This is a genomic window from Virgisporangium aurantiacum, assembly GCF_016863635.1.
GTDB classification, from domain to species: Bacteria; Actinomycetota; Actinomycetes; order Mycobacteriales; family Micromonosporaceae; genus Virgisporangium; species Virgisporangium aurantiacum.
The window spans coordinates 57133-114803 of record NZ_BOPG01000050.1; the positions used below are offsets into that span (position 1 = coordinate 57133).

Genomic DNA, 57671 nt, shown 5'->3' on the forward strand with positions numbered 1-57671 from the left:
CGTGGCGGGCGGGTGCACACCCACCTGCCGGCGCCCGAGGTGGCCGCGATCGCGGCGCTGGCCCGCGCCACCGGCGTGACGCCCTACCACGTCCACCTGGCGGCGCTGGGCGCGCTGCTCGGTGCCCGCGGCGGCCGGGACGATCTGCTGATCGGGTCGCCGGTCGCCGGCCGGCCGAGCACCGGGCTCGACGGGGTGATCGGGTTCTTCGTCGCCACCGTTCCGGTGCGGGTGCGGTTGGCCGGTCACCCGTCCTTCGACTCGTTGCTGCGCACGACGGCCGCCGAGGCGCTGGACGCGTTCGAGCACCAGTACGTGCCGTTCGAGCACCTCGTCAACGGCCTGGTCGCGGGCCCCGGGTCCGGGCCGCCGCTGGTTCAGGTGGTGCTCGCGTACCAGGGGCCGGTGCGTCCGCGCGCGGCGCTGGCCGGCCTCGTCGCCGAACCGGTGCCGGTCGACAACGGCACCGCGAAGTTCGACCTGGTCGTCGAGGTCGACGAGCTGGCCGACGGCGGCGCGCGCCTCACCGCCGAGTACGACGGCGACCTGTTCGACCCGTCGACGGTCGAGGACCTGTTGGCCGACCTGCGCGCGGTGCTGCGGGCGGCGTGCGCCGATCCCTCGGGTCCCGTCGGGTCACGACCGCGACCCGCGCCGACGACGTTGACCGACGTGTTCGCCCGCTCGGTCGCCGACCATCCACAGCGGACGGCCGTGACCGGGCCGGACGGCTCGCTCACGTACGCCGAACTGGCCCGGGCCGCGGACCGGATCGCGGCCACCGTGCGCGCCCGCGGTGCCGGGCGGGGGTCGATCGTCGGCGTGTGCGCCGAGCGGACCTGCGCCGCGGTCGCCGCCGTGCTCGGCGTGCTCCGCGCGGGGGCGGCGTACCTGCCGCTCGACCCGACGCATCCGCCGGCCCGGCACCGGTTCCTCGTCGACGACGTGGGGTGCGGGTTGGTGGTGGGCAACGAGCGGTTCCGCGGCCGGTTCGGCGCCGCGCTGCTGGCGCTGGAGTCCATTGTGGACTCCGGTGCGCCGCCGGCAGCCGACGTGCGACCCGGCGACGTCGCGTACATCATCCACACGTCCGGGTCGACGGGCGCGCCGAAAGGTGTGGCGGTCACGCACGCGAACGTGGCGCGCCTGCTCGCCGTCACCGCGCCGGAGTTCGGGTTCGGGCCCGACGACGTGTGGTCCTGGTTCCACTCGCTCGCGTTCGACTTCTCCGTCTGGGAGCTCTGGGGCGCGCTCGCGCACGGCGGCCGGATCGTCGTCGTCCCGTACCCGACGAGCCGCGACCCCGAGGCGTTCCTGCGGCTGGTGCGGGACGAGGGCGTCACCGTGCTGAACCAGACGCCGTCGGCCTTCCGCCAGTTCGCCCGCGCGGCCGAGGCAGCCGGTTTCCCGCCGACCGCGCTGCGGCACGTGGTGTTCGGCGGCGAGGCGCTCGACCCGGCCGGCCTGGCGCCGTGGTTCGCGGGATACGGCGACCGCACGCCCGAACTGGTGAACATGTACGGAATCACCGAGACCACCGTCCACGTGACGCTGCACCGGTTGACGGCGGACGCGGTCCGCGACCGCACCGACGGGAGCGTGATCGGTCGGCCGCTCGCCGACCTGCGCGTCGACGTGCTCGACGCCGACGGGCGTCCGGTGCCGCCCGGCACGGTGGGCGAACTGTACGTGGCCGGCGCCGGCGTGGCGCTCGGCTACGTCGGCCGGCCGGGACTGACCGCGGGGCGGTTCCTGCCCGACCCCGACGGGCCACCCGGCACCCGCCGGTACCGCACCGGCGACCTCGGCCTGCGCCGTCCGGACGGGGTGCTGGAACACCACGGCCGCGCCGACGACCAGGTGCAGGTGCGCGGCTTCCGGATCGAGCTGGGCGAGGTGGAGCACGCGCTGCTCGCCTGGGACGGTGTGCGCGAGGCCGCGGCGACGGTCCGGGAGGACACGCCGGGCGAGCCGCGCCTGATCGGTTACGTGGTGCGGGCCGGCGGTGCCGCCGACGACCTGCGCGCGGTGCTGGCGGAGCGGTTGCCCGCGCACCTGGTGCCGGCCCGGATCGTGACGCTCGACGCGCTCCCGTTGACCGGCAACGGAAAGCTGGACCGGTCCGCGCTGCCCGCACCGGACCCGCTTCCGGCCGCGGCTCCGCTTCCTGCCGGGCACCTGCTTCCTGCGGCCCCGCTTTCTGTCGCCGACCCGGGGCCGTTGGCGCGCATCGTCGCCGAGGTGCTGGGCGTGGGACCGGTCGGGCCCGGAGACGACTTCTTCGCGCTCGGCGGCGACTCGATGCAGGCGATCCGGGTGGTGGCGGCCGCCCGGGCCGCCGGACTGGCGATCTCGGTGGCCGACGTCTTCGAGCACCCACGGCTGGCCGACCTGGCGTCCACTGTGGACGAAGCGGCGCCGGAACCGGCGGCCGAGGAGCCGGCGAGCGATCTGCCGGACGGCGTCGAGGCGGCGTACCCGATGACCGCGATGCAGCTCGGCATCGTCTACGAGTCGGTGTTCGGCGCCGATCCGACGCTGTACCACGACCTGGTGACGGCGCGGGTGAGGGGCCGCTGGGACGCCGACGCCATGCGCGGCGCGCTCGACACGGTCACCGCCCGCCACGACGTCCTGCGCACCTCGTTCGACCTGGCGGCCGTGCCGGAGCCGCGGCAACTCGTGCACACGGCGGCCCGCGTGCCGCTCACCGAGTCCGACGCGACGGTCGACGACCCCGGGGTCGCCGTCCGCGACTGGTGGGCGGGGGAGTGGCCGCGTCCACCGGACCGGGAGCGGCCGCCGCTGGCACGCTGCCACGTGCTGCACCATCGCGACGGCACGCACGAGGTCGCCGTCGCCGCGCACCACGTCATCCTCGACGGGTGGAGCTTCTCGGTGCTGATGACCGAACTGCTCACCGCCTACGATCGCGAACTGGGCGGGGTCGGCGCCCTGGCACCGGTGCCGGCCACCCGGTTCCGCGACTTCGTCGCGGCGGAGCGGCGGGCGGTCGCGTCGGCGGAGTCCCGGGCCTACTGGAAGGCGGTGACCGGGCAGACGTCCGCTCCGGCCCTACCCGCGCCGACGGGTGCGACGGTGTCCACTGTGGACCCCGACGTCGAGCTGACCCTCCCCGACGCGCTCGTCCGCGACGTCTGGGCGGTGGCGCGGGCGCTGGGCGTCCCGGTGAAGACGGTGTACCTGGCCGCGCACCTCGCCGCGCTCGCCGACGTCACCGCCGATCCGACACCGGTGACCGGCGTGGTGACCAGCGGCCGGCCGGAACGCGACGGGGCCGACCGGGTGCTCGGGCTGTTCCTCAACGTCCTGCCGGTGCGGGCCGACCTCACCGGCGCGTGGACCTGGCCGGCCCTGCTGCGGGAGGTCTTCGAGGCCGAGCGCTCGTTGCAGCCGCACCGCCGGTTCCCGCTCGCGGAGATCACGAAGGACCTCGGCCGGACCCCGTTCACGACGATGTTCAACTTCACCGACTTCACCGCCCACCGGCCGCGGCTGACCGAACTGACGATCGTCGACGGGTGGAGCTGCGACCGGACGGAGACCCCGCTGTCGGTCGAGGCCAACGGCGGCGGGCGGGTCCTGGCCGTGCGGCGCATGCCGGGTCTGGTGCGCGACGACGTGCCGCCGGCCGTGGCGCGGGTGATGGTCGGCTTCCTGCAGGAGCTGACCCGATGACCGGGAGCGTGTTCAGCCGGCTGCGGCGGTCCGCCGAACGGCACGCCGACCTGCCGGCGCTCGAGGTCGACGGTCGCGTCTGGACGTACGGCGGGCTGTTCGCGCTCGCCGACCGGTTGGCCGCCGCCGTGTCGGCCGCCGCGCCGGGTTGCCGTCGCGTCGGACTGCTGACGAACCGCGGGCTGGCCGGCTACGTCGGGTACCTGGCGGCGCTGCGGTGCGGCGCCGCGGCCGTCCCGTTGAGCCCGGCCGCACCGGCGGCGCGCAACCGGTGGATCTGCGCCTCGGCCGCGGTCGAGGTCGTCGTCGCCGACGGGAGCGGGGACCTCGACGCCGTCCTGGCCGGCACCGGCACGCCGCGCCTCGTGCTGAGCGGCGACTGGCCGGACCGGCTGCCGGCGGGCCGGATCACCGCCGTCCGCGCCACCGGCGACGACCTCGCGTACCTGATGTCGACGTCGGGCAGCACGGGCACGCCGAAGTGCGTGCCGGTGCGGCACCGGCACGTGCTGCCGTTCCTCGACTTCGCGCTGCGGCAGCGGCCGGTCGGTCCGGGCGACCGGTTCGCGCAGAACTTCGAGTTGACGTTCGACCTGTGCTCCTACAACCTTTTCGTGGCCTGGACCGCCGGCGCCACGGTCGTGTCGACGACGACGCGCGACGTGCTGTCGCCGGCCGCGTTCGTCACCGCGCACCGGATCACGCACTGGTACTCGGTGCCGTCGGTGGTGTCGCTCGCCGACCGGCTCGACGCGGTGCCGGCCGGATCGATGCCGTCGCTGCGGTACAGCCTGTTCTGCGGCGAGCCGCTGACCGTCGACCAGGCCCGTACGTGGGCCGCCGCCGCGCCGGCGAGCGAGCTGTGGAACATCTACGGCCCCACCGAGCTCGTCATGACCTGCGCCGAGTACCGGCTGCCGCGGGACACCGGGCGGTGGCCCGCCACCACGAACGGAACCGTCCCGATCGGCGCCGTCTACCCGCATCTCGACGGCGTGCTGCTCGCGGCGGACGGTGCGGTGTCCACAGTGGAGGGTTCGGCGGACGGCGAGCTCTGCGTCCGCGGGCCGCAGCGCTTCGACGGGTACCTCGACCCGTCCGCCGACGCCGGCCGGTTCGTCGAGGTGCGCGACGGGCGCGCCGTCGACGTCACCGGCCCGGTCCGGCGCGAGCACTGGTACCGCACCGGCGACGTGGTGCGGGTCGAGCCGTCCGGGTACCTCGTGCACCACGGCCGGGTCGACCACCAGGTGAAGATCCGCGGCCACCGGGTGGAACTGGCCGAGATCGAGGCGGTGCTGCGCACCCACCCGGCGGTACGGGAGTCGGTCGTGCTCGCGGTGCCGGCCGTCGACGGCGACGTCGACCTGCACGCGTGGTTCGCCGGGCCGGACGCCGACCCGCACGGCCTGGCCGACACCGTCGCCGCACACCTGCCCGACCACATGCGCCCGCACGCCTACCACCACCGGGATCCGTTGCCCCGCAACGCAAACGGCAAGGTCGACCGGGCGCTCCTACTGACCGAGGCGACGGGGGGAGTCCACAATGGATGACGATGTGACCGCGGCGGTCCGCGCCGTGTGGCGCGACGTGCTCGGCACCGCCGACGTGCCGATGGACACGCCGTTCTTCGAGGCCGGCGGCGACTCGCGGCGGCTCGTCGTGCTGTACGAGCGGCTGAAGGCGGCCACCGGCGCGTCGTTCCCGGCCGCCGCGCTGTTCGAGCACAGCACGGTGCGCGCGCAGGCGGAGCTGCTGTCGGGCATCCCGGCTCCGGCCGGCCCGGCGCCGGGCGGGCCCGCCGCCGCGCCGGACCGCGGGGCACTGCTGGCCCGTCGCGCCGAGGCGTCGGGACAGCCGTGAGCGCCGGCACCGACATCGCGATCACCGGCGCGGCGGGCCGGTTCCCGGACGCGCCGGGCGTCGCCGACCTGTGGGCCAACGTCGCCGCCGGCGTCGTCTCGACGCGCCGGATCCCGGACGAGGACCTGCGCGCCGCCGGTGTGCCGGTCGACCAGATCGGCGCGCCGGGGTACGTGCGCGTGGCCGGCATCCTCGACGCGGTCGGCGACTTCGCGGCCGAGTTCTTCGGCTACGCCGCCGCCGAGGCCGACCTGATCGACCCGCAGCAGCGGCTGTTCCTCGAAGCGTGCTGGGAGGCGCTGGAGGCGTCCGGGCACGTGCCGCCGCCGGCCGGGCTGAACGCGGCCGTGTTCGCGGCGGCGAGCTTCTCGACGTACACGGCGGCGCTGCACCTGAGCCGGCGCAACGGCGGCGGCGCGCTCCTCGACGACATGACGCTGCGCCTCGGCGGGCACACCGACTACCTCGCGTCGCGGGTGGCGTACAAGCTGGGCCTGCGCGGGCCGTCGGTGACGGTGCAGACGGCCTGCTCGTCGTCGTTGACCGCCGTGCACCTGGCCGTGCTGTCGTTGCTGGCCGGCGAGTGCGACCACGCGCTGGCCGGCGGCGCCGGATTCGACGTGCCGTTCACCGGGTACCGGCACGAGCCCGGCGGGATCCTGTCCGAGGACGGGCTCTGCCGCTCGTTCGACGCGCGGTCGACCGGTTCGGCGGTCGGGTCCGGCGTCGGCGTCGTCGTGCTGCGCCGGCTCTCCGACGCGCTCGCCGACGGGGACCCGATCCTCGCGGTGATCCGGGGGAGCGCGGTCGGCAACGACGGCGCCGCGCGTCCCGGCTTCACCGCGCCGAGCCCCGCCGGTCCGGCGCGGGTGGTCGCCGACGCGTTGGCGGTGGCCGGGGTCGGCGGTGACGACCTGCGCTACGTGGAGGCGCACGGGTCCGGTACGCCGCTCGGCGACCACGTCGAACTCGTCGGGCTCACCCAGGCGCTGCGGCGCTCCACCGACCGGCGCGGCTTCTGCGGGCTGGGCTCGGTGAAGACGAACATCGGGCACGCCGACGCGGCCGCCGGTATCGCCGGCCTGATCAGCGCGATCCGGGTGGTGCGGACCGGCGCGCCGCCGCCGCACCCGCTGTTCGGGCACGCCCGCGACCACGGCATCCTCGCCGACAGCCCGTTCGTGGTGCCGGCCGACGCGGCGACCGGCGACGGGCGGCACGTGCTCGTCAACTCGATGGGTCTCGGCGGCACCAACGCCGCGGTCGTGCTGGGTCCGCCGCCGGAGCCGACCCGGCCGGCGGCGCCGGAGCGGCCGGTGGTGCGGCTGGTGCTGTCGGCCCGCACCCGCCGCGAGCTCGACGCGGCCAGCGCCCGCCTGGCCGACGCGCTTCCCGACCATCCCCTGGCGGACGTCGCGCACACGCTGCGGATCGGCCGGCGGCACTTCGCCGAGCGGCGGGTGGTGACCGCGTCCACTGTGGACGAGGCGGTCGCCGCGCTGCGGCTGCCCCGGCCGCCGGCGGCGCGGACGGCGCGGGCCGGCGAACGGCGGCTGCTGGTGGTGGCCGATCCGCTCCCCGACGACCTGCGGCACCGGATCGGGGCGGCGGTGGACGGCCCGGTCGAGGTCGTCGCCACCGGGCCCGATCCGGTGCCGGGCGACCGGTTCGTGCTGTCCATCGTGGACGGTCGGGCGGGTTTCCCGGACCAGGCGCCGGTGCGGCCGGGACGGGTCGCCGACCGGCACCCGCTGCCGCCCGACCCGGATCCGGACGCCCTCGACGCGGCGCTGACCGCCGCGTGGCTGGCCGGCGTGCCGGTGCGATGGGCGGCGCTCGACGGCGGCGCGGGCCGCCGCCGGACCCTGCCGACGTACCCGTTCACCCGGCGCCACTACTGGGCGCTCGACCCGGTGTCCACTGCGGACACGGGGGCCGCGCCGACGGCCGCCGACGGCCCGCTGGAGGAGGAGATCGCCGGCGTCTGGCGGGACCTGTTCGGCGTCGCGACCGTCGGGCCCGACGACGAGTTCGGTGCGCTCGGTGGCACGTCACTGCTCGCCGTGCGGATGGCGCTGGACGTGCAGCGGCGCACCGGCGTCCTGGTGAACGTGCACCGGGCCGGCGGCGGGCGGGCCACCGTACGCCGCGTCGCCGAGGTGGTGCGGTCCGTCGGCGGCGCCGACCCCGATGCCGACCTGGACGCCGACCTGGACCTCCCGCTCGGTCCGGTCGCGCCGCCCGCCGACCCGGTTCCGGACGACGTGCTGCTGACCGGCGCCACCGGCTTCCTCGGCGCGTTCCTGCTGCGCGACCTGCTCACCGTCCACACCGGACGGATCCACTGCCTGGTCCGCGCCGCGGACCCCGACGCCGCGCGAAACCGGCTGCGGGCGGCCGCCCGGGCCTACCTGCTCCCGGAGCCGGATCCCGAGCGGGTGGTCGCGGTCCCGGGCTCGCTGGCGGACCTCGGGTCGATGGATGTTCCCGTCGGGCACGTCGTGCACGCCGCCGCGCGGGTCGCGTTCACCGAGCCCTACCGGGTGCTGCGCGACGACGTGACGGCCACCGCCGCGCTGCTGCGGTGGATGCGGGCGACCGGCGTGCCGGACCTCAGCTACGTGTCGAGCATCGCGGCGATCGGACCTGCCGTCGGCACCACCGGCACCCTGCGGGAACTGCCCGACCAGCCGCTCGACCCGGCCGAGGGCGGTTACGGCGCCGCGAAGTGGGTGATCGAGCACCTGCTGCGGCGCGCGGGTGCCGACGGCATGCGGGTCCGGGTGTTCCGGCCCGGGCTGGTCCTCGGCGACCGCACCACCGGCGCCTGCAACCCGCGCGACCTCGTCTGGCGGATCCTGGCCGGCGGCGTCGCGGTCGGCGCGCGTCCCCTCGACGACCGCGCGGTGGCGTCGGCCCCGGTCGACGTCGTGTCGGCCGCGATCGCCCACCTGGGCCGCGAACCCGGCTCGGTGGGCCGGGTCTACCACCTCGTCGACGAGCGGTTGGCCACCCCGACGGCGTTGTTCGACCGGCTCGCCGGTGCCGGCGTCGGGACCAGGCCCCTGCCGCTGCCCGAGTGGCAGCGGCTCGTCGCCGACCGGGCACTGTCCACACAGGACGACACGCTGGCCGGCGTCGCCCTGTACGAGCTGGACCGCCGGCAGTACGACGCGGTCGACAGCGCCAACTGGCGGGAGTGGCTCGCCGCCACCGGCCGTTCCGCACACGTCGACGGCGCGGCGCTGCGGCGCAGCCTCGCCTACCTCGCGACGCGACCCGGCTACCGGTTCCTGGAGGGGTTATGAACTTGGGTCTTGCGGTGCTCGGCGGCGGCACGATGGGGATCGGGCTGGCCGCGCTGGCGACCGGTTCGGGTCTCCCCGTCCTGCTGGTGGAGACCGACGACAGTCGCCGCGACGCCGCCGCGGCCGCGGTGCGGGCACAGGTGCGCACGGCCCGGATGCTCGGCGCGCTGCCCCGTGACGGCACCACCGGCGTGCTCACCGTCGCCGCCGATCCGGCCGGGGTCGCCGCGGCGGCGGCCGTGGTGGAGTCCGTCACCGAGAACCCGGCGCTCAAGGCCGACCTGCTGGCCACCGTCTCGGCGCTCGTCGCGCCCGACACGCTGATCACGACGAACACGTCGGCGATCCCGGTCGGCGAACTCGCCGCCGCCGTCAGGCAACCGGCATGGCTCGTCGGTACGCACTTCATGAACCCGCCGTACCTCATCCGGGGCGTGGAGGTCGTGCGCGGGCCGGACACCGGCGACGCGGCGATGGCCGCGGTGGTGGACCTGCTCGCCGCGCTCGGTCGCGAGCCGGTGGTGGTCGGCGACGGTCCCGGTTTCGTCTCCAACCGCATCCTCATGCGGATGATCAACGACGCGGCCCGCCTCACCGAGGAGGGCCGGGCGACCCCGGAGGCCGTCGACGCGGTGTTCACCGGGTGCCTCGGCCACCGCATGGGTCCGCTCGCCACCGCCGACCTCATCGGGCTCGACAACGTGGTCGACACGCTCCACGTCCTCCTGGAGCGGACCCGGGACGAGGCGTACCGGCCCTGCGCGACGCTGACCGGCGCGGTCGCCGCGGGCCGGCTCGGCCGCAAGACCGGACACGGCATCCACGACTACGGAGGGACCACGCCATGACGTCCGATGTGGACACTGTCAGTTCGGAGCTGCTCGACTTCCTGCGCGCCCGCACGAAGCGACCGTTCACCGAGACCGACGACCTGTTCGCGGCCGGCGGCCTCACGTCGCTGTTCGCGATGGAACTGGTGACGTTCGTGGAGCAGCGCTTCGGCGTCGTCGTCGACGGCCCGGACCTGACCCTCGACAACTTCCGCACGGTGCGCGCGATGACCGACCTCGTGCACCGGTTGCGGGGTGCGCCGTGAGCGTCCGGGCCGCGGTGGACCGACTGCTGAAGGAACCGGCCGACGCCTGGGACGCCGCCGGCCGGATACCGGTCGACGTGCTGCGCGACCTCGGCCGGGCCGGCGTCCTGTGCGCCCAGGTGCCGGCCGAACACGGCGGCCCGGGTCTGTCCAGTGTGGACAACGGCGACCTCACCGCGGCCGTCGGCGTCCACTGTGGATCGGTGCGCAGCGTGATGACCGCGCAGGGCATGGCCGCCTGGACCGTCGCCCGGCACACCGACGAGCGGACGCGCGCCGCGGTGCTGCCGCGGCTCGTCGACGGCACGCTCGTCGGGGTCGGGTTCAGCGAGCCCGCCGCGGGCAGCGACCTGTCGACGATCGCCACCACCGTGCGGCGCGACGGCGACGAGATCGTGGTCGACGGCGGCAAGGTGTGGGTGACCGGCGCGCTGTACGCCGATCTGTTGCTGGTGTTCGGAACCGACGGTCCGCGGGGGGCTGCCGTTCTCGTGCCCACCTCGGCCGCCGGCGTCACCGTGACGGCGGCTCCGCCGCCGCTGGGCTGCCGGGCCGCCGGCCACGCGCACGTCACGTTCGACGCCGTGCGGGTGCCCGCCGACCTCCTCGTCGCCGGCGCCGCGCCGCTGGCCTGGCTGGTGACCTCCGCGCTCACCTACGGGCGGCTGTCGGTGGCCTGGGGCTGCGTCGGCATCCTGCGCGCCTGCCGCGAGGCGGCCGTGCGGCACGCCCGCGACCGCGAGCAGTTCGGCCGCCCGATCGCCGGGCATCAGTTGGTGGCCCGGCACCTGGCGAACCTGTGGACCGGCGAGCAGACCGCGCTGCGTGCCTGCGAGCACGCCAGCCGCGGGTGGGACGACGGGTCGACCGGCGTGTTCGCCGACGCCGTGCTGGCCAAGTACGTGGCCGCGGACGCGGCCGCCCGGGGTGCCGCGGCGGCGGTGCAGGTGCTCGCGTCGGCCGGTGTCCCGGACACGACGGTGGTGGCCCGCGCGTACCGCGACGCCAAACTGATGGAGATCATCGAGGGGAGCACGGAGATCTGCCAGACCATGCTCGCCGAGCACGCCCTGGCGGTGACGGAATGAGCATCGGGCTCGGGTCCGTCCACTGTGTACTGCCGGAGCGGCGGGTCGCCGTCGCCGAGCTGTCCGACCTGTCCACTCTGGACAGTGAGGCGGCCGACTTCGCGCGCGGCTGCGGCATCGACACCGTCACCGTGTTCGACCACGGGAGCACGACCGACCTCGCCGCGCGGGCCTGCCGCGAGCTGCTCGCGAAGGAGCCCGCCGAACCCGACGTGCTGCTGCTGGTCGGCGCCCGCGCGCCCGACGTCCTGCTCGGCTCCGACGCCGGCCGGGTGCAGCACGAGGGCGGGGTCCGGGCCGGGCTCACGTTCACCGTCGACGGCCTCGGCTGCGCCGGGTCCAGCGTCGGGTGGGGGCTGGCGCGCGACCTCCTCGTCGCCGACCCGGGCCGCAACACCGTGCTGCTGGCCCACGCGAGCCGGCCGATCGCCGTCGATCGGGTGCGCTTCCCGGTGACCGTCATCGGCGACGGCGCGTTCGCGATGACGCTCGTCCGCGACGGCCGCCCGGTGCTGCGGGCGCACCGCGCCGAGACCGACGGCCGGTTCCACGACCTGTTCACCGTGGACTACCGCGAGACGCCCTGGTACGAGTGGCGCGAGGAGTGCGCGTCACCCGACCGGTACCGGTTCGAACTCGCGCTGCACAGCCGCCAACGCCTGCGGCGCCTCGTCGACGGCGTGCTGGCCGACGCCGGCGCCACGGCGGCCGACGTGCGGGCGACCGCCATGCAGAACGTCACCGCCGCGGCGTTCGAGTTCTACGAGACGCTGCTGGGCCTGCCGATCCACCCGGTGTGCAAGCGGAACCTGGCCACCTGCGGCCACCTCGGCGCGATGGACGTCGTCCTCAACCTCGACGGCATCCTCGCCGACGGCGCGCTCGCACCGGGCGACCTCGTGCTCGTCATCAACAACAGCCCGGTCGCGGCGTGGACGGCGACCCTGTGGGAGGTGTGATGGACAAGCTCGTCAAGTGCCTCGTCTGGGACCTCGACAACACGCTGTGGCGCGGCACGCTGCTGGAGGGCGACGACGTGCGGCTCGCGCCGGGCGTCGTCGCGACGCTCAGAGCGCTGGATGAGCGGGGGATCCTGCACTCGGTCGTCAGCCGCAACGACCACGACGCCGCCTGGAACACGCTGGAGGCGCTGGGCGTCGCCGACTACTTCCTCCGTCCGCGCATCGGCTGGGGCCGCAAGCCCGACGCGCTCCGTGAGGTCGCCGAGGGGTTGAACTTCGCGCTCGACACCGTCGCGTTCGTCGACGACCAGCCGACCGAACTCGCCGAGATGGCGTTCCGGCACCCGGCGGTCCGCTGCTACCCGGCCGACGCGGTGCCGACCCTGCCGGCGCTGCCGGAGTTCAGCCCGCCCGTGGTGACCGTCGACGCCCGCAACCGCCGCCACATGTACCGGGCCGGCGCGGTCCGCGAGGCGAGCCGCGCCGCCTACGAGGGGCCGGCCGACGACTTCCTCCGCACCCTCGATCTGCGCCTCACGATCCGCCCGGCCACAGCCCCCGACCTCGACCGGCTCGCCGAACTGACCGAGCGCACCAGCCAGATGAACGCCACCGGTGTCCACTATGGACCCGACGAACTCCGGGCCCGGCTCGCCGATCCGGGCCGGTCGGTGCTCGTCGCGACGCTCGACGACCGGTTCGGCCCGCACGGCGCGATCGGCGTGGTGCTGCTGGAGCACCATCCGGCCTGCTGGCACCTGCGCCTGCTCGCCACGTCGTGCCGGGTGGTGTCGTTCGGCACCGGAACGGTGCTGCTGCGGTGGATCCTCAACGCGGCCGCCGACGCGGGCGTGCACGTGGTCGCGGACTTCCGCGCCACCGGCCGCAACCGCATCATGGAGGTCGCGTACCGGTTCGCGGGCTTCACCGACAGCGCCTGCGGTTGCCTCGAGGGGGAACCCGCCGACGGCATCACCCGGCTGCACCTGGAACCGGCGCCGCAGCCGCTACCCGACACCACCCATGTCGACGGCGACCTCGGCGACCGGCCCTGTTGACCACGGAGATGTCAGCGACGACGCCGGGTTGCTCGCGGGGTGCCGCGATGACGACCGACGCCGCCGTCGCCTACGCGCAGTCCCGGGACGACAGCTGATGTCACAGCCGCGACGGTCACGTCGTGAGTAGTGGCATGGAACAGGTGAGTACGGCGGACGAGTTCGAGCGGCACCGGTCCTACCTGACCGGGGTGGCGTACCGGATGCTCGGCACCGTCGCCGATGCCGAGGACGCGGTGCAGGAGACCTACCTGCGGTTCGCGCGGGCGAACGTCGACACGCGGCGGGACGCGCGCGGATGGTTGACCACCACCGTCGCCCGGATCTGTCTCGACGAGCTGGGTTCGGCACGGGCCCGGCGCGAGCGCTACGTGGGCCCGTGGTTGCCCGAGCCGGTGGTGGGGACCGACCTGGGGCCGGAGGACCGGGTGACCCTGGACGAGTCGGTCAGCATGGCCATGCTCGTTCTCCTCGAGTCGTTGAGCCCCGCGGAGCGCACCGCCTTCGTGCTCCGCGAGGTGCTCGGGCTGCCGTACGGCGAGGTGTCGGCGATCGTCGGCCGCACGGAAGCGGCGTGCCGGCAGCTCGTCGCGCGGGCCCGGGCACACGTCCGCGAGCGCGCCCCGCGCTTCAGCCCCGACCACGCCCAGCACGCCGGCGCCGTCGACGCGTTCCTCGCCGCGTGCTCGCACGGAGACGTGGCGGAACTGGTGCGGGTGCTCGACCCCGAGGTCGTCCTGCGCTCCGACGGCGGCGGACGGGTCGCCGGGGTGGCCCGCCGCCCGGTCGTCGGCGCGCGGAACGTCGCGCGGCTCCTGCTCGCCCTCGCGGGCCGGCACGACGGAACCATGCGCCGCCGGCCGGTGAACGGCGCCGCCGGCCTGGTGTTCGAGTCGGCCGGCACGATCGTGGGCGTCATGGGCTTCGCCGTCGCGGGCGACCGGGTCACCGAGATCGACTTCGTGGTCAACCCCGACAAGCTGGGCCGGGTGAGCGACCGGTGACGGCCTACACGCGCGCGGGCACCGGCGCGCCGCTGGTGCTGCTGCACGGCATCGGCGGCGACCGCCATGCCTGGGACCCGGTGATCGGGCCGCTCGCCGAGCGGTTCGACGTCATCGCGGTCGACCTGCCGGGCCACGGGGAGTCCGATCCGCTGCCCGCGCATGTCGAGCCGTCGCCGGAAGCCCTGGCGTCGGCGGTGGCGGGCCTGCTCGACGACCTGAACGTCACCACCCCGCACCTCGCCGGCAACTCGCTCGGCGGCTGGGTCGCGCTCGAACTCGCCGCGATCCGGCCGGTCGCGTCGCTGGCCCTGCTGTCACCCGCCGGGCTGTGGCGCGGACGGACACCGGTGTTCAACCGGGTGAGCCTGCGGACCATCCGGACGCTCGCCCGGTACGGCCGGCGCCCGTTGTGCCGGCTCGTGCGGTACCCGCCGGCCCGGCGGCTCGTCTTCGCGCAGACCCACGGCCGACCGGCCCGCTTCACCGCGGACTACGCGCGTCGGGCCGTGCTGGCGATGGGCACCTGCCCGGCCTTCGACGCCACCATGGCGGCGACCGTGCCGCGCCGCTACGTGGCCGGTCCCGCGATCGACGCGCCGGTGACGGTCGCCTTCGGCACCCGCGACCGCGTCCTGCTGCGACGCCGGTCCCGCCACGTCGACCAGCTGCCACCGGGTACGCGGGTCGAGACACTCCGCGGCTGCGGCCACGTCCCGATGGGCGACGATCCCCCGGCCGTCGCGACGTTCATCGTCAGGGCCGCGGAGCGCGCGGGCAGAAGTCGGGCGCGGTAAGCCGCTCGCTCTGGTAGGACAGTCGGGTGGCGATTTCCCCGAGCACCCGCGTACTGCTCACCGACCTCGACCCGCTGCCGCCCGGCGAGCGGTTCGGCGCGGCGATCCGGCACGGCCGCTCGCTGTCGGCGGCCGACCGCGACCGGCTGCTGGCCGACCTCGCCGGCCACGACACCTACACCCGCGAGCTGGCGGCGGCGGTCGCCGCGGGCACCGGTGCCGGCGACCACCTCGCCGCCGCGCTCGTCGACCCGAACCCGCGGGTGCGGGCGTGGGCGCTGCGGGCGGCGATCGCCGGGCCGGCCGCGGTCGCGCCGGAAACGCTGGCGGCGGCGGTCGACGACGGGCCGCTCGACCTGCGTCTCGGCCTCTACCGGGGGCTGCGCCGCCGGCCCGGCGCGGCCGACGAGCTGATCGGTCGGGTCAAAGAGCGTTGGGGGGACGGCGAAGCAGCGCGCCTGCTGCCGGCGTGCTCGGCCGGCACGGTCGGTGCGCTGCTGCCGGAGCTGGCATACGCCGTACCGAACTGGAACGCCCTCACGGCCCGGCATCCCGACGCGGTCCGGGAGTACGCCGCCGCCGAGCTCGCTGCCGCTACCGACGCCGCCCGTCCGGCCTGGTGGGCCCGGAACCCGTGGCTGGTGGTCGCGCTGGCCCGGAACGCGCCCGGCGCGCTGCTCGACCTGTGCGAGCGCTGGCTGGCCGGGCCGTTGCCGGACGGGTTCCTGCTGCACCTCAACCGGATCCTCGCCCACGACACCGGTCGCGCGGTGCGGCTCGTGCTCGCCGATCCGGCCCGGCCCCGGCAACTCGCCGTCGGGTGGCACAGCCGCCGCACCCTGGCCCGCCTCACCGCACTGTCCGATGTGGACCTCGGCGCGTTGCTGCGCGGCAACGGGCCCACGTCGATGTTCCTGGCGCGGGTGCTGCACCGGCTCCCGCCGGCCCGGCGCGAAGCGGTCTTCGATATCGCGAACGCCGACCGCGACCTCACCACCGCGCTGCTGTCCGACGAGCTGCTCGACGTCCTGCCGCACGCCCGGCGGCACGCCGAGACGCGGCGGATGCTCGCCCTGCCGGCGGTGCGCACGGAACCGGCGCGCACCAACCGGTTCAGCGCCTTCCTGCCCTACGACGAGGCCGTCGCCGCGCTGACCGCGGCGACCCGTGGCGCCGATCCCGACGAGCGGGCGGCGGCGTACGCCGGGCTGATCCGGGCGGCGGCCGCCACCGGCGACACCGCGGCCGTCACCGATCTGTTCACCCACCTCGGTCGGGTCCGCAACGAGCAGGACCCGGTGCGGTCGGTGGTGCTGCACGGGCTCGCCGAGCGGGTGCGTCCCGAGCTGTACGACCCCGAGGATCCGCGCGTGCGCGACGCGCTCGACCAGCTCGTCCGCGACGCGTTGGACGCACGGGACCGGTCGTACGCCACGCAGTCCGCCGTCCACACGCTCATTTTCCGGGTGCTGACGGCGACCGCGGCGACCACCGCGCGCCCGACGGCGCCGCCGCTGCTCGCCTGGGCGCTGGACTCCGTCGAGCGGCTCACCCTGTGGAACTACGCGGCGGCGGGCGGCGGCGGCTGGGCGGCCCTGCGCCGCGGCCAGGAACACGAGGTGTTCGCGCGGATCCGGCCGTGGCTCGTGGCCGCCGTCGACCGCGGGCAGCCCGCGGCCGCGCTGTCGGTCGCGCGGGCGCTGGGCCGGCGGGCCTGGGCCGTCACCGGGTTGCAGGAACTGGTGAAGGCGGCGACGAGGTCCAAGCAGGACGGGATCGTCACCCAGGCGGTGCACCTGTGGCTCGAACCGCCGACGACGCGGGTGGAGCGCGCGGCCGAACTGGTGCGGCGCGACGAGTCGCTCGTCACCCTCACCCCGGTGCTCGACGTGCTGGCCCGCCGCCGGCCCGACCTGGTCGACTCGCTGATCCTCGCCGGTCGCCCGCTGAAGGGCCGGTTCGGCACCCGGAAGGCGCGCTGGATCCCGGCCCTCGACGCGCGCACCGTCGCCGCCTGGACGCCGGGCCGGATCGCGCGGTACGCGGAACTGCTGCGCAAGGGCATCGGGGACAAGGGGTTGGAGGTGTGGTCGCGGGCGGCCCTCACCCGCGTGCTCGCGGCGGTGCCCGCCCCGGCCGGCGGGCCGACGGCGGTGGCCGGCCTGCTCGTCGCCCGCCACGTGCCGGTCGTCGAGGCGGCGCTCACCGGGCTCGGGCACAGCGACGTCCCGGCCGAGGCGCTGCCCGTGCTGCTCGACCACGCCGGTGGCGACCGGGCCCGGGTGGCCATCTTCGCCGCCGGGCGGTGCGTGCGCGGCATCCGGCCCGGCGACCTGACTGCCGTGCTCGCGGCGGCGCTCGACGCGCCGAAGATCACCGTGCGCAAGGAGGCCGCGCGGATGCTGGCCGCCACCCGGCCACCCGGGGCCGTCGACGCGCTGCTCGCGGCCTGGCACCGCACCGGCCAGCACCGCGACGTGCGGATCGCGCTGGCCGCCGCGCTGCGGAACTGGCCCGCCGACAACCGGATCTGGGCGACGTTCGACGGCGTCGCCGCCACCGGCGACCGCTACCTCGCCGGGAGCCTCGCCGACGTCGAGCCGGACTCGATGCCGGTCGCCTACCGCTCCCGCTACGCGGCGGTCGTGCGCGGGCTGGTCCACCATCCGGAGACGCCGGTCGTGCGGCACGCCTACATCGCGCTGCCCGCGTGGCTTCCGTGGGAGCCCGGCTGTGCCGACGACCTCGCCGCCGCCGTCACCGACCTTGTGCCCGCGACGCCGTGGGCCGACGCCATGGCGGCACTCACCCTGCCCGCCGTGTGGGGGTCGGTGCCGGCGGTGCTGCCCGGTGTCACCCGGGCGCTCGTCGCATCGTCCACTGAGGACAGTGACGCCGAGCCGACCCGCGACCGGCCCGCCCGGCAGCGGCTGCGCCACCTCGTCGACGGCCTGGTGGGCAACGCCGCCTCCTGCCGCCGCCACCCGGAACCGGTGCGGCGGACGGTCGACGTGCTGCGGGCCGACCCGTCGTTCGTGCCGGAGGCGGCGCGGCTGGCGGCCGTCCTGCCGTGGCCCGGCCCCGGGCTCGGCGCGGAACTGGCCGCGCTCGCGGACCTGCTCGACGGGCTGCCGGCCACCGCGGCGGCCGTCGCCGCGGGCATCCCGTTCGCCACCTTCGCCGGGCTCGATCCGGGGAGCGTCGACGAGGCCGCCGCGACGCTCGCGCGCCGGCCCGACGTGGCGGCCGGCCTGCTCGCCGTGGCGCTGGTCGCCGCGCTGGGCGCCGAGGCCGGCTGGCCGGCGCCGTGGCGGGAGCACCTGCGGGCGTTGCGGCGGCACGCCGAGGCGGAGGTCCGCCACGCCGCGCTGCGGCCGGTGACGGCCCCGGAGTGACGGCACCCGTCCCGGGTCACCAGTCCAGCGGTTGCCCGTCGAGCCGGGTCCCGTACCACGAGCGGATCGCCGCGAACGCCTCCGCCGGCAACGGTTCCTCGACGGCCCGCAGGCTCGACTCCAGCTGCGCGACGGACTTGCTGCCCGGGATGACCGTCGACACCGCGTCGTATGCCAGCAGGAACCGCAACGCGCCCTCGACCACGCCGACCCCGGCCGGCAGCAGTGCCCGGAACTCGTCGACGAGCCCGGCCCGCAGCGCGACGTCCGCACGCGTCCAGCGCGACCGGACATCGGTGAACTCGCTGTCGGCGGTGTACCGGCCGGACAGCCAGCCGGACTCCAGCGGCACCTTGATGATGGTGCCGACGCCCTTGTCGCGGGCCCGACCCATCGCGGCCCACGGCTCCTGGTACAGCGCCGACAGCCGCACCTCCAGCGCCGTCGAGTCGCTGGTGGTCAGCACCAGGTCGATGTCGGCGCCCCAGTCGACCGACGAGCCGTAGGACCGGATGGTGCCCTTGTCGACGAGCCGCTGCATCACCTCGTAGTGGTCGCTCTTCGACCCGTCGAGGATCTCGGCCGGCGGGTTGTGCAGCACCACGACGTCGACGTGGTCGACGTTCATCCGGCGGGCGCTGCGCTCCACGGACGCCTCGATGGCGTCGGCCGACCAGTCGGTTCCGCCCTCCGGCGTGTACCCGAACTTGGTGCAGATGACCACGTCCGCGCCCTTGCGGTCGGCCAGCGCCCGGCCGATGTTCACCTCGCTGGCGCCGTCGGCGTAGCCGGGCGCGGTGTCGATGAAGGTGACGCCCGCGTCGAGCGCCGCGTGGACGATGCGCACCGCCTCGGTCTCGTCGGGACCGTCGGGCCAGTTCTCCGACCGGCCGAGCTGCCACGCTCCGAGCCCGATGACGCTGACGTCGATTCCGGTCGACCCGAACGGCCTTGTCTCCACGCTGCTCCCCCTCGTACGCCGGTGGAGATCATCTTACCGCGGTAGGCTCGGGCGGTGACGGCATCGATCCCGGTCGAACCGCTTCCGTTGCGCCGTGACCCGGCTTTCCGGCGTTACTGGCTGGCCCGGCTGACGTCGCTCTGCGGGAGTTCGGTCACCGTCGTCGCGATGCCGGTCCTCGTGTACCAGCTCACCGGATCGGCGCTCTGGACGGCGCTGGTCACCGTCGCCGAGGCCGCGCCGTACCTGTGCGTCGGGCTGGTCGTCGGGGCGATCGCCGACCGGAGCGACCGGCGCCGCACGATGATCGTCGCCGACCTGGTGAACGCCGCGCTGCTCGCCAGCATCCCGCTCGCCTACGCGCTCGACGTCCTCACCGCGCCGCACGTCCTGCTCGTCGCGCTGGCGGCGCAGACGATGTTCGTCTTCTTCGACGCCAGCAGCGTCGGCGCGCTGCCGGCGATCGTCGGCCGCGACCGCATCGCCGGCGCGCAGGCGGCGTTGTTCGCGGCGTCCAACCTCGCCGACCTGGCGCTGCCGATGCTCGCGGGCGTGGCGCTCGTGGTGCTTCCGGCGGCCGGCCTGATCGCGGTCGACGCGGTGTCGTTCGTGGTGTCGGCGCTGTTGATCCGCGCGATCGCGCGGCCGTTCTCCACCGGCGGGCGGACCGGTGACCGTCGATTGTGGACGGACGTGCGCGCGGGCCTGCGGTTCGTCTGGGGCCACACCGGCGTGCGGGTGCTCACGTTCGCCGGCCTGGTGCAGTGTCTCGCCGGCGGGGCGATGGTCGGCCAGCTCGTGCCGTGGGCCGACCGCACCCTCGGCGTCGACCCCGACGACGGGCGGATCGGCATACTGTTCGTCGCCTGGGGCGCCGGCGGCGTGGTCGGCAGCGTCCTGTTCCCGCGCGTGAACGCCCGCCTCGGCCCGGCCCGCACGACGCTGGTGTTCCTGCCGCTGTCGGCCGCCGGCGGGGTGGCGGTGGCGCTGTCGACGCACTGGCTCGTCGCGGCGGCGGTGATCGGCGCCTGGATCACCGCCTACATGATCGTGGCGATCGCGCAGATCACCATGCGGCAGCAGGTGAGCCCGGACCATCTGCAGGGCCGGGTGCACACGGTGGCGCGGGTGTTCTCGTGGGGGATCGGCTGGCCGGTCGGCGCCCTCGTCGGCGGCGCGCTCGCCGAGGCCGTCGACCCGCGGGCGGCGGCGGTGTTCGCCGCGGCCGTGCTGGTGTTCGGCGCCGTGGTGGTGTGGCTGTCACCGCTGAAGCACGCCGACCGGGCCGAGGTCGCCGTCGACGTGGGTGGTGTCGGGTAGCGGCTGCGCCGCCGGTGCCTCGGTGCCCGGTCAGTGGTGGCCGGCGGCGAGGCGGATGCCGAACGCGGCGATCACCGTCCCCGTCACGCGGTCGAGGATCCGGCGGGCGAGCGGCCGTTGCAGCGTCGCCCGGAGGCGGTTCGCCAGCACGATCAGGATCGCCGACCACGCCGTCCCGAGCAGGACGTGGATGCCCGCGAGCAGCACACCGTACGCGAGCGGCGCGGCGCCGGCCGGGATGAACTGGGGGAGGAGCGCGACGTAGAACGCGCCCATCTTGGGGTTCAGGAGATTGGTCAGCAGGCCGCGCCGGAGGCCCGACCCGAAGCCGTCGGCGTTGGCGTCGGTGGTCGGGGACGGCGCGGCCCGGCGGCGGCTGGCCAGGATCATGGTGACGCCCATCCAGACGAGGTACGCGGCACCCGCCCACCGCAGCACCTCGTACGCGACGTGGGACGCCGTGAACAGCGCCGTGACACCGGCCGACGTGAGCACGCCCCACGCGAGCGTGCCGCCCTGGATGCCGGCCACCACGCCCCACGCCCGCCGGGGCGCGCCGACCGCCGCGGTGCGCAGGATCAGCGCGGTGTCCATCCCGGGCGTGATCGTCAGCAGGCCGATGACGGCGAGGAACGGCAGGAGGGTCGTCACGGGGTCAAGATACGTCAGTCGGCGTCGGGGTCGGGCTGGGCGACGAGGACCTTGATGCCGGTCTGCTCCAGGGCGCGGATCTCGGCCGGGTCGGCGCTGCCGTCGGTGACCACGGCGGTGATCGCGCCGGTGGACGCGACCCGGCCGACCGCGGTGCGCCCGAGGCTCGCCGGATCGGCGAGGACGTAGCACTCGCGGGCGTGCTCGATCATCACCTGCTGCAGGGCGATGTCGTCGAGGAGGCGCTGGGTGAGCCCGGCGCGGTGGTGGATGCCGGCGGCGGACAGGAAGACCTTGTCGGCGTAGTACTGGCGGAAGAACTGTTCGGCGACGGGGCCGGCGCAGGCCAGGTCGGCGGTGCGCACCTGGCCACCGGCGATCAGCACGTCGACGCCCGCGCGGCCGGCGAGTTCGGCGGCGACCGGCAGGCTCGCGCACAGCACGCGACCGGCGAACGACGCCGTCATCGCGACCGCGACCTGCTGGATCAGCCGGTCGCCGTGCAGGGTGACGGTGTCGTCGGGCTCGACGAGCGTCGCGGCCAGCGCCGCGATCCGCCGGTGGACGGGCGAGCCGCCGTCGGCCGGCACGTCGGTGCGCACCGTCGCCAGCTCGGGCTCGGTGACGACCGCACCGCCGTAGACGCGGCGCAGCAGCCCCCGTTCCTCGAGCACCTGGAGGTCGCGCCGCACGGTCTCACCGGAGACGCCGAACCGGCGGGCCAGGTCGTCGACCCGCACGCGGGTGTCGCGGCGCACCTGGGCGGCGACGAGCAGCCGCCGCTCCTCGGGCAGGGCCGCGTCCAGCGCCTCGTCCGTCATGGGCCCTCCCTCCCTCCGGCGGTGATCGCCGGTCCACCTTATGTCGTCAGGCCACGTCACCGCCTGTGGTATGTTGCGCAAAGCATGTGGGATGTTGACCGATTTTCACGTCTGATGGTAAACACGCCACACGTCGGCGGAGATCGATCGGCCCGATGCCGACCAGTCGAGGGCCGACCCAGTGTGAGAAACGGTGGATGCCCATGCCGATAATCCGTCGCCCGTTGTCCGCGATGGCGCGCGCCGTCGTGGCCGGCCTGCTGCTCGTCCCGTCCGTGACCGGTCCGGCCCTCGCGGCCGAGACCGGCGCCGCCGGGCCCAAGACCATGACCGTCGGAACCATCAGTGCCGTCGACTCGCTCAACCCGTTCCTCGCGATCCGGGCGCTGCCGACCGGCCTGTTCCGGCAGATGTACGACTTCCTGACCAACTACGACCCGAAGGACGGCCACGTCGTCCCGGCGCTCGCCGAGTCGTGGTCGACCTCCGGCGACAAGCTCACCTGGACGTACAAGATCCGGTCGGGCGCCACGTGGTCGGACGGCAAGCCGGTGACGGCCAAGGACGCCGCGTGGACGTTCAACCTCATCAAGAGCAACCGGGAAGCGGCCAAGGCCAACGGCAACTTCGTCAAGAACTTCAAGACGGTCACCGCGCCCGACGACCGCACGCTCGTCGTCGAGTTGAGCCAGCCGCAGTCGACGATGCTGGCGCTCGACGTGCCGATCGTCCCCGAGCACGTGTGGACGGGCAAGGTCGCCGAGATCGGGAAGTTCAACAACGACACGCAGTTCCCGATCGTCGGCAACGGGCCGTTCCAGCTCACCGACTACAAGAAGAGCGAGTACATCGAGCTGACCGCCAACAAGAACTACTGGCGCGGCGCACCCAAGTTCGACAAGATCGTCTACCGCTACTTCAAGGACATCGACGCCGAGGTCGAGGCGCTCAAGAAGGGCGAGATCGACTTCGTCTCCGACATGACGCCGGCGCAGTACGAGTCGTTGCAGGGCAACGGTGACCTCACGCTCAACAAGGGCCAGGGCAAGCGCTTCTACGCGCTGGCGATCAACCCCGGCCCCACCACCACCGGCGGCCAGGCGTTCGGCGACGCCAACCCGGCGCTCAAGGACCAGAAGGTGCGGCACGCGCTCGCCCGGGCCATCGACACGAACGCGTTGGTGCAGAAGACGCTCGGCGGCTACGGCACGCCCGGCGGCGGCTACCTGCCGCCGATCTGGACCACCAACCACTGGGACCCCGACGGCACGACGAAGCTGACGTTCGACCTCGCCGCGGCGAACAAGCTGCTGGACGAGGCCGGCTACGCCAAGGGCGCCAACGGGATGCGCAACACCCCCGACGGCAAGCCGTTCTCGTTGCGGGTGCTCGGCGTCACCAGCCGGGTGGCGGACACGCAGAACTCCACGTTCATGAAGGAGTGGTACAAGCAGATCGGCGTCGACCTCGTTCCGTCCATTGTGGAGTCGGGGACCCAGAGCGCGACCCTGCAGGCCGGCAACTACGACCTCGCGTTCACGAGCTGGCAGACCAACCCCGACCCGGACTACGTGCTGGCGCTGCACACCTGCGGCGCCCGGCCGGCCACCGCGGGCGCGGCGTTCCCCGGCGACAACTTCGTGTGCGTGGCGGCCTACGACGAGCTCTACAACAAGCAGCTCGCCGAGTACGACACCGCCGCCCGCACCGCACTGATCAAGCAGGCGCAGCAGCAGTTGTACACCGACGCCTACATCAACGTCCTGTACTACCCGAACGTGCTGGAGGCGTTCCGCAAGGGCACCGTCACCTCGATGCAGAAGATGCCCGGTGACAACGGCACCTACGCGAACCAGGACGGGTACTGGGCCTTCTGGTCCGCGGTTCCGACGTCCGCGGCGTCGGGCGACGACGACGGCGGCAGTGCCACCGTGCCGATCCTGATCGCCGTCGCGGTGGTGCTCGTGGCCGCCGTGGTCGGGTTCGTCGTGGTGCGCCGGCGCCGGGGCACCGCCGACGAGCGCGAGTAGGGTCCGTGTCGGTCGAAACGGCGATCGAGGTCGCGCCGCCGGACGTTCCGGCGGCGCGGCCCGCGTCGAACCGGGCCTGGACGGGCTGGCTCCGGTACGTCCTGTCGAAGCTCGGCGGCGCCCTCGTGAGCCTGCTCGCGGTGGTGTTCAGCGGCTTCTTCCTGTTCCGCATCCTGCCCGGCGACCCGGTCCGGGCGCTCACCCGCGACCGCCCCGTCTCGCCCGAGCAGCTGGAGGACCTGCGCCGCCAGTACGGGCTGGACAAGCCGCTGGCCGCCCAGTTCGGCGACTACCTGCTCCGGGTGTTCCGGGGCGACCTGGGCGAGTCCTACCAGTACAACCGGCCGGTCACCGAACTGATCGGTGACGACCTGTGGGCGACCGTGCTCCTCGTCGGCACCGCGACGCTCGTGTCGGCGGCGATCGGCCTGCGGCTCGGCATCACCGGCGCGTGGCACCGCGGCGGGCTCGGCGACAAGCTCAACACCGGCATCGCGCTGACGCTCTGGTCGGTGCCGACGTTCTGGCTGGGCCTGATCCTCATCACGCTGGTGCCGTTCTTCCCGACCGGCGGCATGCACTCGGCCGGCGTCGACGGCTTCTTCCCCAGCATGTTCGACACGTTGCACCACCTCGTGCTGCCCTGCGTCACCCTGGTGGCCGTCATCTACGCCCAGTACGTGCTCATCATGCGGGCCGCGCTGCTGGACGAGATGGGCAGCGACTACCTGGTGACCGCGCGGGCCAAGGGGTTGCGGGACGCGGTGGTGCGCAGGCGGCACGCGGTGCCGAACGCGCTGCTGCCCACGGTCACCTTGATTTTCCTGAATCTCGGCGGCGTGGTCTCCGGCGCGATCCTGGTGGAGACGGTCTTCTCCTGGCCCGGCCTCGGTTCGCTGTTCTACGAGGCGCTCACCGTGCCCGACGCGCCGCTCCTGGAAGGGCTGTTCATCTTCTTCGCCGCGGCGGTGATCGCGATGAACCTCGTGGCGGACCTGTTGTATCCGATCCTCGATCCCAGGGTGCGGCCCCGATGACGACGATTGCGTGGCAACGCCGGCGGCGGTCGCTGGCCTCGTTCTGGCGCGAGTACCGGCGCGACAAGGCCGGGCTGATCGGGCTCGGGATCCTCGTCGTGATCGGTGGACTGGCGCTCACCGCACCGCTGTTCATCAGCGAGGCCGACCTGTCGGCGACGAACGCGCCGGCGAAACCGCGCCAGGCACCAAGCAGCGAGTACTGGCTGGGCGCCGACGGGTACGGACGGTCCATGGTGGACGTCACCATCTGGGGCGCCCGGATCTCGTTGGCCGTCGGGTTTCTCGCGACGTTCATGTCGGTCGCGGTCGGCGCGTTGCTCGGCATCCTGGCCGGGCACTACCGCGGCTGGGTCGAGGCGGTGGTGCTGCGCGTCACCGACTGGTTCCTCGTGCTGCCGACGCTGGTGCTCGCCACCGCGCTGGCGAGCGTCCTGAAGCCGGGCACGACCACCGTGATCGTCGCGATCGGGGTGACGTCGTGGCCCGGCACCGCGCGCCTGGTACGGGCGCAGACCCTCGCGGTCGAGGCGCGGCCGTACATCGAACGGGCGCGGGCGCTCGGCGGCGGGAACCGGCACGTGATGTCGCGGCACGTGCTACCGAATGTCATGCCGCTCGTGCTGGCGCAGACGACGCTGTCGGTCGCCGGCGCGATCCTGGCCGAGGCGACGCTGGCGTTCCTCGGCATGTCCGACCCGACGAAGGTGTCGTGGGGGACCACGCTGCAACTGGCCCGCCAGATCGGCGCGGTCAGCGCCGGCAACTGGTGGATCCTGCTACCGCCGGGGGTGGCGATCGCGGTGGTGTCGTTGGCGTTCACGTTGTGCGGACGGGCCATCGAGGGCGTCCTCAACCCGAAGTTGCGGGCCCGATGAGCCCGCTGTTGGACGTGCGCGGCCTCACCGTCACGTACAAGACGAGCGGCGGTGACATTCCCGCGGTGCGCGGGGTGGACCTGAGCGTGGCCCCCGGCGAGAAGGTCGGCATCGCCGGCGAGTCGGGCTGCGGCAAGTCCACGCTGGCGCTCGCGCTGCTGCGGTTGCTGCCGGCGAACGCCGCGCTGGGCGGCGAGATCCTGTTCGACGGCGACGACGTCCTGAAGATGTCGTTCGGGCAACTGCGGGCGGTGCGGTGGGCCGGCGCGTCGGTGGTGTTCCAGGGCGCGATGCACGCGCTCAACCCGGTGCGCCGCGTCGAGGAACAGATCGCGGAGCCGATCCTCGTGCACGGCGGCGACCGGCGCACGGCCCGCGTGAAGGCGGCGGAACTCCTCGACGACGTGGGCCTCGGCGCCGGGAAGGGCCGCGCGTACCCGCACGAACTCTCCGGCGGCCAGAAGCAACGCGTGATGATCGCGATGGCGTTGGCGTGCACGCCGAAGCTCATCGTCGCCGACGAGCCGACCACCGCGCTCGACGTGATGATCCAGGCGCAGATCCTGCGGCTGATCGGTGGACTCGTGGCCGACCGCGGCATCAGCCTGCTGATGATCAGCCACGACCTGTCGGTGCTCGCCGGCACCTGCGACCGGCTCGCGGTGATGTACGCGGGACGGGTGGTCGAGCAGGGCCCGGCGGGGGAGGTGTTCACCGACGGGAAGCACCCGTACAGCCGCGCGCTGGCGGCCGCGTTCCCGCGGATCGGCGACGACGACGCGCGTCGCAATCCCCAGGGCCTGCCGGGTGACCCGCCCGACCCGGCCGATCTGCCGACCGGCTGCGCGTTCCACCCGCGTTGCCCGGTGGCGGTGCCGATCTGCCCGGACGTGGACCCGCAGTTGTGGTCCGCGGCACCGGGGCGCGATGCTGCTTGCGTGCACGTGAAGGAGAACTGATGCTGCTCGCGGCGCGTGACCTGCACGTCGAGTTTCCCGGCCGGTGGGGCGGCGCGCCGGCGCGCGCGGTCGACGGGGTCGACCTCGACGTGCCGGAGGGCTCGATCGTCGCGCTGGTCGGCGAGTCGGGCTGCGGCAAGTCGACGCTCGTCCGCACGCTCCTCGGCCTGGAGCGGCCGTTGCGGGGTTCGGTGGAGTTCGACGGCGCGCCGGTGCGGTACGGCAGCCGCGCGTTGAAGGCGTACCGGCGGCAGGTGCAGCTGGTGCTGCAGGACCCGACGGGCGCGTTGAACCCGCGGCACACCGTCTACGAGGCGGTCGCGGAGGGGTTGCGCATCCACGGGAAAGCGGCTTTGAAGGGACGCGAGGAGAGCGCCGTCGTCGCCGGATCGCTGGCCCGGGCGGGCCTGCGGCCACCGGAGCGCTTCTTCCAGCGGTACCCGCACGAGCTCTCCGGCGGGCAGCGGCAGCGCGTGGTCATCGCCGGCGCGCTGGTGCTGGAGCCGCGGCTGCTCGTCGCCGACGAACCGGTGGCCTCGCTCGACGCGTCCGTACGGGGCGAGATCCTCAAGCTGCTGCTGCGGCTACGCGCCGACGAGGGGCTGTCGGCACTGGTGGTGACGCACGACCTCGGCCTGGCCTGGAACATCGCCGACCGGGTCGCGGTGATGTACCTCGGCCGCATCGTGGAGAGCGGACCGGTGGAGGAGATCCTGCGCGATCCGAAGCACCCGTACACGCGGGCGCTGCTGTCGGTTCTTCCGGAGTCCACAGTGGACGAACCGGTGGTGCTCGTCGACGAGCCGCCGGACCCGACGCGCATCCCGCGCGGCTGCCGGTTCCACCCGCGCTGCCCGGTGCTCCAGTCGGGCGCGGCGGCGGCCGCGGGCGTCGACGACAAGTGCCGCACCGTCGACCTCCCGCTGGTGCACCAGGCGGGCGTCGCCTGCCACTACGTCGCGGCGGTTGCCGGCGCCAGCGCCACCGAGAGGACCCAGGCGAACACCTCGGCCTCGTAGGCCAGCGACCCGACCCGGCTGCGGACCTTGTGGTCGCCGGCGCCGAGTTCCACCCGGAACAGGATGTGGTTGCCGTGGGTGTCGGCCGCCCGCAGGCCGGCGACCCAGCGCGCCGGCGCGTACACCAGCACCCGGGGATCGTGCAGGATCCCGGTGACCAGCAGCGGCGGGCGCGGCCGGTCGGTGATGTTCTCGTTGGGGACGTACGCGCGCATCCACTCGAACTGCTCCCGCCGCGCGGGCTCGCCCCACTCGTCGTACTCGTTCACGGTCAGCGGGACGCTCGGGTCGAGCATCTGGTTGAGCACGTCGACGGCGGGCGCCTCGGCGATCACCCCGGCCCACCGGTCGGGCCAGAACGTGTACGCGTTGCCGGCGAGCAGCCCGCCGGCCGACAGGCCCCGGCACACGACGCGGTCGGTCCACCCGTCGGCGACCAGCCGGTCCCGGACCGCGATCAGGTCGCTGAACGTGTGGTGCTTGTTGGCGAGCCGCCCGTCGAGCCACCACCGGCGGCCGTGCTCGCCGCCGCCGCGCACGTGCGCGATCGCGTAGACGAACCCGCGGTCGAGCAGGCTGGGCAGGGCGGCGGAGAATCCGGGCCGGGCGCACCGCTCGTACGCGCCGTACGCGTACAGCAGGCACGGGTTGCTCCCGTCGGGCGTCGTCCCGACGCGGTGCGCGATCGTCACCGGGACCCGCTCGCCGTCCTCGGTGTCCACAAAGGACATCGTGGTGGTGTAGCCGCCCGGGTCGTAGCCCGGCACCCGGGTCTCCCGCAGCAGGTCGCGCGCGCCGGTGCGCAGGTCGATCCGCCACCAGCGGCGCGGCACCACCAGCGACTCGCTCGACGCCACCACCGACGTCACGTCGTACGGGCCGGGCGGGTACAGCTCGATGAGCCCGGCCTCGTCCGGCGGGTGGTGGTCGCACACGGTTCCGTCCGGCGCGACCACCCGCAGGAAGCCGACGCCGCGCCGCTGGCACCGCAGCACCAGGTGGCCGGCGAACACGTCGAGTTCGCGCAGCCGGGTGTCGTCGGACCCTGCGATCAGCTCGACCCAGTTCTCCCGGCCGGGACCGGTCGCCGGCGCCCGCACCACGCGGTACTCCGCGGCGCCGTCGTTGGTGAGCAGCAGCAGTTCGTCGCTCTCCGGCCGATGCGCGGCGAAGTACTCGACGTTATGCCGGCGCGGCTCGATCAGCCGGGCGGGTGTCTCCGGCGCGGCGAGCGGCACCAGCCACTGCTCGCTCGTGTCGCGCGACCTCGTGGTGACGACGAGGTACGCGCCGGACCGGGTGGTGGCGACGTCGACGTGGAAGCGCTCGTCGTCCTCCTGGTACACCAGCGCGTCGGTGGCCGGATCGGTGCCCAGCACGTGCCGGTGGACGCGGTACGGCCGGTAGCTGGCGTCGTGGACGACGTAGAACAGCGTCGTCGAGTCGAGGCTCCAGCCGGATCCGTAGTAGGTGTGCGGGATCCGCTCGGGCAGGTCCGCGCCGGTGGCCGTGTCGCGGAACCGCAGTTCGTAGACCTCGTTGCCGGTGACGTCGACGGAGTAGGCGAGGTGGCTGCCGTCGGGGCTGGGGTCGCACACGCCGTACCGGAGATGCTTGCTGCCGGCGGCCACGGCGGTGCCGTCGAGCAGGACCTCGAAGTCGCTGTCCCGTTTTCTTCTGAGCAGCTGCGGATGCTCGGCGCCGACGGGCGTGTGCTCCGCGTACTCGTACTGCCCGCGGCGGTACCCGACCGGGTCCTCCTCGATCGGCAACCGGGCCGCGAACTCCGCGCCGAGCGCCGACCGCAGGTCGTGCCAGCCGGCACTGACCTCGTCGTAGTGCGCGCGTTCGGCGGCGAGGTGCGGTCGTAGCCGCGGATCGGCGCGGTTGCGCATCCAGCGGTACGGGTCGTCGGTGCGGACACCGTGAACCTCGCGGACGTACGGCTCGGTCGGGGCGGGGCGGACCGTCACGCGTGAGCCCTTCAGCAGGTTGACAGGAAGCGGTCGAGCACCCGGGTGCCGAACTCCAGTCCGTCGACCGGCACCCGTTCGTCGACCCCGTGGTACATGGCGTGGTACTCGAACCCGGGCGGCAACCGGAGCGGCGCGAAGCCGTACCCGACGATGCCGAGCCGGGAGAACTGTTTGGCGTCGGTGCCGCCGGCCATGCAGTAGGGCACCGCGTGCGCGCCAGGGTCGGCCTCCTCGAGTGCCGCCCGCATCGCGGCGAACGTCGGCGAGTCGATCGGCGCGGCCAGCGGCACCTCGCGGTGGATGTACTCCCAGCCGACGTCGGCGCCGGTCAGCTCGTCGATGGTCCGCTCGAACTCCGCCAGCGTCCCCGGCAGCACGCGGCCGTCGACGAGCGCGGTCGCCGTACCCGGCACGACGTTGACCTTTCCGCCCGCGGCGAGGCCCGTCGGGTTGGCGCTGTTGCGCACCGTGTGCATCACCAGGGGAGCGGCCGCGCCGAGGGCTTCCTCCAGACCGTCCACTGTGGAACCGTTCCAGGGGACGCCGAGCGCGTCGCTCAGTTGCGCGATGGCCGTCCGCACGACGGGCGTGAGGCGCAGCGGCCACCGGTGCGCGCCGATCCGCGTGATCGCGGCGGCGAGCTTGGTGACGGCGTTGTCGGCGTTGACGCGCGACCCGTGCCCGGCGCGCCCGGTCGCGGTGAGCCGCATCCACGCCGTTCCCCGCTCGCCCGCGCCGATCGGGTAGACCCGCACGTCCGGCGCGGCGTGGATCGTGTAGCCGCCCGACTCGCCGATCGCCTCCGTGCAGCCCTCGAAGAGGTGCGGGTGCTCCTTCACGAGCCAACCGGCGCCGTACTCGGCGGTGTCCTCCTCGTCGGCGGTGAACGCGAGTACGAGGTCGCGGCGCGGCGGCGCGGTGGCTTCCGTGACTGCCGCCAGCACCATCGCGACGGTGCCCTTCATGTCGATGGCGCCGCGCCCCCAGACCTCGCCGTCGTGGACGTCGCCGGAGAACGGCGGTCGTCGCCATTGGGCGGGATCGGCGGGGACCACGTCGAGGTGCCCGTGCACGAGCAGCGCGTCGCGCGTCGGGTCGCTGCCGGCGATCCGGGCGACGACGTTCGTGCGTCCCCTCGCCTTTTCCAGCAGGACCGGTTCGAAGCCGGCGGCCGCCAGGCGCTCCGCCACATACTCGGCGGCCGGGCGTTCGTTGCCGTCGCCGGCGCCGCGGTTGGTGGTGTCGAGGCGGATCAGGTCGGACGCGTAGCGGACGACGCCGGACCCCTCGTCCGGGTCAGCCATAACGGCAACGGTGGCAGATCATGTGAGAATCGGTCAAGACTCCATGTGTGAGTATGTGGAATTCTCGTAGCATCTGGCCTCCGGCTCCACCAGGTGGTTTTCTGTGATAGACACCGCTCGATCATGAACGGGGCTCGATCATGACGGGGGACGCGATGGCTGGGTCGGGATCCGCCTCACTGGTGCTGGGTATCTCCGCGGAGGCCAGTACAGTATCCGCCCTGCTCGCGGCGCCCGACGGCGAGATACTCGGAACCGGCCGGGCGGCCGGCGCCAATCCGTCCGCCTACCCGATGGACCTGATCACCGACCGCCTGGCGAGCGCCGTCACCGGCGCGCTCGACGGCACCGACCCCGCCCGCCTGGCCGGCGCCGTGCTGGGCATCGCCGGCTACAGCCGGTTGACCGGCCCCGACCCGCTGCGCAGCACGTGGGACCGGCTGGGCGTCCGCTGCCCGGTCCGGGTGGTGGCCAACCCCGTGGTGGCGTTCGCGTCCGGCACGAGCGCCCGGCGCGGGGCCGTGCTCATCGCCGGCACCGGCACGATCGCCGCCTGGATCGCCGACGGCGAGGTGAAGCACCGCATCGACGGCCACGGCTGGCTGGTCGGCGACGACGGTTCCGGCTTCTGGCTGGGCCGCCAGGCCGTCCGCGCCGTCCTGGCCGAACTCGACGGCCGCGGCGAGCCGACGTTGCTGCGCGCGGCGGTGCTGGGCACGGTGGCCGGCGACCGCGTCCCCCCGGACCGCGCCGACCAGCTGGCCACCCTGCGCGAGGCCGTGTACACCCAGCCGCCGATCGCGCTGCGCCGCTTCGCGGGCCTGGTCCCCGCGGCCGCGGAGGCCGGCGACCGGGTGGCGAAACGGATCGTCGACCGCTCGGTGCGGTTGCTCGTGGATACGTTCGCCGCCGCCGTGGACGACCTCCCGGCCACCCTGACCCGAGCCGCCTCGGGCGGCGACGCGCCCGGCTCGGGCGGCTTCGCCGGCCTGGGCGGCGGCGCGGTCGGCTCGGGCGGCTTCGCCGGTGGCGCGGCCGGCTTGGGCGGTGGTGCGGTCGGCTTGGGCGGTGGCGCGGTCGGCTTGGGCGGTGGCGCGGTCGGCTTGGGCGGTGGCGCGGTCGGCTTGGCCGGTGCGGGCGGCCAGGCCAGCGGCTCGGGCCTCGGCGGCTCGGGCGTTCCCGGCGACGTGCCGATCGTGCTGGCCGGGCAGTTGCTGGTGGCGCCCGGTCCGATCCAGCGGGAGGTCAGCCGGCGGATCGCCGCGCGGTACGGGCGGGTGCCGGTGGTCGCGGGCAACAGCGCGGGCGGGGCGGCGTGGATGGCGATCAGCGAGGTCGCGCCGGCGATGTCCGCCGCCGCCCACGCCCATCTGGGCGCCTGCCGCCCCTGACGCTCTCGCACTTCCGCGTCGGCAACCGGCTACCCGGTGATTTGCGCGCTTTGCCCCCGCCGGCACAGGCCCGATTCGTGGATCTTGGACTCCGTGCGGGCCTACAGCACCGCAAAGAGTCCAAGATCGCGGCGGCCGGGGCGGGGCACGGCGGGGCACGGCGGGGCACGGCGGGGCACGGCGGGGCACGGCGGGGCGCGGGGGCGGGGCGGGACGGGGCACACGGGGGCGGGACGGGGCACCGCGGAGCGCGACTGTGTGGAATGATGAGGATTCTTGTTGGAAACTGGGGAGGCGTCCCATGGCGCGGCGTCCGCGGAAGTTCATGATCCTGGGCCTTGCTCTGGCCACCGTCGGGGCGATCGGGGCGGCCGCGCCGCCACCGGCGGGAGCGCTGCCGAGCGCTGCCGGAATCGTCGACACGCTCGATCGGATCCTCGCCGATCCGCGGCTGGCCGGGGTGACCGTCGGGCTCGAGGTGCGGGACACCGCCGACGGGTCGGTCATTTACAGCCGCAACGCGGGCCAGCGGCTGGTGCCCGCCTCGAACAACAAGTTGCTGACGTCGGTGGCCGCGCTCGAGGTGCTCGGCACCGACCACCGGTTCCACACGCGGGTGCTCGGCACCGGCCGCCAGCGCGGGCCGGTGCTCGCCGGCGACCTGTACCTGAAGGGCGGCGGCGACCCGACGCTCCTCGCCGGCGACTACGACGCCCTGGCGAAGACGGTCGCCGACAGCGGCATCCGGCTGGTGACCGGGCGACTGATCGCCGACGATACCTGGTTCGACGCGAACCGCCTCGGCCACGACTGGGCCACCGACGACGAACCGCAGTCGTACGCCGCGTCGATCTCGGGGCTCACGGTGGCGCCCGACACCGACTACGACCCGGGCGCCGTGATCATCGAGGCGCGGCCGGGCGCGGTCGCCGGGCAACCGGCGGCGCTGTCGGTGGTTCCGGCGGTCGGTGACGTGACGCTCGTGAACCGGGCCACCACGGGACCCGCGGGATCGGCGAACACCCTCTCCTTCAACCGTGAGCACGGCACGAACACGTTCGTCGTGTCGGGGTCGACGCCGGTCGGCGCCGCCGTGTCGCGCGACTACATGGCCGTCTGGAACCCGACCTCCTATGCCGCGACCATCTTCCGCGAGGCGCTCAAGCGGCACGGCGTCCGCGTTCAAGGGTCCACGGGCTACGGCGCCACCCCGGCCGGCGCCACCGAGAGGGCCGCGCACGAGTCGATGACGCTCGGCGAACTGCTGGTGCCGTTCCTCAAGCTGTCCAACAACATGCACGCCGAGGTGCTGCTGAAGGAGATGGGCCGGGCCGCGGCCGGGCAGGGTTCGTGGGCCGCCGGGCTCGCGGCGGCGTCGGGCGCGCTGACCGCGCTGGGCGTCGACATGACGGTGCAACGGCAGGTGGACGGGTCGGGGCTCAGCCGGCAGGACCTGCTCACCAACCACCAGATCACCACGCTGCTGCTCGCCGCGCGCGCCGAGCCCTGGTACCAGACCTGGTACGACGCGCTGCCGATCGCGGGCGTCAGCGAGCGCATGGTCGGCGGGACGCTGCGGTCGCGCATGGTCGGCACGCCGGCCGCCGGCAACGTCCACGCCAAGACCGGCACATTGACGGGCGTGAGCGCGCTGTCGGGCTACGTCACCGACGCGAACGGGCGGAAGCTGGTCTTCTCGATGATCAACAACAACTCCCTCGGCGGGGTCTCGGCGCTGCTCGACGCCGTGGCCGTCGCGCTCGCGTCCCCCCAGAACGCCGCCGCCAGTGCCAACCCCCCTGGTGCCGGCGGCGGTCCATCCTCCACCGGCGACGAGGTCGAGTGCTCCTGGGTCAAGACCTGTTGACCTAGGCTTGGGAGCGTGACTGAGACGGCCCTGGTGCTCGGTGCCGGCGGCATCACCGGAATCGCCTGGCACCTGGGCCTGATCGTCGGGTTGCGGGAGGCCGGCGTCGACCTCACCGGGGCCCACCTCATCGTCGGGACGTCGGCCGGTTCGGTCACCGGCGCGCTGCTCGCGTCGGGCGTCGACCCGGTGCGGGCACAGCGCCTCGAAGCCCGCCTCGGCGCCACCGATCCGCCGATGCGGCCCGACTGGGCGCGCGGCGCCGAGGCGTTCGCGTTGCTGAGCGACGAGAACCGGACGCCGGAGGAGATCCGGGCCGGCGTCGGCCGGCTCGCCGTCGCCGCCGACGTGATCGCCGAGGAGCGGTACGTCGACGCGCTGTCGCGGCGCCTGCCCGGCCACGAGTGGCCGGAGCGCCCACTGCTGATCACCGCGGTCGACACGGCCACCGGCCGGCCGATGGCGTGGGACCGCCGGTCCGGGGTCCCGCTGAACCGCGCCGTGGCGGCGAGTTGCGCCGTGCCGTGCCTCTTCCCGCCGGTCACCATCAACGGGTCGCGGTACATGGACGGTGGCGTCCGCTCCGGCACCAACGCCGACTTCGCGTCGACGGCCGCCCGGGTGGTCGTCCTCGCGCCGCTGGCGCCGGTGCGGATGCGCGGCGCGCCCACCGCGGAGATCGACGCGCTGCGCGAGCGGTCGCGCGTCATCCTGGTCGCTCCCGACGCGGAGGCGATGGCCGCCCTCGGCCCGAACGTCTTCGACACCTCGCGCTGGGAGCCGGCCACCGAAGCGGCGATGGCGCAGGGACGCCGGATCGCGCCGGAGGTCGCGGGCGTCTGGACTGGGTAATGGGCGTGCGGACGCGGCACGCGCTCTGGCAGCATGGAACCGTGCAGCCGAACGGTAACCGGATGATGGCCCCCTTCGCGGGGCTCTCCGGCGTGCGCTAGCACCACTTCTCACCGGCCAGACCCTGTCGCGCGGGGTCTGGTTCCGTCGTCTCCCGCTGCCGGCAGGCAGAAAAGAAAGCAGGGAGACCATGACCTTCTACGTCACCACCGCCATCCCGTACGTCAACGCGGCCCCGCACGTCGGGCACGCGCTGGAACTGGTGCAGGCCGACGTGCTCGCGCGGCACCGGCGGCTGCGCGGGCAACCGGTCCGGTTCCTCACCGGCACCGACGACAACGCGCTGAAGAACGTCACCGCGGCCCGCGCGGCGGGTGTCGACGTGCGGACGTTCGTCGACGCCAACGCCGCCCGGTTCGCCGCGCTGCGGGAGCCGCTGGACCTGTCGTTCGACGACTTCATCCGCACCGGCGTCGACGACCGGCACCGGTACGGGGTAGCCAGGCTGTGGCGGGAGTGCGCCACCGCCGGCGACTTCTACCGCCGCGGCTACGACGGGCTGTACTGCGCCGGGTGCGAGCAGTTCTACGCCGAGGCGGAACTGGACGACGGAGTGTGCCCGGAGCACCGCGTGGCACCCGAGCGCGTCCGCGAGGAGAACTGGTTCTTCCGGCTCTCCCGGTACGGCAAGGAGCTGCTCGACGTGCTGGAGAGCGGGCGGGTGCGGATCGAACCGGCGGCGCGGCGCAACGAGGTGCTCGCGTTCGTGCGCGCCGGCCTGGCCGACTTCAGCGTGTCCCGGCCGGCCGCCCGTGCCGGTGGCTGGGGCATCCCGGTGCCCGACGACCCCGACCAGGTCGTCTACGTCTGGTGGGACGCGCTGGCCAACTACGTCACCGCGCTCGGCGACAGCGCCGACTACGAACGGTGGTGGGCGAATTCGTCGGAGCGGGTGCACGTCATCGGCAAGGGCATCGTGCGCTTCCACGCGGTCTACTGGTTGGCCCTGCTGCTGTCGGCCGGCCGGCCGTTGCCCACGGCGGTGTTCGTGCACGACTACCTGACCGTCGAGGGCGCGAAGGTGGCCAAGAGCGCCGGCAATGCCGTCGATCCGGTCGCCCTGGTCGACCGCTTCGGGGTGGACGCGGTGCGCTGGTGGCTGTTGCGGGACGTCGCCCGGGTCGGCGACACCGGGTTCACCACCGATCGGCTGGTGCACCGGGCGAACCAGGATCTCGCGAACGGGCTCGGCAACCTCGTCAATCGCACGCTGACGCTCGTGAACCGGGTAGACGGGGAGAAGGCGGCGGCTCTGCGCGCGTCACATGGTCTTTTGCCGGCGGGCGCCGAACTGTGCGATCGCATCGACCACGCCTTGCGCCGCTTCGATTTCCGCGCGGCGACCGGCGCGTTGTGCGCGGTGGTCGACGCGGCCAACCGGCTGATCGAGGCCGAGCGGCCGTGGGAGGCCGCGCTTTCCGACGAGACGGCGCATGCGACGTTGGGCACGCTGGTGGGTACGTGCCGTGCGCTCGCGGTGGAGCTGGAGCCGTTCCTTCCCGGCGGCGCGCGTCGGTTGCGGGAACAGTTGGCGTCGGGCGGTCGGCCGCAACCGGTGTTTCCGCGCCTCTAGGCCACCTGCGGCGCGACGTTCCATCCGGCGACCGTCACCACCGGGCGGGCGCCCTTCAGATCCGCGTGCCGGTACGTGGCGACGATGGTCTGGCTCTCGCCCGGCCACAGCGTGATGTCGTTGTCGCTCCACAGGATCGGCAGCACTTGGTTGTCACCGGTCCCGGTGTCGCGGCGGATGTCGGCTCGCGTCATGAACGCGGGGACCGGGTGGTCGCTCGTGTTGGTGACGGTCACCCGGGTCATGTCGTCGGCGCCGAGGCGCAGCGTCGTCGCCCGCACGCGGACGGACGCCGCGCCGAGCGACCGGAGACCGGTGAGGTCGGCGTAGCCGCCGGGTTCGAACGCGGCGCCGTCGCCCTCGTCGATGGTGTTGGCCCAGTCGACGCGGTCGGGCTTCGTCGACAGCCAGTAGACGTTGCGGCTGACCGTTTTCGGGCCGTTCTTCAGGGTGAGGCGGAGGAAGTACGTCGTGGAGATGCCGGCCGGCACGGCCGGGGTGAGGACGGTGCGGACGTCCTGACCCGCCAACGGGTCCACGGCCGTCTCGTGCACCGCGCGCACCGTGCCGTCGAGGTCGACGAACTCGGCCTTCGCGCGCAGTCCCCGCTGTTCGACGTTGGTGAGATTCGCGACCCGCACCGAGCCGTCGGCGTACGAGTACATGACGTGGACGGCCTCGTTGGCCTTCTTCGCGCCGAAGAACACGCCCGACTGGTCGAGGTCGTAGCCGTAGAGGTTCCACTGCAGCGACGGCCACGCCTTGTTCATCTGCCAGTAGATGAGACCGGTGCTCGGGTTGGCCGGGTCCTTCGCGTTGCCGATGTACGCCTCGAACAACGCGCGCGTGATCTCGTACCCGCCGGCCTGCGCGGCCTGCTGGTACGAGGCGAGGTCGGACCAGGCGCCGTACCGGTTCCACAGCGCGGTGTTGTACTGGCCCATCCGTCCGATCGCCGTGTAGGTGGTGAACGGGCTCGTGTGGTAGATGTCGGGACCGGAGGTAGGGCCGGTGGTGCTCGCCGGGTCCCAGATCTTGTTCTGGTCCTCCACGGGCAGGAACCGGTTGAGCGAATCCGTTGTGGGCACGGTGTTTCCGGGGCCAGCCTCGGTGTTGAAGCCGAACGCGCCACCGGCGTTGGTGAACGCGTCGGGCTGGTTGGCCATCACGGGACCGTTCTCCCACCAGTACGCGGGCGGCGCGTAGTTGTACGGGCCCTCCTTGTTCCCCGACTGGCCCATCCGCGGCGAGGCGCGGTACTGGGCCGACGCGAGTTGCGGCGTCTGCCAGTCGGCCGCGTTGAAGGCGTCGAGCCAGATGCTCTCCTTCACCGCGTCGGGCGCGTTGTCGCTGCTGTGCCAGAAGGAGACGACGCTCGGGTGGTTGCGCAGCCACTGCGCCACGAACGTCGCCTGGTTGGCGGCGTTCGCCTTCGTCTCGTCGCTCCACCGCGTCGACGACTGCTCCCACTTGGCGCAGCACTGCCAGCCCGGCAGGGCGAGCACGCCCTCGCGGTCCATCTGCCGGAACATGTCGTCGGGCGGGAGGTTGCCCTCGAAGCGGACCGCGTTGAGTCCCATGTTCTTGATGTATTTCAATTGGTTGCGCACGTTTCCGCTGTCGTACCGCAGGAACAGGTCCTGCGACCAGCCGCCGCCGCGCACCACGAACGGCACACCGTTGATGACGTACTGCCGGTAGCCGGCGGAGCCGAGGGTCTGTCCGGGCACCACGGGGGTGAGATGGCTCGTGACGGTGCGGATGCCGAAGTCCTGGCCGTACCGGTCGCTGATTTTCTTGCCGGTCTTCGCGGCGACGTCGAGGTGGTACAGCGGTTGGCCGCCCATCTGGTGCGGCCACCACACCGCCGGTTTCGCGATGTGCAGCGGGCCGACGCTGACCTTCACGGTGCTGTTCGCCGGCACGTCGACGGCCTGCCGGACCGTGAACCGGTGCGGGCCGCTGATGGTGGCGGTGACGTCGACCTTCTGCGCCGTCGCGGTGTTGTTGCGGACGTCGGCCTTGACGGTGAGGTCGGACGTGCTGAGGTCGTCGGCGTTGTCCTGCACCACGTGCGCGTCGCGGACGGACACCGGGCCGTCGATCGCGAGCTGCGGCGCGAACTGGATGCCGGTGTAGTTGTCGGGGGAGGCGTGGTTCCAGTCGAGCATGTTCAGCGTCAGGTAACCGGTCGCCGAGCTGACGTCGTTGCGGAAGACGTCGAGCGCGATCGCGTTGACGCCGTCGCGCGCGTACGGGGTGATGTCGTACTCGAACCGCGAGTACGCGCCCTGCAGCTGCGACTGGTCGGCGACCTTCGTGCCGTTGACCCACAGGTTCGCGCGCGAGAGAACGCCGTTCATGACGAGCGAGATGCGCTGACCGTCGCGCGGACGCAGGCGCACTTCGTCGCGGTACCACCAGTTCACCGCGAACTGGTCCTTCGGCACGGCGGCCAGGTTGTTCGACCGGAAGACGTCGGGGTAGCGCCCGTTCTCGACGAGGGCCGCCATCAACGTCTGCGGCTGCGAGATCGGCAGCCATCCGTCGGTCGCGTAGCCGGGATCGGAGATGGCGGCACCGTCGTTGCCGACGACGGCCGACGACTGGATCTCCCAACCGGACTTCAGGCTGACCGCACCGGCACCGGAGGTGGTGATCGGCTCCTGCGCGTTCCCGATCCCGGCGGACAGCAACGAGGCGCACACGACGCCGACCGTGATGACGGCAATCCTTCGACGCACCAGACTTCCCCCGTCGGTGATCCCCCCGCTTATATCGAGATCACTCTATCGATTGCGTCGCGGCGAGTAAACCGGCTCCGACGGGGAAGCCACCCGGCACAATCGACTCCCGCGCCTTGGGTGGCCGCGGCGGCCTCAGGCCCCGGATCGCCCACCCATGGGGGCGCACATTACCAGGAGTTACCGTCAAAGTTGATCGAGGAAGAAGAGACCCGCCAGAACAGGCCTGATCTTCCTCGATCAACTTTGACGGTCGCCGACCGTGGCCGAGAGGCGATCCGAGCCCGGATCTGGGAGACAAAGTCCTGTTGGAACCGACCGTTGTCTCCCATAAGACTGCGCCGCACCGCACGGATCACGGCCAGATTCCAAGATCCGTCAAGAATGGACGAGCCGCCGGCCCGGGGTGTGGACGGGGCAGCGGGACGGCCGTCGATCGGGGCGGGATACGATCAACGGGTCACCGTCGATCGTTGAGGAGTGCGCGTCGTGGCTACGGACGAACCCAGCTTCGACCCCAACGTCATGAGTCATGCCCGCGCGTACGACTACGTGCTCGGCGGCAAGGACAACTTCGAGGTCGACCGCATCGCCGCACAGGCGGTCATCGATCTCGCCCCCGATCTTCCCGCGCTGGGCAAGGCGCAGCGGCGGTTCCTGCTCCGCATCGTGCAGAAGGCCGCCAACGAGGGGATCGACCAGTTCCTCGACATCGGCAGCGGCCTGCCGACCTCGCCCAACGTGCACGAGACCGCCCACGCCATCAACCCGGCGGCCAAGGTCGTCTACGTCGACGCCGACCCGCTCGTGTACGTCCACAACAATGCCCTGCTCGCCTCGCACGAGAGCGTCATCTCGCTGCAGGAGGACGTGCGGCAGCCGCAGCGGATCCTCGACAACCCGCACGTGCGCGAGCTGATCGACTTCGACAAGCCGGTGCTGATCCTGTTCATCGGCCTGTTCCACCTCGTCGCCGACGGGGACGACCCGGCCGGCATCGTCGCCCGCTACCGCGACCGCATGGCGTCGGGCAGCTACATGGCGTTGTCGCAGTTCTGCACCGACGGCAGCGACCCGGCCGCCAAGGCCAAGCTCGAGGAGATCTCGGTGGGCTCGCCGCAGCCCATGTGCTTCCGCACCCGCGCCGAGATCCGGCCGTTCTTCGACGGCTTCGACCTCCTCGACCCCGGCTTGGTCGACGTGCAGGACTGGTGGCCCGAGGAGACCGAGGCCGCCACCGCGCTGAAGGTCGCCGCCGGCATCGGCAAGAAGGTCTAGCACAGGCTGAGGCAGGAAGGTCTAGCACAGGCTGAGGCAGGAAGGGCTAGCCCAGGCTCAGGTTCAGTTCCGCGGCGGCGCCGCGCAGCAGCATCGCGAGGCCGTCGCGGAAGCGTTCGCGGTCGGTCCGTTCGCCGAGGAGTTTCGGGAACGCGGTGCGCGGGTCCTCGTCGCCGAAGAGGGTCGCCGTGTGGGGGAAACGGCCGGTCGCCAGCTGGCTCTGACCGAACCGGACCGCCTCCTCGATGCGCTCGTCGTCGGGCGGGACGGCGTTCGGCGAGCGTAGTTCCGCCGCGCGCAGCACGTTGCCGTGGATGTAGTCGTCGACCCACGCGATCAGCGCGAACCGGTCGGGCGCGCTCAGGCCGGTGTCGGCGAGCGCGGCGAGCGACTGTTCGAAGTGCAGCATCGCGTTGGGGCCGACGGCCGCGCTCTGCAACGAGGAGAGCGCCCACGGGTGACGCATCAGCACGTCCCAGGTGCGTTCGGCGATCGCCGTCATCGCCTCGAACCAGTGGGACGGGAACTCGTCGGCGGGGATCAGCACCTCGCCCATGAGCGCGTCGTCCATGAGCGCGACCAGTTCGTCCTTGGTGCGCACGTAGTAGTAGAGCGTCATCGTGCCGGCGCCCAGGTCGGCGGCGATGCGGCGCATCGACACCGCGGCGAACCCCTCGGCGTCGGCGATGGCCAAGGCGGTGGCCGCGATCTGGTCGCGGGTGAATTTCGGACGCCGTGAGCCCGGCTCCGGGCGGGTCCAGATCAGTCCCTCACTTGCCATTCGTACACCGTACCGATTACCTTAGTCGTACGACGTACGAATCAGTCGTACGTGATACGAACAGGGGGAGATCATGGACGTTCTGGTGGTGGGTGCCGGACCCGCCGGTCTCACGCTCGGTATCGCGCTCGCGTCGCGCGGGGTCGCGGTCCGCGTCGTCGACCAGGCCGACGCGTTCTTCGGCGGCTCGCGCGCCGACGGCATCATGCCGCGGACGCTGGAGGTCTTCGCCGACCTGGACGTGCTCGACCCGGTCCTCGCCAACGGCGACCTCGGCACGCTGATGCGCGCCTACAAGGGCGACGAGGTGGTCTGGGAGGGCGAGATGAGCACGCCCGTCGACCCGACCCCGTCGACGCCGTACCCGAACATCTGGATGGTGCCGCAGTTCCGCACCGAGGAGATCCTCCGTACGCGGCTGGCGTCCCTGGGCGTCGAGGTGGAGATGCGCACCGCGCTGGTCGACTTCACCCAGGACGACGACGGCGTCACCGCGACCCTGAGCACCGGCGAGCGGGTGCGCGTCCGGTATCTCGTCGGTGCCGACGGCGGGCGCAGCACCGTCCGCAAGAAACTCGGCATCCCGTTCCCCGGCGAGACCGACGAGGCCACGACCGTGCTGTTCGCCGACGCCCGCATCGACGGCATCACCCGCGACCACGGCCGCGTGTGGCCGATCGGCGACGGCGGGGCGGGCGTGGTGCCGTTGGCCGGCACCGACCTGTTCGTCGTCACCGCCCGGCCGCCCACCGACGCCGCCGAGCCGATCCGCGACTATCTACAGAGGACGATCACCGAGGCGTCCGGCCGCGACGACATCGTCGTGCGCGAGGTCACCTGGCACACGACGTGGCGGTCCAACACGCGGCTGGCGGAGCGGTTCCGCGACGGTCGGGTGTTCCTGATCGGCGACGCCGGGCACGTCCACCCGCCGACCGGCGGGCAGGGCATGAACACCGGGATCCAGGACGCGTACAACCTCGGCTGGAAGCTCGCCGCCGGGTCGGACATCCTGCTCGACAGCTACGAACCGGAGCGGATGAAGGCGGCCCGCGCCGCGCTCGACCTCGCCACGCAGCTGCTGGAGAAGCACCGGCGCGGCGACGCCGACGCGCACGTGCGCGGTCCCGAGGTCCAGGGCCTCACGCTGAACTACCGCGACGGCCTGCTGTCGCGCGACGACCGCGAGCACCCGGGAGCCACCGTCGCCGGCGACCGCGCGCCCGACGCGCCGGTCACGGTAGACGGAAACGCGGTGCGCCTGTTCGACCTGTTCCACGGTCCACACTGGACACTGCTGGCGTTCGGAACGTCAATTCCCCGGCACGATTTCGGGGACGCCGTGCGCGCCTACCGGATCGTCGACCCCGACGGCCACGCGCGCGCCGCCTACGACATGGCCGACGGCACCCTCGCCCTGGTCCGCCCGGACGGCTACCTCGGCCTGGTGACCACGAGCGCCGACCGCGTCGCGGACTACTGGGCCACCGTCACGGGCCAAAGTCGACCGTGACGGTCAGGCCGCCGCCGGGGTTGGCGTGCGCGGTGAGCGCCGCGCCGTGTGCGGTGGCGATCGCCCGCACGATCGCCAGCCCCAGGCCGTGGCCGTCCGGATGCCGCAGGCGCTGCCGGCCGAGACGTTGGAACGGTTCGAACAGCCGGGCGAGCTCACCCGGCGGAACCACCGGCCCGGTGTTGGTCACCGTGAGGCGGGCCCGACCGTCCACCGTGGACGTCGCCACGCCGACGCGGCCACCGGGGACGTTGTAGCGCACCGCGTTGTCGACCAGGTTCGCGACGAGGATCTCCACCAGGCGCGGATCGCCGGCCGTGGGTGCCGTTTCCAGCGTCGTCTCGGCCCGGTCGGCCGCGACCTCGGCCGCGATCGTCGCCAGGTCGAGCGGCTCCCTCTGTTCGATGCCGCGTTCACCCGTCGCCAGCGTCAGGAGCGCGTCGATCAGCCGTTCCTGCGCCCGTCCCAGCGTCAGCACCTCCTCGCACGCCCCGCGCAGCGAGTCGACGCTCGCGTCGGGGTCGGCGAGGGCGACCTGCAGCAGCGTCCGCTCGGCCGTCAGCGGCGTCCGCAACTCGTGCGCGGCGTTGGCGACGAACCGTTGCTGTGACACGAACGCGGCCTGCAACCGCTCGAACAGGTCGTCGAGGGTGCCGGCCAGGAGCGCGAACTCGTCCCGGCCGAGGTGGCCCAGGCGGCGGTGCAGGTTGCTCGCCGAGATGTCGCGCGCCGTCGCGGTGATGGTCCACAGTGGACGCAGGAACCGCCCGGCGACGAGCCACCCGGCGAGCACCGACACCACCACCATCAGGCCCAGCGCGATCACGGCGGCGATCAGGATCCGGTTCTGCGTGGGCGTCTCCACCTCGACGGGTGGCGGCCCGCTACCGGACCCGACCGGCGACGACGAGCGGGACTGCAGCACGGGAATCGCCACCAGCAGCGTGCCCGACAACAGGAACGGCACGGCGTACAGAAGAGTCAGTCGCGTTCGCAGTTTCACGACATGCCGATCCGGTAGCCGGCCTCGCGCACGGTGTGCACCACCGGCGGGTCACCGAGTTTGGTCCGCAACCGGCGGACGGTGGTCTTCACGGCGGTGGTGAACGGGTCGGCCGCCTCGTCCCAGACCTGGTCGAGCAGCGCCTCCGCCGACACCGGCCGGCCACCGGCGGCGAGCAGGCATTCGAGCACGGCGAACTCCTTCGGGCTGAGGTCGAGCCGGCGGCCGGCCCGCGTCGCGACCCGGTGGGCCGGGTCGAGTGTCAGGTCGCCGCTCGTGAGGATCGGCGGCAGCGCGGTGGTCGGCCGCCGGCCCAGCGCCCGGATCCGGGCCACCAGTTCGGCGAACTCGAACGGCTTGGGCAGGTAGTCGTCGGCGCCCATGCCGAGACCGTCGACCCGGTCGGCCACGGTGCCGGCGGCGGTGAGCATCAGCACCCGCGACGACGAGTGGTCGGCGACGATCCGCCGGCACACGTCGTCGCCGTGCACGCCGGGAATGTCGCGGTCGAGCACCACGACGTCGTACCGGACGACGCCGAGCCGCTCCAGCGCCGCGATCCCGTCACCGACGACGTCGACCGCCATGCCCTCACGGCGCAGCCCCGTCCCGATGGTCCGGGCCAGGATCCCGAAGTCCTCGACGACCAGTACGCGCACCCGTCCACCATGCCAAACGAAAGGTGCCAACGGGGTGTCACCCGGCGACACGCCGCCGACACCGGCCGCCGCGTAGAACCGACGACCATGACTGACGCGACTATCGAGGTCGCCGGGCTGCGCAAGCGGTTCGGCGCGACCCTCGCCCTCGACGGGATGTCCTTCGCCGTCCCGCCCGGACGGGTCACCGGGTTCGTCGGCCCGAACGGTGCCGGCAAGTCCACCACCATGCGGGTGATCCTGGCGCTGGACTCGGCCGACGCGGGCACCGCGCTCGTCGGCGGCGTCCCCTACCGGAAGCTGAAGCGTCCACTGTGCACGGTCGGCTCGCTGCTCGACGCCGGCGCGCTGCAACCGTCCCGCACGGCGCGCAACCACCTGCTGTGGCTCGCGCACTCGCAGGGGCTGCCGGCGAGCCGGGTCGACGCGGTCCTGCGGACGGCCGGCATCGACAGCGTGGCCCGGCGCCGCGCCGGCGGCTTCTCGTTGGGCATGCGCCAGCGGCTGGGCATCGCCGCGGCCCTCCTCGGCGATCCGCCCGCGCTCATGCTCGACGAGCCCTTCAACGGCATGGATCCCGAGGGCATCATCTGGATGCGCGGGTTCCTGCGGTCGCTCGCGGCCGAGGGCCGCGCGGTGCTCGTCTCCAGTCACCTGATGAGCGAACTGCAGGACGTCGCCGACCACGTCGTGGTGGTCGGGCGCGGCCGGGTCATCGCGGACGTCGGGGTCGCCGACCTGCTGGCGTCGGTCGCCGCCGGTCGCGTCACGGTGCGAGGCGCGGTGGCCGGGGCCGCGGCGGTTCTCGGTGACGCGGGTGCGCGCGTCACGGTGACCGGACCGGACACGCTCGTGGTGGCGGGCCTGCCGGCGCAGACGGTCGTGGCCCACCTGACCCGGGCGGGGGTGCCGTTCGCCGAGATCTCCGCGCACCGGGCCACGCTGGAAGAGGCGTACCTCGAACTCACCCGCGATGCGGTGGAGTACCAGGGGGTGCCGCGATGATCCGGCAACTGCACGCCGAATGGACGAAGCTGCGCACCGTCCGCGGCTGGGTCGTGACGATGGCGCTGGGGTTCGTGGTGATCGTGGGGCTCGGGCTGGCACCGGGTCCCGGTGGCACCTGCTCCCCGGACACGTGCTCGCTGCCGGTCGGGCCGGGCGGCGAGGAGGTCACCGACTCCTTCACGTTCGCCCACCGGTCGTTGACCGGCGACGGCAGCATCACCGCGCGGGTCGCGTCGTTCACCGGGGAACTGCCGTCGTTCGACCCCGGAACGCCGAGCCGCCCCGGGCTGGTTCCGTGGGCCAAGGCCGGCCTGATCCTCAAGGACGGTGTGAAGCAGGGCTCGTCGTACGCGGCGGTGATGACGACCGGCGGGCACGGGGTGCGGATGCAGTACGACTTCACCCACGACCTCACCTATGACGGAGCCGGGTCGGGCGGACCGTGGTTGCGGCTGACCCGCACGGGCGACACCGTCACCGGCGCCGCGTCGGCCGACGGCGTCACCTGGTCGACGGTCGCCACCGTGCGCGTGCCGGGGCTACCGTCCACAGTGGAGGCCGGGCTGTTCCTGACGTCGCCGCAGTACACGGAGATCAGCCGCGAGGCCGTCGGCCTCACGGGTGCGTCCGGTGGCCCGTCGACCGCCGCCGCGACCTTCGAAAGCGTTGACACTCAGGGCGGGTGGGCCGCGGGCGACTGGGCCGGCGAGCAGATCGGCCGCGGCGGCGACCGGGGTCCGGCGGCACCGCCACCGGGCACCGTCGAGCGCTCCGGTGACGGGTTCACGCTCACCGGCGGGTCCGGCGACATCGCTCCCGCGGTGGCCGGCACCAACGGTCTCGGCCTGAGCCTGACGCAGACGCTCGTCGGCACGTTCCTCGGTCTCGTGTTCGTGCTCGTCGTCGCGACGATGTCGGTCACCACCGAGTACCGGCGCGGCCTGATCCGTACCACGGTCGCCGCGAGCCCGCACCGCGGCCGGATCCTGGCCGCCAAGGCCGCTGTCGTCGGTGCCGTGGCGTTCGCCGTCGGCCTGGTCGCGGCGACGGTCGTGGTCACCGCGGGCCGCGCGGTGCTCGTCGGCAACGGGGCGTACGTCTCCGCGACCCCGACCGCGACGGTGGTCCGCATGGTGTTCGGCACGGCCGCGCTGCTGGCGACCGCGGCCGTGCTCGGCGTCGCGCTGGGCGCGCTGGTGCGGCGCAGCGCGGTCGGCGTGACGCTCGCCATGGTGACGGTGGTGCTGCCGTACCTGCTCGCGGTCACCGTGCTCTCCGACCGCGTCGGGGACCGGCTGTTGAGCGTCACCCCGGCGGCCGCGTTCGCGGTGCAGCAGAGCACCCGCGAGTACACACAGGTCGACAACCTGTACACCGTGGCGGGCGGCTACTTCCCGTTGGCGCCGGGAGCCGGCTTCGCGGTTCTGGTCGGCTGGATCGCGCTGACGATGGCCGGCGCCTGGTACCGGCTGCGGAAGGCCGACGCGTGAACACGTTGAGAAGCGAGTGGACGAAGCTGCGCACGTCTCCCGGCACCGTCTGGCTCATCCTGTGCGTGGTGGTGACGACCGCCGCGGTGAGCGTCTTCGCCTCGGCCGTCACCACCTGCCCGGCCCGCGGGTGCGCGCTCGACCCGACGAAGGTCAGCCTCACCGGCGTGACGCTGGGCCAGGCGGTGGCCGCCATTCTGGGGGTGCTCGTGGTCGGCACGGAGTACGCGAGCGGCACCATGCGCCTCACCCTGACCGCGACGCCCCGCCGGCTGGCGGTGCTCGCCGCGAAGGCCGTGACGGTCACCGCGATGATGGTGGTGGCCGCCGTCCCCGCGGTCGTCGTGTCGTTGCTCGCCGGCCGGAACCTGTTGCCCGGCAACGGTTTCATCGCCCCCGACCTCGGCTCCGAACCCGTGCTCCGCGCCGCCGTCGGCTCGGTGGCCTACCTGACGCTGATCGCCCTGCTGAGCCTGGGAATCGCCACGCTGGTGCGGGACTCGGCCACGGCGATCGGCGCCGTACTGGCCCTGCTGTACGTCTTCCCGATCGTCGCCCTGGCCGTCTCCGACGCCGACTTCGCGCGTCACCTGAAACAGGTCTCCCCGACGAACGCCGGCCTGGCGATCCAGGCCACGCAGGGCCTCGACGACCTCCCGATCGGCCCCTGGCAGGGCCTGGGCGTCCTGGCCGCGTGGGCGGCGGGTTCCCTGCTGCTGGCCGGCGTCCTCCTCACCAGTCGCGACGCGTGACGCGGGGGATCAGCGGGTCAGGTAGTGGCCGGGGGTGACGCCGAGGGTGCGGCGGAAGACCGAGACGAACGCGCTCGGCGTCTGGTAGCCGACGCGGCCGGCCACCGCCGAGACCGGGACGCCGTCGGCCAGGTGGACCAGGGCGGCCCGCAGCCGGACGTGCGTGCGCCAGCGGGCGAAGCTCAGGCCCGTCTCGGCCACGAAGACGCGGGCCAGCGTGCGGGTGCTGGCGCCCACGTGCCGTCCCCAGGCGGGCAGGTCGCGGGCGTCGGCCGGGTCGGCGACCAGCGTCTCGGCCAGGTGTAGGGCACGGGGGTCGCGGGGCATGGGCACGTGGACGACGCCCGCGCGGGCCGGCGTCACCAGGTCGAAGACCACGGCCTCGGCGCGGGTGCGGGCGGCTGCCGGCAGGTCGATGCGGGCCAGGTGGACGATCAGCGCGGCCAGCAGGTCGTCGACCGCGATCGCGGTGGGCTCGGCGAACCGCACCGGGCAGTCCGGCGGCAGGTACAGGCTGCGCAGGGTCGCCGGGGTGCTGGCGCCGGTGGTGTGCGGGACGCCGGCCGGCACCCACACCGCGCGGGTCGGCGGCAGGACCCAACCGGCGCCGTCGGTGGTGACGTGCAGGACGCCGGACTGCGCCCACACCAGTTGGTGGTCGGCGTGCACGTGGGTGGGCGTCCGCCGGCCGGCGGCGAACCGGAACGACCCGACGAGGATGCCGCCGTCGACCGATCCGGCGAGTTGGCCGGATTGCGATATCAGTTGGCTGGCTGTCGTGTTCCGGACGGGCACCGCATCACCGTAGCGTGCCCGCCATGAACCGTCTGCACATGTGGTACTGCCGGTCGGCCCGGTGGTCGCGCACGGTGGAGCACGCCCTGCTGCCGTGGGCGCTCGACGGGGTCGACCTCGGCGACGCCGTCCTCGAACTCGGGCCCGGCCCCGGCGTCACCACCCGCCTGCTCGCGGCCCGCGCCCCGGCGCTGACGGCGGTCGAGATCGACGGCACGCTCGCGGAACGGTTGCGCGGCAAGGGTTTCGACGTCGTACGCGGCGACGCCACCCGGCTCCCGTTCGCGGACGGGACGTTCTCCGCGGTGGTCTGCTTCACGATGCTGCACCACCTCCCGGACCCCGCCGCGCAGGACCGCCTGTTCGCCGAGGCGCGCCGCGTGCTGCGTCCCGGCGGGGTGTTCGCCGGGTCGGACAGCCGGGTGAGCCTGCGGTTCCGGCTGTACCACGTCGCCGACACGATGACGCCCGTCGATCCCGACGCGCTGCCCGGCCGGCTGGCGACGGCCGGGTTCAGCGACGTGCGCACGTCGGTGAACCCGCGGGCGTTCCGGTTCCGCGCCACCCGCGCCGCGTAGCCGCCGCCGGGCCGACCCGGGTCTCAGATCGACAAATCTCTATCTGGAAATGCGGCGATGGAGTCGGTACGGTGTGGGAACCGTCTCCGCGCGAACTCGTACCGGGCCAGTAGTTCACGCCACCGTGAAAGGTGCCTACTGTGCCCGACCGTCGCGACTTTCTGAAGGCTGCCGGTGTCACCGTCGCCGGCTCGGCGCTCGCCCAACCGGCCGCAGCGGCTGTGAACGCGGCTGTGAGCACCGCCGCCGCCGAGCCGCCGCAGACCGCCTTCCTCGATGCCAACCCGCGCTGGGTCGTCCGCCCCTTCCCCCTGCACCGCGTGTCGATCGCCGACGGCACGGTCTTCGCCGGGAAGCGCGACCGGGTCCTGCGCTACGCCGCCGCCTACCCGGTCGACCGGGTGCTGCACAACTTCCGCGTCACCGCCGGGCTGCCCACGCCGTCCGGATCGGCGCCGCCCGGCGGCTGGGACGACGCGACCGGCAACCTGCGCGGGCACTTCAGCGGCCACCTGCTCACGATGTTCGCGCAGTGCGCCGCCGCCTCGACCAACGCCGTGTACAAGGACAAGGTCGACCAGATCGTCGCCGGGCTGGCGCAGTGCCAGCAGGCGATGGCGGGTCGGTTCAGCCACCCCGGCTTCCTGGCCGCGTACCCGGAGACCCAGTTCGTGCAACTGGAGTCGTTCGCCACCTACCCGACGATCTGGGCGCCGTACTACACCTGCCACAAGATCATGCGTGGGCTGCTGGACGCGTACCTGTTGACGGGCAACACGCAGGCGCTCGACGTCGTCACGAGGATGGGCGACTGGGTCCACAGTAGACTGTCGGTCCTTCCACGCGCGACGCTGAACCGGATGTGGGCCATCTACATCGCCGGCGAGTTCGGCGCGATGAACGAGGTGCTGGCCGACCTCCACGCGCTGACCGGCCAGCAGAAGTACCTCACGGCCGCGATGTGCTTCGACAACCGTCAGGCGCTGTTCGGGGCCTGGAGAACCGGGACACGCTCACCCGCCTGCACGCCAACACGCACGTGCCGCAGTTCCTCGGCTACCTGCGGGTGTTCGACCGGTCCGGAACGGCCGAGTACCGCACGGTGACCGAGAACTTCTACCGCATGGTGGTGCCGCACCGGATGTACGCGCACGGCGGCACGAGCGGAACGTGGCCGGCGACGGCGGGCGAAGCGGCCAACTCGAACCCCGAACTGTTCCAGCCGCGCGGCAACATCGCCGGTTCGATCGGCGGCAACGGCGCGGAGACGTGCACCACGTACAACCTGCTCCGCGTCGCCCGGAACCTGTTCTTCCACGACCCCGACCCGGCGTACCTGGAGTACTACGAACGCGGCCTGGTCAACCACATCCTCGGGTCGCGGCGCGACGCCGACAGCACGAGCAGCCCCAACGTCACCTACTTCGTGCCGCTGTCGCCGGGCAACGTGCGTTCGTTCGGGAACATCGGAACCTGTTGCGGTGGAACGGGTCTGGAGAACCACACCAAGTACCAGGAGACCATCTACCTCCGGGCCGCCGATCACTCGGCGCTGTACGTGAACCTGTTCGTCGGGTCGGTGCTGCGGTGGACCGAGAAGGGCGTGACGGTCACCCAGGCCACGGACTTCCCGCGCGCCCAGGAGAGCACGCTCACCATCGGCGGGACCGCCGCCTTCGACCTGCACGTGCGGATTCCCCAGTGGGCGACCGGGTTCCGGCTGTGGGTCAACGGCGTCGAGCAGACCGGGCCCAGGCCGCCCGGCACGTACCTGCTCGCCGGCCGCCAGTGGCGCGACGGCGACACCGTGCGGATCGCGGTTCCGTTCACGACGCGCTCGGAGTCCACAGTGGACCGCGCGGACGTGCAGGCGATCCGCCACGGCCCGGTGCTGCTCGGTGCCGTCAGCAGCACCACGGGCCTGCTGAACTTCTCCCTCTACGCCAACGTCAAACTGGACGGCCGCATCGCGCTGCCACCCGTCGCGGGCGCGCCGAACCAGTTCACCAGCAACGGCCTGCGTCTGCGCCCGCTCTACCTCGGCGACACCCAGGCACACCACCTCTACGTGCGGCGCAACGAGCCCACCGTCGTGTTCGGCACCCGCAACTCGGGCGTGCCGAACCGGGAGGGCTTCCTCGACGCCGTCTGGGCCCGTGCCCCGTTCGCGGACCATCCGGCCTTCGTGGCGCAGGTGCAGCAGGTCACCACGACCTGGCGCGGACGCGGGCTGCTCAGCGCCGCCGAACAGACGTCCGTCCTGACCGCCGCCCGCGCCGCCGAACCCGACCTGCGCCCCTGAGCCTGGAGAATCACATGCGTGCGACCCTGACCCTGATGTCCGTTGCCGCCGCCGGCATTCTGGCCGCACCGGCGTCGGCCGCCACCCCTGCCGCTCCGGAAACCGTGCCGGTGCGGGCACCCGGCACGGTGAACCTCGCCGGCGACGGCCAACTGGCCCTCACGATGCTGAGCACGACGACCGTCGACGTGAGCCGGATCGATCCCGACACGTTCCGAGTCGGACCCGGTGTCGGCGTTGCCCGGTGGGCCGACGGCCAGCCGCTCACCAGCGTCACCGATGCCGACCGCGACGGCCGCACCGACGTCACCGTGTTCTTCGACAAACCCGCGTTGCGCGCGAGCAGGGCGCTGACCGCGACCACCACGCGCCTCACCCTCGAAGGCCGGCTCCCGGACGGCCGGGCCGTCGCCGGTTCCGGCACCGTCGCGGCCGCCGTCGTGCTCGAGGTGAAGTTCCAGGAGACGTTGTCGGTGCGCGGTTCCGGTGCCGCGGTGCGCAGCGCGCATGGCGCCGACCTGTCCGCGGTCAGAAGCGTGCTGAGCCGGCACCGCGCCGTGGACCTCGCGCCGCTGCTGCCCGAGCCGACGCTGACCGCGCTCGCACCCCTGAGCGCCGGGCAACCGGTGCCGGACATGGCTTCCTGGTACCACCTGACGCTACCCGGTGACGCCGACCCGACGAAGGCGCTCGCCGACCTGACCGCGCTGCCGGCCGTCGCCCACGCCTACCCCGCGCCGGAACCGGCGCCGCCGCCCGCCACCCCCGACTTCACCGGGATGCAGGGCTACCAACGGCCCGCGCCGCAGGGCGTCGACGCCGACCGCGCCCGCCAGGACCCGCGCTCGCGCGGCGCCGGCACCCGCGTCGTCGACCTCGAGTACGACTGGAACCCGTTCCACGAGGACCTCCGGCTGGACTGGTCCAGCGACCTCGGCGGCACCCAGTTCCCCCGCAACACCAGCTTCGCCGACGAGCACGGCACCGCCGTCTTCGGTGAACTCGTGGCCGACGACAACGGGTTCGGCGTGACCGGCGGTGTTCCGGACGCGGCGATGTTCGGCATCTCGCCGATGCAACGCCTGTCGAGCGGCCAGGTGACGTACCGCCCGGGCGCGGCGCTGTCGCATCTCGGCACGCTGCTCGGTCCCGGCGACGTGGTGCTCATCGAGCAGCAGACGACCGGGCCGAACGGCGGCACCCGGTACGTCCCGGCGGAGTGGGTGCAGTCGGTCTTCGACGCCACGTCGCTGCTGACCCGCCTCGGCGTGGTCGTGGTCGCCACCGGCGGAAACGGGGGCGAGAACCTCGACGGCGCCGAGTTCCAGGGCCGGTTCACCCGTGCGGTCCGCGACTCCGGTGCCATCATCGTCGGTGCCGGGTCGAGCACGAACCACTCGCGGCTGAGCTTCTCCGTCTACGGCTCGCGGGTCGACGTGCAGGGGTGGGGCCACAACATCACCACCACCGGCAGCAACGGCAACCTGCAGGGCGGAACGGCACCGGCGAACATCAACATCCGCTACACCCGGTCGTTCGGCGGCACGTCGGGCGCGGGCCCGATCGTCACGGGCGCGGTGGCCGCGCTGCAGTCGTACCTGAAGGCGACCGGTCGTCCACTGTGGACGGCGCGGCAGCTGAACGATCTGCTGAAGGCCACCGGCACGCCGCAGGGCGGCGACACGTCGCAACGGATCGGACCGCTGCCGAACCTCCGGGCCGCGCTGACGTCGTTGGGCTAACCGGCGGCGACGTGCGCGTACGGGCTGAAACGACCCCACCGCACCAGTTCGCGTTCGAGCCAACGGGGCGCCGCGACGGTCATGCCGCCGGTGCGTTGGGCGGCGCCCAGCGTCACCTCCCCGGCGTACCACCGGATCAGGGACGCCGTGTCGGTGGTGACGACGCCGTCCTCGGCATGGCCGGGCGGATCGACGCACACCTCGTTGCCGGCCTTGTCGACGACGAGCCAGAACCGGTGCGGTGGACGGCCGTCGGTGAGGTCGAACCGCACGACGACCCGGCCGCGGGGGAGGAGCGAGTCGGGGTCGACGCAGCGGGCGACGGTCCACAGCGCGAGGTACGGATCCTGGTCCTCGGGGCGCACGTGCATCCAGCGGGCACCCCACGCGCCGAGCGCGAAGCACACGTCGACGAGTTCGCGGCCGCAGTCGGTGAGCTCGTACCGGATCCGCCGGCCGGTGCCGGTCCGCCGGAGGACGCCGGTGCGGGCGAGCGTGCGCAGCCGCGTCGACAGGACGCTGCGCGGCAGACCCGGTGCGCCGTCGAGGATCTCGGCGTACCGGTGGCAGCCGAGGTGCAGGTTCCGGAGAATGATCGGCGTCCACCGCTCGGCGAAGACCTCGGCGGCGAGTGCGATCGGGCAGTACTGGCCGTAACTGCGCATGACCCATGGTGGGGTGCACGGCGCCGGTGGCGGAAGTCCAATTTTCGAACCTCGCGACGGCGGGGTGGCACCGTAGCGGGGCGCCGGAAAAGCCCGGCGGGCGGCCGCTCCGGTGTGTTGTAGTACGGCGTGGACGCTGACGAACTTGCCGACCGGTTCGGGCTCGGGCGGGCGGTCGCGTTGTCCGACGGGTCGGTCGCCCGCGGGAAGCAGGGCGAGGTGTGGCGGCTCGAGACGGTCGACGGCGCGTGGGCGGTCAAGGTGCCGTTCCACGAGACCGACGAGGGCGCGATGGACCCGTCCACCCGTTTCCAGGAAGCGGCGGTCGCCGGTGGCGTGCCGGCGCCGGTGGTGCGACGGACCACCGCCGGGGGGATCTTCGCCCGCGTGGGCGGGCGGCAGGTCCGGGTCTACGGGTGGGTCGATCTCGGCCGGCCGGATCCCGGCCTCGACCCCGGCCTGGTGGGCGCCGCCATCGCCGCGGTCCACCGCGCCGGCCCGCCCACCGACGGCCCGGTCGACCCCTGGTACACCGAGCCGATCGGCGCGGAAGGCTGGGACGGGCTGGTCGAACGGCTGGACGCCGCCGGCGCGCCGTTCGCCGGGCGGCTCGCGGCGCTGCGCGACGAACTGGTCGCCCTCGAAGCGTGGCTGCGACCGCCGGCGAACGTGCGCACCTGCCACCGCGACCTGTGGGCCGACAACGTCCTGCCCACCGCGCAGGGTGGGATCTGCGTCATCGACTGGGAGAACAGCGGGCCGGGCGACCCCGGTCACGAACTCGCCTGTGCGCTGTTCGAGTTCGGCCGGTCCGACCCGGGCCGGGCCCGCGCGCTGATGTCGGCGTACGCGGCGGCCGGCGGCCCCGCCACGGTCACCGAACCGGGCGACTTCACGATGCTCATCGCCCAGCTCGGTCACATCGTGGAGATCGCCGCCACCGACTGGCTGGAGCCGAACCTGCGTAACCCGGACCGCGCCGGTGCCGAGGCGTGGATCCGCGAGACCCTCGACGAGCCGCACACCCGCGACGTGCTCGACGCGCTGCTGCGAACGGTCAGGCCCTGACGGCGCACCCCACGGTGGGCACGGCGGGGGTCCCGGACGAGGTCGCGGTCAGGCCGAACGCGGCGGTCGCGCCGGCGCGGAGGGCGCCGTTCCAGCCGACGTCGGTGACGGTCACCGTGCCGCCGGCCACCGTGTGGCTGCCGTTCCAGACCTGGGTGATCGACTGGCCGGACGGCAGCGTCCAGGTCACCCGCCAGCCGGCGATGGGGGCGGTGCCGCTGTTCCGCACGGTCACCTCGGCCTGGAACCCGCCCTGCCACTGCCCGGTGATCGCATAGGTCGCGGTACATCCCGAGGAAGGAGACGGCGGCTGCGAAGACGGCGGCTGGGACGACGACGGCGTCGACGGCGGTGTCGACGGCTCGGTGGACGTCGTGTAGCTGACGTTCGTGTACGCCGCCCCGCACTGGCTCCCGCACGCCGCCGGCAGCGTGAACGAGTACACCCGTCCACTGTTGATCAACTGATCGGCCACGTCGCGGACCCGGATCCGGAAGTCGGTCGCGCCCGACGTGGTGCCGCCGATGACGTACGACTGGCCCATGTCGCCGTTCATCGCCGCCGTGCGCCAGGCGCCGTCGGCGAAATACTCGACGCCGTGGATGCCGTTGGCCAGGTGCGAGACGGAGATGGCCGGCCACCACCGCTGCGCGCCCTGGAGGAACCCGATCCGGATGTCGCCGGTGTAGCCGGGCGCCGGCACGAACCGCCAGTTCATCCGCCGGTTGTTGAAGTTGTTCGGCAGCAGGCTGCCGACCGGCGACCCGTTGCGGGTGAACCGGCTCAGCGACGGCTTCGACAGGTCGAGGTGGTACCGGTCGTCGCGGCACCAGGCGTTGGAGTCGCCGCAGCTGTCGGCGACCAGCATCGTCAGCGTCGCGCCGTTGTACGCGTCGGCAACCCACGAACCGTTGCGGCAGAACGCCTGCCCGGGCGCACCGTCGTTGACGCCGGTGCAGTAGTCGCCGACCGACACCTCCACGAACCGTCCGCAGTTGAGCCCGTTGTTCCAGATGCCCTTCTTGGTGGCGTCGGTGACGGGTCGCGGGTAGAAGTTGTAGTCACCGGGTGTGTCGTACACGTTCAGCGCGACGAAGTCCTGGCTGTCGAGTTCGGCCTGGGGCAGCCCGCATCCGCCGTACGGCGAGCCGAGGCCGTCGAAGTAGGTCGAGTTTCCGGTGACCGGCGTGGTGACGGGCTCGGGCACGGTGGCCCGTGCTTCGATCAAGGGGACCGCCACGAGGAACAGCGCGGCGGCGCCGGCCAGAGCCGTACGGAACGAGGGGCGCATCAGGGGATCCTTCCGGTGCCAGTGGCGGGTGCGGGGAGGCCCTGAGCCCTCTGATGGTTTCGGTCGTCGGCCACGATGTCAACATCCGTCAATACGTGGGGGTGGAGATGAGCGACCAGGTGACGCTCGCGGTCGTCGGTGCCGGCAACCGTGGCCAGCAGTACGCGCGGCTCGCGGCCGGCACGGGGAGGGCCCGGGTGGTCGCGGTCGCGGAACCGCTCGCGGCGCGTCGCGAGGTCGTCGCGCGGGAGTACGACCTTCCCGCCGACGCGGTGTTCGAGGACTGGACGGCGCTGGCCGCCCGCCCGCGGCTGGCCGACGCGGTCGTCGTCGCCACCCAGGACCGCGACCACGTGGGTCCCGCGGTCGCCTTCGCCGACGCCGGTTACCACATCCTGCTGGAGAAACCGGTCGCGCCCACCGAGGAGGAGGGGCTGGCCATCGCCGCCGCGGCGGAGCGGTCCGGCGTGCGGCTGGCGGTGTGCCACGTGCTGCGGTACACCCCGCACACGCGTCTCGTCAAAGATCTTCTTGGACGCATCGGAGCGCTCGTCGCCGTTCAGCACCTGGAGCCGGTGGGGTGGTGGCACTTCGCGCACTCGTACGTGCGCGGCAACTGGCGGCGCGCCGACCGGGCCACGCCGCTGCTGCTGGCCAAGGCCTGCCACGACGTCGACTGGTTGCAGTACGTGGTGGGTCGCCGGGCGGTGCGCGTCTCCTCGTTCGGTTCGCTCTTCCACTTCAGGCCCGAGCAGGCCCCGCCCGGCGCGAGCGACCGGTGCGTCACCTGCCGCGTCGAACCCGACTGCCCGTACTCGGCGGTCCGCCTCTACAACTCCTGCCTCGGCAACCCGAACCGGGAGCGGTGGCCGCTCGGCACCGTCGTCGACACGTTCACCGCCGACGCCGTCGACGCCGCCCTCCGCGACGGCCCGTACGGGCGCTGCGTCTACGCCTGCGACAACGACGCCGTCGACCACCAGGTCGTCAACATCGAGTACGAGGGCGGGGTCACCGCGTCGATCACCGT

Annotated in this window: 45 protein-coding genes (2 of these 45 only partly in view); 33 read left to right on the forward strand and 12 right to left on the reverse strand. The window is 73.2% G+C overall.

The features are described 5' to 3' along the window. From Vau01_RS38035 to Vau01_RS38090, 12 genes are all read left to right on the forward strand, one after another. On the forward strand, positions 1-3699 hold the 3' portion of the coding sequence (locus tag Vau01_RS38035) for a non-ribosomal peptide synthetase (protein WP_204003950.1). The gene continues 2868 nt to the left of window position 1, outside the view; the window shows 3699 of its 6567 coding nt (coding positions 2869-6567); its start codon lies beyond the left edge, outside the window; it ends in the stop codon at positions 3697-3699. Beyond that, positions 3696-5255 carry an AMP-binding protein gene (locus Vau01_RS38040; protein ID WP_204003952.1) on the forward strand — a complete coding sequence of 520 codons (1560 nt, stop codon included), beginning with the start codon at positions 3696-3698 and terminating at the stop codon, positions 5253-5255. Before Vau01_RS38035 ends, Vau01_RS38040 begins: the two co-directional genes overlap by 4 nt. After that, a complete protein-coding gene (locus tag Vau01_RS38045) occupies positions 5248-5565 on the forward strand; it encodes an acyl carrier protein (RefSeq protein ID WP_204003954.1) in 318 nt (105 codons plus the stop codon). Before Vau01_RS38040 ends, Vau01_RS38045 begins: the two co-directional genes overlap by 8 nt. Next, on the forward strand, positions 5562-8873 hold the full coding sequence (locus Vau01_RS38050; protein WP_204003956.1) for a beta-ketoacyl synthase N-terminal-like domain-containing protein: 3312 nt from the start codon (positions 5562-5564) through the stop codon (positions 8871-8873). Before Vau01_RS38045 ends, Vau01_RS38050 begins: the two co-directional genes overlap by 4 nt. After that, positions 8870-9721 (forward strand): 3-hydroxyacyl-CoA dehydrogenase family protein, encoded by an 852-nt coding sequence (locus tag Vau01_RS38055; RefSeq protein WP_204003958.1) that lies wholly within the window; start codon positions 8870-8872, stop codon positions 9719-9721. Before Vau01_RS38050 ends, Vau01_RS38055 begins: the two co-directional genes overlap by 4 nt. Continuing rightward, positions 9718-9969, forward strand: coding sequence for an acyl carrier protein (locus tag Vau01_RS38060; protein ID WP_204003961.1), 252 nt, complete (start codon positions 9718-9720; stop codon positions 9967-9969). Before Vau01_RS38055 ends, Vau01_RS38060 begins: the two co-directional genes overlap by 4 nt. Beyond that, entirely contained in the window at positions 9966-11057 is a 1092-nt protein-coding gene (locus tag Vau01_RS38065; protein WP_204003963.1) for an acyl-CoA dehydrogenase family protein, read from the forward strand. The genes Vau01_RS38060 and Vau01_RS38065 overlap by 4 nt, the downstream gene beginning before the upstream one ends. Then, on the forward strand, positions 11054-12016 hold the full coding sequence (locus tag Vau01_RS38070; RefSeq protein WP_204003965.1) for a 3-oxoacyl-[acyl-carrier-protein] synthase III C-terminal domain-containing protein: 963 nt from the start codon (positions 11054-11056) through the stop codon (positions 12014-12016). The genes Vau01_RS38065 and Vau01_RS38070 overlap by 4 nt, the downstream gene beginning before the upstream one ends. Beyond that, positions 12016-13077, forward strand: coding sequence for an HAD-IIIC family phosphatase (locus Vau01_RS38075; RefSeq protein ID WP_239152180.1), 1062 nt, complete (start codon positions 12016-12018; stop codon positions 13075-13077). The genes Vau01_RS38070 and Vau01_RS38075 overlap by 1 nt, the downstream gene beginning before the upstream one ends. A gap of 122 nt (positions 13078-13199) precedes the next feature. Then, positions 13200-14081 carry an RNA polymerase sigma factor SigJ gene (sigJ, locus tag Vau01_RS38080; RefSeq protein WP_239152181.1) on the forward strand — a complete coding sequence of 294 codons (882 nt, stop codon included), beginning with the start codon at positions 13200-13202 and terminating at the stop codon, positions 14079-14081. Beyond that, a complete protein-coding gene (locus Vau01_RS38085) occupies positions 14078-14878 on the forward strand; it encodes an alpha/beta fold hydrolase (protein ID WP_204003967.1) in 801 nt (266 codons plus the stop codon). The genes sigJ and Vau01_RS38085 overlap by 4 nt, the downstream gene beginning before the upstream one ends. Positions 14879-14904: 26 nt before the next feature. Next, entirely contained in the window at positions 14905-18273 is a 3369-nt protein-coding gene (locus Vau01_RS38090) for a HEAT repeat domain-containing protein (RefSeq protein WP_204003969.1), read from the forward strand. 16 nt (positions 18274-18289) lie between these two features. Here Vau01_RS38090 and Vau01_RS38095 read toward each other — a convergent pair whose 3' ends face one another. Beyond that, entirely contained in the window at positions 18290-19234 is a 945-nt protein-coding gene (locus Vau01_RS38095; protein WP_204003971.1) for an aldo/keto reductase, read from the reverse strand. A 54-nt stretch (positions 19235-19288) separates the two neighbouring features. Here Vau01_RS38095 and Vau01_RS38100 point away from each other — a divergent pair, with 54 nt between their 5' ends. Further along, positions 19289-20554: an MFS transporter gene (locus Vau01_RS38100; protein WP_204003973.1), complete on the forward strand. Its 1266-nt coding sequence runs from the start codon at positions 19289-19291 to the stop codon at positions 20552-20554. Between the two features lie 30 nt (positions 20555-20584). On the opposite strand, the gene Vau01_RS38105 is transcribed toward Vau01_RS38100, so the two are convergent. Further along, positions 20585-21205, reverse strand: a complete 621-nt coding sequence (locus Vau01_RS38105) for a LysE family translocator (protein WP_239152182.1) — start codon at positions 21203-21205, stop codon at positions 20585-20587. A gap of 14 nt (positions 21206-21219) precedes the next feature. Continuing rightward, complete coding sequence (locus tag Vau01_RS38110; protein ID WP_204003976.1) at positions 21220-22026, reverse strand: DeoR/GlpR family DNA-binding transcription regulator; 807 nt, start codon at positions 22024-22026, stop codon at positions 21220-21222. A gap of 203 nt (positions 22027-22229) precedes the next feature. On the opposite strand from Vau01_RS38110, the gene Vau01_RS38115 reads away from it, so the two are divergent. From Vau01_RS38115 to Vau01_RS38135, 5 genes are read left to right on the forward strand one after another with little or no spacing between them, the layout of a single operon-like run. After that, a complete protein-coding gene (locus Vau01_RS38115; RefSeq protein ID WP_204003979.1) occupies positions 22230-24056 on the forward strand; it encodes an ABC transporter substrate-binding protein in 1827 nt (608 codons plus the stop codon). A gap of 5 nt (positions 24057-24061) precedes the next feature. Beyond that, entirely contained in the window at positions 24062-25093 is a 1032-nt protein-coding gene (locus Vau01_RS38120) for an ABC transporter permease (RefSeq protein WP_204003981.1), read from the forward strand. Next, the gene (locus Vau01_RS38125) at positions 25090-25971 is read left to right on the forward strand and encodes an ABC transporter permease (protein WP_204003983.1); all 882 of its coding nucleotides are present in this window, start codon (positions 25090-25092) and stop codon (positions 25969-25971) included. Before Vau01_RS38120 ends, Vau01_RS38125 begins: the two co-directional genes overlap by 4 nt. Continuing rightward, complete coding sequence (locus tag Vau01_RS38130) at positions 25968-26930, forward strand: ABC transporter ATP-binding protein (protein ID WP_204003985.1); 963 nt, start codon at positions 25968-25970, stop codon at positions 26928-26930. Before Vau01_RS38125 ends, Vau01_RS38130 begins: the two co-directional genes overlap by 4 nt. Continuing rightward, entirely contained in the window at positions 26930-27949 is a 1020-nt protein-coding gene (locus Vau01_RS38135) for an ABC transporter ATP-binding protein (RefSeq protein WP_204003987.1), read from the forward strand. Before Vau01_RS38130 ends, Vau01_RS38135 begins: the two co-directional genes overlap by 1 nt. Here the strand turns inward: Vau01_RS38135 and Vau01_RS38140 are convergent. Both Vau01_RS38140 and Vau01_RS38145 read right to left on the reverse strand, forming a co-directional pair. Then, the gene (locus Vau01_RS38140) at positions 27883-29922 is read right to left on the reverse strand and encodes a prolyl oligopeptidase family serine peptidase (RefSeq protein ID WP_204003989.1); all 2040 of its coding nucleotides are present in this window, start codon (positions 29920-29922) and stop codon (positions 27883-27885) included. The genes Vau01_RS38135 and Vau01_RS38140 overlap by 67 nt on opposite strands. Positions 29923-29933: 11 nt before the next feature. Continuing rightward, the gene (locus Vau01_RS38145; protein WP_204003993.1) at positions 29934-31229 is read right to left on the reverse strand and encodes a M20/M25/M40 family metallo-hydrolase; all 1296 of its coding nucleotides are present in this window, start codon (positions 31227-31229) and stop codon (positions 29934-29936) included. 140 nt (positions 31230-31369) lie between these two features. On the opposite strand from Vau01_RS38145, the gene Vau01_RS38150 reads away from it, so the two are divergent. From Vau01_RS38150 to metG, 4 genes are all read left to right on the forward strand, one after another. After that, a complete protein-coding gene (locus tag Vau01_RS38150) occupies positions 31370-32620 on the forward strand; it encodes an N-acetylglucosamine kinase (protein WP_204003996.1) in 1251 nt (416 codons plus the stop codon). Positions 32621-32921: 301 nt separating this feature from the next. Further along, positions 32922-34487 carry a D-alanyl-D-alanine carboxypeptidase/D-alanyl-D-alanine endopeptidase gene (dacB, locus tag Vau01_RS38155; RefSeq protein WP_204003999.1) on the forward strand — a complete coding sequence of 522 codons (1566 nt, stop codon included), beginning with the start codon at positions 32922-32924 and terminating at the stop codon, positions 34485-34487. Positions 34488-34502: 15 nt separating this feature from the next. Further along, positions 34503-35339: a patatin-like phospholipase family protein gene (locus tag Vau01_RS38160; protein ID WP_204004002.1), complete on the forward strand. Its 837-nt coding sequence runs from the start codon at positions 34503-34505 to the stop codon at positions 35337-35339. A 157-nt stretch (positions 35340-35496) separates the two neighbouring features. Continuing rightward, a complete protein-coding gene (metG, locus tag Vau01_RS38165; protein WP_275424000.1) occupies positions 35497-36972 on the forward strand; it encodes a methionine--tRNA ligase in 1476 nt (491 codons plus the stop codon). Here metG and Vau01_RS38170 read toward each other — a convergent pair. Further along, positions 36969-39716: a glycoside hydrolase family 2 protein gene (locus Vau01_RS38170; RefSeq protein ID WP_204004008.1), complete on the reverse strand. Its 2748-nt coding sequence runs from the start codon at positions 39714-39716 to the stop codon at positions 36969-36971. The two genes, metG and Vau01_RS38170, sit on opposite strands and share 4 nt — an antisense overlap. A 489-nt stretch (positions 39717-40205) precedes the next feature. On the opposite strand from Vau01_RS38170, the gene Vau01_RS38175 reads away from it, so the two are divergent. After that, complete coding sequence (locus Vau01_RS38175; protein WP_204004010.1) at positions 40206-40994, forward strand: SAM-dependent methyltransferase; 789 nt, start codon at positions 40206-40208, stop codon at positions 40992-40994. Between the two features lie 46 nt (positions 40995-41040). Here the strand turns inward: Vau01_RS38175 and Vau01_RS38180 are convergent, their stop codons facing one another. After that, positions 41041-41775 carry a TetR/AcrR family transcriptional regulator gene (locus Vau01_RS38180; RefSeq protein ID WP_204004012.1) on the reverse strand — a complete coding sequence of 245 codons (735 nt, stop codon included), beginning with the start codon at positions 41773-41775 and terminating at the stop codon, positions 41041-41043. Between the two features lie 73 nt (positions 41776-41848). Between Vau01_RS38180 and Vau01_RS38185 the strand changes: the two genes are divergently transcribed. Further along, entirely contained in the window at positions 41849-43288 is a 1440-nt protein-coding gene (locus tag Vau01_RS38185; protein ID WP_204004014.1) for an FAD-dependent monooxygenase, read from the forward strand. Here the strand turns inward: Vau01_RS38185 and Vau01_RS38190 are convergent. Both Vau01_RS38190 and Vau01_RS38195 read right to left on the reverse strand, forming a co-directional pair. Continuing rightward, entirely contained in the window at positions 43266-44291 is a 1026-nt protein-coding gene (locus tag Vau01_RS38190; RefSeq protein WP_204004019.1) for a sensor histidine kinase, read from the reverse strand. The genes Vau01_RS38185 and Vau01_RS38190 overlap by 23 nt on opposite strands. Further along, positions 44288-44950 (reverse strand): response regulator transcription factor, encoded by a 663-nt coding sequence (locus tag Vau01_RS38195; protein ID WP_204004021.1) that lies wholly within the window; start codon positions 44948-44950, stop codon positions 44288-44290. The genes Vau01_RS38190 and Vau01_RS38195 overlap by 4 nt, the downstream gene beginning before the upstream one ends. 87 nt (positions 44951-45037) lie before the next feature. On the opposite strand from Vau01_RS38195, the gene Vau01_RS38200 reads away from it, so the two are divergent. The 3 genes from Vau01_RS38200 to Vau01_RS38210 are packed head-to-tail and all read left to right on the forward strand — an operon-like array spanning position 45038 to position 48200. Then, positions 45038-45955: an ATP-binding cassette domain-containing protein gene (locus Vau01_RS38200; RefSeq protein WP_204004023.1), complete on the forward strand. Its 918-nt coding sequence runs from the start codon at positions 45038-45040 to the stop codon at positions 45953-45955. Further along, positions 45952-47448 (forward strand): DUF1349 domain-containing protein, encoded by a 1497-nt coding sequence (locus Vau01_RS38205; RefSeq protein WP_204004025.1) that lies wholly within the window; start codon positions 45952-45954, stop codon positions 47446-47448. The genes Vau01_RS38200 and Vau01_RS38205 overlap by 4 nt, the downstream gene beginning before the upstream one ends. Continuing rightward, positions 47445-48200 (forward strand): ABC transporter permease, encoded by a 756-nt coding sequence (locus Vau01_RS38210; protein ID WP_204004027.1) that lies wholly within the window; start codon positions 47445-47447, stop codon positions 48198-48200. The genes Vau01_RS38205 and Vau01_RS38210 overlap by 4 nt, the downstream gene beginning before the upstream one ends. Positions 48201-48209: 9 nt before the next feature. Here Vau01_RS38210 and Vau01_RS38215 read toward each other — a convergent pair whose 3' ends face one another. After that, positions 48210-48995 carry an AraC family transcriptional regulator gene (locus tag Vau01_RS38215; RefSeq protein WP_204004029.1) on the reverse strand — a complete coding sequence of 262 codons (786 nt, stop codon included), beginning with the start codon at positions 48993-48995 and terminating at the stop codon, positions 48210-48212. A 23-nt stretch (positions 48996-49018) separates the two neighbouring features. Between Vau01_RS38215 and Vau01_RS38220 the strand changes: the two genes are divergently transcribed. The 4 genes from Vau01_RS38220 (at position 49019) to Vau01_RS38235 (ending at position 53617) form a co-directional block, all read left to right on the forward strand. Next, positions 49019-49573: a class I SAM-dependent methyltransferase gene (locus Vau01_RS38220; protein WP_204004032.1), complete on the forward strand. Its 555-nt coding sequence runs from the start codon at positions 49019-49021 to the stop codon at positions 49571-49573. Positions 49574-49713: 140 nt separating this feature from the next. Further along, positions 49714-50679, forward strand: a complete 966-nt coding sequence (locus Vau01_RS64790; protein ID WP_204004035.1) for a beta-L-arabinofuranosidase domain-containing protein — start codon at positions 49714-49716, stop codon at positions 50677-50679. After that, positions 50613-51875, forward strand: a complete 1263-nt coding sequence (locus Vau01_RS64795; protein ID WP_204004316.1) for a beta-L-arabinofuranosidase domain-containing protein — start codon at positions 50613-50615, stop codon at positions 51873-51875. The genes Vau01_RS64790 and Vau01_RS64795 overlap by 67 nt, the downstream gene beginning before the upstream one ends. Positions 51876-51889: 14 nt before the next feature. Next, the gene (locus Vau01_RS38235; RefSeq protein WP_204004038.1) at positions 51890-53617 is read left to right on the forward strand and encodes a S8 family serine peptidase; all 1728 of its coding nucleotides are present in this window, start codon (positions 51890-51892) and stop codon (positions 53615-53617) included. Here the strand turns inward: Vau01_RS38235 and Vau01_RS38240 are convergent. After that, positions 53614-54282 carry a winged helix-turn-helix transcriptional regulator gene (locus tag Vau01_RS38240; protein WP_204004041.1) on the reverse strand — a complete coding sequence of 223 codons (669 nt, stop codon included), beginning with the start codon at positions 54280-54282 and terminating at the stop codon, positions 53614-53616. The two genes, Vau01_RS38235 and Vau01_RS38240, sit on opposite strands and share 4 nt — an antisense overlap. A 129-nt stretch (positions 54283-54411) precedes the next feature. On the opposite strand from Vau01_RS38240, the gene Vau01_RS38245 reads away from it, so the two are divergent. Beyond that, the gene (locus Vau01_RS38245) at positions 54412-55350 is read left to right on the forward strand and encodes a phosphotransferase enzyme family protein (RefSeq protein ID WP_204004044.1); all 939 of its coding nucleotides are present in this window, start codon (positions 54412-54414) and stop codon (positions 55348-55350) included. Here Vau01_RS38245 and Vau01_RS38250 read toward each other — a convergent pair. Continuing rightward, entirely contained in the window at positions 55340-56641 is a 1302-nt protein-coding gene (locus tag Vau01_RS38250) for a cellulose binding domain-containing protein (protein WP_204004047.1), read from the reverse strand. The two genes, Vau01_RS38245 and Vau01_RS38250, sit on opposite strands and share 11 nt — an antisense overlap. Before the next feature lie 107 nt (positions 56642-56748). Here Vau01_RS38250 and Vau01_RS38255 point away from each other — a divergent pair, with 107 nt between their 5' ends. After that, a protein-coding gene (locus Vau01_RS38255; RefSeq protein WP_204004050.1) for a Gfo/Idh/MocA family protein crosses the window boundary here: on the forward strand, positions 56749-57671 show its 5' portion. 319 nt of this gene lie beyond the right edge of the window; the window shows 923 of its 1242 coding nt (coding positions 1-923); its start codon is at positions 56749-56751; its stop codon lies beyond the right edge, outside the window.

Coding starts and splice junctions, on each gene's coding strand:
- Vau01_RS38240 (WP_204004041.1), bottom strand. CDS start 54,282: ATGCGCAGTTACGGCCAGTACTGCCCGATCGCACTCGCCGCCGAGGTC.
- Vau01_RS38185 (WP_204004014.1), top strand. CDS start 41,849: ATGGACGTTCTGGTGGTGGGTGCCGGACCCGCCGGTCTCACGCTCGGT.
- Vau01_RS38200 (WP_204004023.1), top strand. CDS start 45,038: ATGACTGACGCGACTATCGAGGTCGCCGGGCTGCGCAAGCGGTTCGGC.
- Vau01_RS38055 (WP_204003958.1), top strand. CDS start 8,870: ATGAACTTGGGTCTTGCGGTGCTCGGCGGCGGCACGATGGGGATCGGG.
- Vau01_RS38110 (WP_204003976.1), bottom strand. CDS start 22,026: ATGACGGACGAGGCGCTGGACGCGGCCCTGCCCGAGGAGCGGCGGCTG.
- Vau01_RS38125 (WP_204003983.1), top strand. CDS start 25,090: ATGACGACGATTGCGTGGCAACGCCGGCGGCGGTCGCTGGCCTCGTTC.
- Vau01_RS38070 (WP_204003965.1), top strand. CDS start 11,054: ATGAGCATCGGGCTCGGGTCCGTCCACTGTGTACTGCCGGAGCGGCGG.
- Vau01_RS38205 (WP_204004025.1), top strand. CDS start 45,952: ATGATCCGGCAACTGCACGCCGAATGGACGAAGCTGCGCACCGTCCGC.
- Vau01_RS38060 (WP_204003961.1), top strand. CDS start 9,718: ATGACGTCCGATGTGGACACTGTCAGTTCGGAGCTGCTCGACTTCCTG.
- Vau01_RS38115 (WP_204003979.1), top strand. CDS start 22,230: ATGCCGATAATCCGTCGCCCGTTGTCCGCGATGGCGCGCGCCGTCGTG.
- Vau01_RS38135 (WP_204003987.1), top strand. CDS start 26,930: ATGCTGCTCGCGGCGCGTGACCTGCACGTCGAGTTTCCCGGCCGGTGG.
- Vau01_RS38045 (WP_204003954.1), top strand. CDS start 5,248: ATGGATGACGATGTGACCGCGGCGGTCCGCGCCGTGTGGCGCGACGTG.
- Vau01_RS38075 (WP_239152180.1), top strand. CDS start 12,016: ATGGACAAGCTCGTCAAGTGCCTCGTCTGGGACCTCGACAACACGCTG.
- Vau01_RS38235 (WP_204004038.1), top strand. CDS start 51,890: ATGCGTGCGACCCTGACCCTGATGTCCGTTGCCGCCGCCGGCATTCTG.
- Vau01_RS38150 (WP_204003996.1), top strand. CDS start 31,370: ATGACGGGGGACGCGATGGCTGGGTCGGGATCCGCCTCACTGGTGCTG.
- Vau01_RS38145 (WP_204003993.1), bottom strand. CDS start 31,229: ATGGCTGACCCGGACGAGGGGTCCGGCGTCGTCCGCTACGCGTCCGAC.
- dacB (WP_204003999.1), top strand. CDS start 32,922: ATGGCGCGGCGTCCGCGGAAGTTCATGATCCTGGGCCTTGCTCTGGCC.
- Vau01_RS38180 (WP_204004012.1), bottom strand. CDS start 41,775: ATGGCAAGTGAGGGACTGATCTGGACCCGCCCGGAGCCGGGCTCACGG.
- Vau01_RS38130 (WP_204003985.1), top strand. CDS start 25,968: ATGAGCCCGCTGTTGGACGTGCGCGGCCTCACCGTCACGTACAAGACG.
- Vau01_RS38220 (WP_204004032.1), top strand. CDS start 49,019: ATGAACCGTCTGCACATGTGGTACTGCCGGTCGGCCCGGTGGTCGCGC.
- Vau01_RS38250 (WP_204004047.1), bottom strand. CDS start 56,641: ATGCGCCCCTCGTTCCGTACGGCTCTGGCCGGCGCCGCCGCGCTGTTC.
- Vau01_RS38040 (WP_204003952.1), top strand. CDS start 3,696: ATGACCGGGAGCGTGTTCAGCCGGCTGCGGCGGTCCGCCGAACGGCAC.